The organism is Haemophilus influenzae (genome assembly GCF_900475755.1).
In the GTDB taxonomy this organism is placed as follows: Bacteria; Pseudomonadota; Gammaproteobacteria; order Enterobacterales; family Pasteurellaceae; genus Haemophilus; species Haemophilus influenzae_D.
In genome coordinates, this window is sequence record NZ_LS483411.1 from 1,786,555 (window position 1) to 1,834,484 (window position 47,930).

At 36.1% G+C, this 47,930-nt stretch carries 41 protein-coding genes, 1 pseudogene and 1 riboswitch (1 of these 43 running past the window's edge); of the genes and pseudogenes, 17 read left to right on the forward strand and 25 right to left on the reverse strand.

What is annotated here, in order from left to right; translation table 11 throughout:
• Together DQN24_RS08745 and DQN24_RS08750 are read right to left on the reverse strand one after the other, a co-directional pair.
• On the reverse strand, nt 1-1,167 hold the 5' end (the start) of the coding sequence (locus DQN24_RS08745) for a bifunctional glycosyltransferase/CDP-glycerol:glycerophosphate glycerophosphotransferase (RefSeq protein ID WP_111695724.1). It extends 1,497 nt beyond the left edge of the window; only the first 1,167 of its 2,664 coding nucleotides appear in the window; it begins with the start codon at nt 1,165-1,167; the stop codon falls past the left edge of the window.
• 8 nt (nt 1,168-1,175) lie between these two features.
• Nucleotides 1,176-2,270, reverse strand: a complete 1,095-nt coding sequence (locus DQN24_RS08750) for a Stealth CR1 domain-containing protein (RefSeq protein WP_021034849.1) — start codon at nt 2,268-2,270, stop codon at nt 1,176-1,178.
• Between the two features lie 361 nt (nt 2,271-2,631).
• Between DQN24_RS08750 and bexD the strand changes: the two genes are divergently transcribed.
• From bexD to sodC, 5 genes are all read left to right on the forward strand, one after another.
• A complete protein-coding gene (gene bexD, locus DQN24_RS08755; RefSeq protein WP_021034848.1) occupies nt 2,632-3,816 on the forward strand; it encodes a capsule polysaccharide exporter BexD in 1,185 nt (394 codons plus the stop codon).
• A 14-nt stretch (nt 3,817-3,830) separates the two neighbouring features.
• Nucleotides 3,831-4,964 (forward strand): capsule polysaccharide exporter BexC, encoded by a 1,134-nt coding sequence (gene bexC, locus DQN24_RS08760; RefSeq protein ID WP_021034847.1) that lies wholly within the window; start codon nt 3,831-3,833, stop codon nt 4,962-4,964.
• On the forward strand, nt 4,964-5,761 hold the full coding sequence (gene bexB / locus DQN24_RS08765) for a capsule polysaccharide exporter permease BexB (protein WP_021034846.1): 798 nt from the start codon (nt 4,964-4,966) through the stop codon (nt 5,759-5,761). The genes bexC and bexB overlap by 1 nt, the downstream gene beginning before the upstream one ends.
• The gene (bexA, locus tag DQN24_RS08770; RefSeq protein WP_021034845.1) at nt 5,758-6,411 is read left to right on the forward strand and encodes a capsule polysaccharide exporter ATP-binding protein BexA; all 654 of its coding nucleotides are present in this window, start codon (nt 5,758-5,760) and stop codon (nt 6,409-6,411) included. The genes bexB and bexA overlap by 4 nt, the downstream gene beginning before the upstream one ends.
• Nucleotides 6,412-6,577: 166 nt before the next feature.
• A complete protein-coding gene (sodC, locus tag DQN24_RS08775) occupies nt 6,578-7,108 on the forward strand; it encodes a superoxide dismutase family protein (protein WP_111695725.1) in 531 nt (176 codons plus the stop codon).
• 89 nt (nt 7,109-7,197) lie between these two features.
• Here the strand turns inward: sodC and DQN24_RS08780 are convergent, their stop codons facing one another.
• From DQN24_RS08780 to DQN24_RS08790, 3 genes are read right to left on the reverse strand one after another with little or no spacing between them, the layout of a single operon-like run.
• Nucleotides 7,198-7,476 (reverse strand): heavy-metal-associated domain-containing protein, encoded by a 279-nt coding sequence (locus DQN24_RS08780; RefSeq protein WP_021034843.1) that lies wholly within the window; start codon nt 7,474-7,476, stop codon nt 7,198-7,200.
• Nucleotides 7,477-7,484: 8 nt separating this feature from the next.
• Nucleotides 7,485-7,847 carry a mercuric transporter MerT family protein gene (locus tag DQN24_RS08785; protein ID WP_005656013.1) on the reverse strand — a complete coding sequence of 121 codons (363 nt, stop codon included), beginning with the start codon at nt 7,845-7,847 and terminating at the stop codon, nt 7,485-7,487.
• A complete protein-coding gene (locus DQN24_RS08790; protein WP_014550950.1) occupies nt 7,822-8,931 on the reverse strand; it encodes a transglutaminase-like domain-containing protein in 1,110 nt (369 codons plus the stop codon). The genes DQN24_RS08785 and DQN24_RS08790 overlap by 26 nt, the downstream gene beginning before the upstream one ends.
• 253 nt (nt 8,932-9,184) lie before the next feature.
• Here DQN24_RS08790 and DQN24_RS08795 point away from each other — a divergent pair, with 253 nt between their 5' ends.
• The 8 genes and pseudogenes from DQN24_RS08795 (at nt 9,185) to DQN24_RS08835 (ending at nt 18,333) form a co-directional block, all read left to right on the forward strand.
• Entirely contained in the window at nt 9,185-11,605 is a 2,421-nt protein-coding gene (locus DQN24_RS08795) for a DMSO/selenate family reductase complex A subunit (RefSeq protein WP_111695726.1), read from the forward strand.
• Nucleotides 11,606-11,612: 7 nt separating this feature from the next.
• A complete protein-coding gene (locus tag DQN24_RS08800; protein ID WP_227894344.1) occupies nt 11,613-12,233 on the forward strand; it encodes a DMSO/selenate family reductase complex B subunit in 621 nt (206 codons plus the stop codon).
• 1 nt (nt 12,234) lies between these two features.
• Nucleotides 12,235-13,074, forward strand: coding sequence for a dimethyl sulfoxide reductase anchor subunit family protein (locus DQN24_RS08805; RefSeq protein ID WP_005669794.1), 840 nt, complete (start codon nt 12,235-12,237; stop codon nt 13,072-13,074).
• Nucleotides 13,075-13,185: 111 nt separating this feature from the next.
• A complete protein-coding gene (dmsD, locus tag DQN24_RS08810) occupies nt 13,186-13,797 on the forward strand; it encodes a Tat proofreading chaperone DmsD (protein WP_005669792.1) in 612 nt (203 codons plus the stop codon).
• Nucleotides 13,797-14,297 carry a ferredoxin-type protein NapF gene (gene napF, locus DQN24_RS08815; RefSeq protein WP_005669790.1) on the forward strand — a complete coding sequence of 167 codons (501 nt, stop codon included), beginning with the start codon at nt 13,797-13,799 and terminating at the stop codon, nt 14,295-14,297. Before dmsD ends, napF begins: the two co-directional genes overlap by 1 nt.
• Nucleotides 14,298-14,532: 235 nt before the next feature.
• Nucleotides 14,533-16,270: pseudogene (locus DQN24_RS08825) on the forward strand (vitamin B12 dependent-methionine synthase activation domain-containing protein); the annotation flags it as partial.
• A 342-nt stretch (nt 16,271-16,612) separates the two neighbouring features.
• Nucleotides 16,613-17,437 carry a retron St85 family effector protein gene (locus DQN24_RS08830; protein ID WP_111695728.1) on the forward strand — a complete coding sequence of 275 codons (825 nt, stop codon included), beginning with the start codon at nt 16,613-16,615 and terminating at the stop codon, nt 17,435-17,437.
• Nucleotides 17,431-18,333 carry a retron St85 family RNA-directed DNA polymerase gene (locus tag DQN24_RS08835; protein ID WP_021034835.1) on the forward strand — a complete coding sequence of 301 codons (903 nt, stop codon included), beginning with the start codon at nt 17,431-17,433 and terminating at the stop codon, nt 18,331-18,333. Before DQN24_RS08830 ends, DQN24_RS08835 begins: the two co-directional genes overlap by 7 nt.
• Before the next feature lie 342 nt (nt 18,334-18,675).
• Here the strand turns inward: DQN24_RS08835 and DQN24_RS08840 are convergent, their stop codons facing one another.
• Nucleotides 18,676-19,878, reverse strand: coding sequence for an ATP-binding protein (locus DQN24_RS08840; protein WP_020910139.1), 1,203 nt, complete (start codon nt 19,876-19,878; stop codon nt 18,676-18,678).
• Nucleotides 19,879-20,303: 425 nt separating this feature from the next.
• On the opposite strand from DQN24_RS08840, the gene DQN24_RS08845 reads away from it, so the two are divergent.
• Nucleotides 20,304-21,140 carry a class II glutamine amidotransferase gene (locus DQN24_RS08845; RefSeq protein ID WP_005647819.1) on the forward strand — a complete coding sequence of 279 codons (837 nt, stop codon included), beginning with the start codon at nt 20,304-20,306 and terminating at the stop codon, nt 21,138-21,140.
• A 180-nt stretch (nt 21,141-21,320) separates the two neighbouring features.
• On the opposite strand, the gene DQN24_RS08850 is transcribed toward DQN24_RS08845, so the two are convergent.
• From DQN24_RS08850 to serB, 4 genes are all read right to left on the reverse strand, one after another.
• Nucleotides 21,321-21,866, reverse strand: a complete 546-nt coding sequence (locus tag DQN24_RS08850) for a YggT family protein (protein ID WP_005665949.1) — start codon at nt 21,864-21,866, stop codon at nt 21,321-21,323.
• Nucleotides 21,866-22,813, reverse strand: coding sequence for a magnesium/cobalt transporter CorA (gene corA / locus DQN24_RS08855; protein ID WP_021034831.1), 948 nt, complete (start codon nt 22,811-22,813; stop codon nt 21,866-21,868). The genes DQN24_RS08850 and corA overlap by 1 nt, the downstream gene beginning before the upstream one ends.
• Nucleotides 22,814-23,108: 295 nt before the next feature.
• On the reverse strand, nt 23,109-23,600 hold the full coding sequence (locus DQN24_RS08860) for a YajQ family cyclic di-GMP-binding protein (protein WP_005651674.1): 492 nt from the start codon (nt 23,598-23,600) through the stop codon (nt 23,109-23,111).
• 17 nt (nt 23,601-23,617) lie between these two features.
• A complete protein-coding gene (gene serB, locus DQN24_RS08865; RefSeq protein ID WP_111695729.1) occupies nt 23,618-24,562 on the reverse strand; it encodes a phosphoserine phosphatase in 945 nt (314 codons plus the stop codon).
• A gap of 381 nt (nt 24,563-24,943) precedes the next feature.
• Here serB and tkt point away from each other — a divergent pair, with 381 nt between their 5' ends.
• On the forward strand, nt 24,944-26,941 hold the full coding sequence (gene tkt, locus DQN24_RS08875) for a transketolase (protein WP_111695730.1): 1,998 nt from the start codon (nt 24,944-24,946) through the stop codon (nt 26,939-26,941).
• Between the two features lie 123 nt (nt 26,942-27,064).
• Here the strand turns inward: tkt and bioB are convergent, their stop codons facing one another.
• The 15 genes from bioB to DQN24_RS08950 form a co-directional block, all read right to left on the reverse strand.
• Nucleotides 27,065-28,066, reverse strand: a complete 1,002-nt coding sequence (gene bioB / locus DQN24_RS08880; protein WP_014550962.1) for a biotin synthase BioB — start codon at nt 28,064-28,066, stop codon at nt 27,065-27,067.
• Between the two features lie 112 nt (nt 28,067-28,178).
• Nucleotides 28,179-28,826, reverse strand: a complete 648-nt coding sequence (thiQ, locus tag DQN24_RS08885; protein ID WP_021034827.1) for a thiamine ABC transporter ATP-binding protein — start codon at nt 28,824-28,826, stop codon at nt 28,179-28,181.
• On the reverse strand, nt 28,810-30,426 hold the full coding sequence (gene thiP / locus DQN24_RS08890; RefSeq protein WP_021034826.1) for a thiamine/thiamine pyrophosphate ABC transporter permease: 1,617 nt from the start codon (nt 30,424-30,426) through the stop codon (nt 28,810-28,812). The genes thiQ and thiP overlap by 17 nt, the downstream gene beginning before the upstream one ends.
• Nucleotides 30,427-30,430: 4 nt before the next feature.
• Nucleotides 30,431-31,429: a thiamine ABC transporter substrate binding subunit gene (thiB, locus tag DQN24_RS08895; RefSeq protein ID WP_111695731.1), complete on the reverse strand. Its 999-nt coding sequence runs from the start codon at nt 31,427-31,429 to the stop codon at nt 30,431-30,433.
• Nucleotides 31,430-31,481: 52 nt separating this feature from the next.
• Nucleotides 31,482-31,569: riboswitch (TPP riboswitch) on the reverse strand.
• A gap of 106 nt (nt 31,570-31,675) precedes the next feature.
• Nucleotides 31,676-32,023, reverse strand: coding sequence for a helix-hairpin-helix domain-containing protein (locus tag DQN24_RS08900; RefSeq protein ID WP_021034824.1), 348 nt, complete (start codon nt 32,021-32,023; stop codon nt 31,676-31,678).
• Between the two features lie 167 nt (nt 32,024-32,190).
• The gene (ispH, locus tag DQN24_RS08905; protein ID WP_021034822.1) at nt 32,191-33,135 is read right to left on the reverse strand and encodes a 4-hydroxy-3-methylbut-2-enyl diphosphate reductase; all 945 of its coding nucleotides are present in this window, start codon (nt 33,133-33,135) and stop codon (nt 32,191-32,193) included.
• On the reverse strand, nt 33,132-33,647 hold the full coding sequence (gene lspA / locus DQN24_RS08910) for a signal peptidase II (protein ID WP_021034821.1): 516 nt from the start codon (nt 33,645-33,647) through the stop codon (nt 33,132-33,134). Before lspA ends, ispH begins: the two co-directional genes overlap by 4 nt.
• A gap of 69 nt (nt 33,648-33,716) precedes the next feature.
• On the reverse strand, nt 33,717-35,276 hold the full coding sequence (locus DQN24_RS08915) for a phosphoethanolamine transferase (RefSeq protein WP_021034820.1): 1,560 nt from the start codon (nt 35,274-35,276) through the stop codon (nt 33,717-33,719).
• An 87-nt stretch (nt 35,277-35,363) separates the two neighbouring features.
• The gene (locus DQN24_RS08920) at nt 35,364-37,232 is read right to left on the reverse strand and encodes a SurA N-terminal domain-containing protein (protein ID WP_021034817.1); all 1,869 of its coding nucleotides are present in this window, start codon (nt 37,230-37,232) and stop codon (nt 35,364-35,366) included.
• 188 nt (nt 37,233-37,420) lie between these two features.
• The gene (gene mnmE, locus DQN24_RS08925) at nt 37,421-38,779 is read right to left on the reverse strand and encodes a tRNA uridine-5-carboxymethylaminomethyl(34) synthesis GTPase MnmE (protein ID WP_111695732.1); all 1,359 of its coding nucleotides are present in this window, start codon (nt 38,777-38,779) and stop codon (nt 37,421-37,423) included.
• Nucleotides 38,780-39,032: 253 nt separating this feature from the next.
• Nucleotides 39,033-40,658 (reverse strand): membrane protein insertase YidC, encoded by a 1,626-nt coding sequence (gene yidC, locus DQN24_RS08930; RefSeq protein WP_111695733.1) that lies wholly within the window; start codon nt 40,656-40,658, stop codon nt 39,033-39,035.
• Nucleotides 40,658-40,918 (reverse strand): membrane protein insertion efficiency factor YidD, encoded by a 261-nt coding sequence (gene yidD, locus DQN24_RS08935; RefSeq protein ID WP_005647910.1) that lies wholly within the window; start codon nt 40,916-40,918, stop codon nt 40,658-40,660. Before yidD ends, yidC begins: the two co-directional genes overlap by 1 nt.
• Nucleotides 40,882-41,241, reverse strand: coding sequence for a ribonuclease P protein component (gene rnpA / locus DQN24_RS08940; RefSeq protein ID WP_041175288.1), 360 nt, complete (start codon nt 41,239-41,241; stop codon nt 40,882-40,884). The genes yidD and rnpA overlap by 37 nt, the downstream gene beginning before the upstream one ends.
• Nucleotides 41,242-41,253: 12 nt before the next feature.
• On the reverse strand, nt 41,254-41,388 hold the full coding sequence (gene rpmH / locus DQN24_RS08945) for a 50S ribosomal protein L34 (RefSeq protein WP_005539760.1): 135 nt from the start codon (nt 41,386-41,388) through the stop codon (nt 41,254-41,256).
• Nucleotides 41,389-41,572: 184 nt separating this feature from the next.
• Nucleotides 41,573-43,018 carry a surface lipoprotein assembly modifier gene (locus DQN24_RS08950; protein WP_021034813.1) on the reverse strand — a complete coding sequence of 482 codons (1,446 nt, stop codon included), beginning with the start codon at nt 43,016-43,018 and terminating at the stop codon, nt 41,573-41,575.
• Between the two features lie 98 nt (nt 43,019-43,116).
• Between DQN24_RS08950 and DQN24_RS08955 the strand changes: the two genes are divergently transcribed.
• Nucleotides 43,117-44,976: a transferrin-binding protein-like solute binding protein gene (locus DQN24_RS08955; protein WP_021034812.1), complete on the forward strand. Its 1,860-nt coding sequence runs from the start codon at nt 43,117-43,119 to the stop codon at nt 44,974-44,976.
• Between the two features lie 12 nt (nt 44,977-44,988).
• A complete protein-coding gene (locus DQN24_RS08960) occupies nt 44,989-47,727 on the forward strand; it encodes a lactoferrin/transferrin family TonB-dependent receptor (protein ID WP_021034811.1) in 2,739 nt (912 codons plus the stop codon).
• Nucleotides 47,728-47,930 lie beyond the last annotated feature (203 nt).

Below are 47,930 nucleotides of genomic sequence, written 5' to 3' on the forward strand. Positions count from 1 at the left end.
TTTAATTGGTTTTATAATATTTTTACCTTTGTCCATTATAACAATGCTAAGATCTTCGATGTTAAAATTATTAAATAATGTTTCAATTATAAGAACATTTTTTTCAATACTAATATTTTTTATATCCAATGGTAAATCATTGCATTTAAATATTTTACAATCATCTATGTTAATATAAGCATCTTCATCTATTGTTAGATTCTTTCTATATATTTCTGAAATAAAGTCAATTTTTTGTTCTTGTGTTTCTAAATACTTTGTTTTATGTAAAATAAAATCTTTAGGAATTAGAGACATAAAATCTCTATATCTATTAATTATATGATTATAATCATTCTTATTCTGGAATATTTCAGGTTTTATATTTTTTATTCTTGATCTAAGCTGGTAAGCTATTAGTTCATAGAATAAAACTTGATCTTTTGCATTAACATTTTCTAATATTTGGATTGGGGTAATAAAAGCTTGTGGTTTTACTCTACTTAGGTCTACTTGTGATCCTCCTTCTTGTCTTCTTCTATAGTTGTATTGAACGCCATTTTCGCACACATAGCCAAATTTATTAATATTACTGTAGATATTAAAATTAAATAGGGTGTCTTCTTCTCCAAATAATGAGGTATCAAATTTATTTTTCTTAATATTATCTCTTGGATAGAATGAACTTGCAGATGAAAGTATAAAGTTATGTTGTTCTTTATCTAAATCAATAATTCTGTTTTTATTTCCAAGTAATCTATATTTAGGATGTAATCCAGAAGCAGCCTCAAAAAATACTAAAGGTATTGATATATGAGCTAAATTTTGAGAAGAATTTTGTGTAAAAAATTTATTTACTTCATAAAGTACAGATGGAGATAATGTATCATCAGGATCAAAGAAATTAATGTATTTCCCTTCTGCAAGGGTTAATCCTTTATTTCTTGTTCCAGATAATCCTAGGTTCTTCTCATTCTTGTAATATAAAATATTATTAGGATATTTTTTTCTAAATTTTAGACATATTTCTTCACTGTTATCAGGGCTACAATCATTAACTAAAATTAATTGAACATTTTCTTCAAAATTAATTTTCTTTTGATTTATTATACTTAATATTGCTTCTTCTAACCATTGGTCAACATTATAAATTGGCATGATTATACTGAATATGAAATTGGTTTTCATGTATCCTCCTAAAAATATAGATTTATGAAAGTGTTAAAATTTTTATGATAAAAATGGTTATTAGAACTAGAAGTATCATTAATACAAAAAGAATGTGGTCTATTTCCATTCTCTTTTTTTTGTAATAACTTTTTATACTGTGCCTTAGCATTTGCGGAGCGAATATTAAAGTAATAGCAAATTTCAGGCGTAAGAACACTTTTCCCTTCTAAATACATGGCATAAGGTACAAAAAAAGTAGCGAGATTAAGATCGTTTTTACCCCTAAATCTATTTGATAAAAAACTTTCAATCTCTTCTTTAAACACACTCCATATTTTTTCAAAAACACTTTTCTTGAGTGGAATATAGGAGTGAATTAGTGGTGTTTGTATGTTTAATTCTTGTCCATACATTTTTCGTAATAAGCGTCTTGAATTCATTGAAGCGAGTAATGTAGGCGTAGTTGTACCTTTTGCATACATTTTATCTAAGTTTTTAATGGATAGGAAAATAGAGGCTAGCCCATTAGGTTTAAAAAAATGGCTTTTTTGTAAAGGTTTAGCTACAAATACATCATCATTAAAATAAATAAAATGTTCACTTAGGTTTGGAATTTTATGTAGATTAGCCTCAATAACATGTGAATTAAACGTAGGAAGATAATCGTGATCAATGATCTCACGATGATCCACAATTTTAATTTGGGAATCTTCATTATTAAGCCAATGTGGTATTTGATTATCCGTTACGATAAAAATGTACCGTACCCAAGGTAAGAATTTTTGTACACTTTTGACAGAGTAAAATAGCTCGTTATGTTCTTCAAATCTGACATTATCTTTCGCATAGAATGCATAGTTGTTTGCTAGTTTCGAATAGTGCTGTTTCTTTTCCTGCCATTTTTCATCTTTATCATTAACCCATGTGAAAACGACATCAATAGGTATTGGTGTATTCATTAGCGAGCTTTCTAGTTTTTCCAGATTTTCTTGATGAGAGAGAACAGCTCGTTCATCTAATTCTTTAATTCCTTGTTCATTATTTATAATAGGGTATTTATTATTCAATGCGTCACGAAAAAATATGTGTGGCTTCGTAACAAATTTTTTTAGTTTTTTCATATTAATATAACCTTACTAATTATATTTAGCATATAAGCGCTAATATATATTTTAGAATCATTATTAGCTTTTCTTGCTGTTTGTATAGCGGCTAGTTCAACTGGTGATTTTAGCCTATTTAGTATGAATTGTCAATTATCAAAAAAGTAAATGAATGTAATTTTAAATTATTATGAGATTTATAAAAATATAAACAATACATAAATCGTATTAATATTAAAGAGGGGATAAAAATTTTGATTCCTGATTGAATAAATGCTATACTCTGCAGGATTATTTTCACGCATATGAGCGAAAATGATTTATGCAATATTTTGCAAGTCTTGACGTTTTTATTCCTAATCATGAGATGAGATATTCAATGAAAAATTATCCACTAAAAGCGGTCAGCTTTGCATTGATGTTTGGACTTTCCGCTTGTTCTTCGTTACCAACTTCAGGACCAAGTCATTCAGCGGTATTAGATATAAACCAAGGAGCTGATGCATCTGAGTTAGCAGCAAAAGTTAATGTAGTTGAGTTAAATGAATTACTCGTGCAACAAATGTACATGGCACAACAAAGTCAACGCTTTTCAGGGTTTGCAGATGTGTCTGGCAGCAGCGGTTATGCTGGTGCTGTAAATGTGGGTGATGTATTAGAGATCTCCATTTGGGAAGCCCCTCCAGCAGTGTTATTTGGTACAACATTTAGTAGTGAAGGACAGGGCAGTGGCCATGTTACACAATTACCTTCACAAATCGTAAATAAAAATGGTACGGTAACCGTGCCATTTGTTGGAAATATCAGTGTCGCAGGTAAGACACCAGAGGTTATTCAAGCTCAAATTGTGGCAAGCCTTAGACGTAAAGCAAATCAACCACAGGCAGTAGTTAAAATTGCTAACAATAATTCATCAGATGTGATTGTTATTCGTCAAGGTAGTACTGTGCGTATGCCATTAACTGCAAATGATGAACGTGTTTTAGATGCAGTGGCTGCTGTAGGTGGATCAACAGAAAATATTGAAGATGTGACTGTTCAGCTTACGCGAGGAAATCAAGTGAAAACATTGGCATTTGAAACCTTAATTGCCGATCCTAAGCAAAATATTGTATTACGTGCAGGCGATGTGGTTTCACTTTTAAATACGCCATATAAATTTACAGGGCTAGGCGCTGTAGGTAATAACCAACAGTTACGTTTTTCTAGCAGTGGTATTACGCTTGCTGAAGCGATTGGTAAAATGGGCGGTTTGATTGACACGCGTTCTGACCCACGAGGTGTCTTTGTATTCCGTTATATGCCGTTTGCACAATTAGACTCTAAAGCACAGCAAGAATGGGCGGCTAAGGGGTATGGTAATGGCATGGAAGTGCCAACCGTATACCGTGCGAATTTATTACAACCGGAAACCATGTTTTTATTACAACGCTTCCCTATCCAAGATAAAGATATTGTATATGTGTCGAATGCACCGCTTTCAGAATTCCAAAAATTCTTGAGAATGATTTTCTCGATTACCTCGCCGGTAACGAGTACGACCAATACGATCAGAAGTTATTAATTTAAGGGGATAATATGACAACCGAAAACCCAGTGGCACCGAAGAAAAAGAAGAAATCACTTTGGAATAAAATGAATTCGCTTTTTGGATTAACTGTATTGATTCCAACTGCTTTTTCTGCAGTATATTTTGGTCTATTAGCATCTGATATCTATGTTTCAGAATCTAGTTTTGTAGTACGTTCTCCTCGCAGTCAGTCTTCTTTAAGCGGAGTTGGTGCATTATTGCAAAGTACGGGTTTTTCTCGTTCACAGGATGATACTTACTCTGTGCAAGAGTATATGCGTTCACGTACAGCACTATCAGCATTAGAGCAAAGTTTGCCTCTTCGCACTTTTTATTCTGAAAAAGGCGATTTATTAAGCCGCTTTAATGGGTTTGGTTTGAATGATACACAAGAGGCATTCTATCGTTATTTTAAAGAACGTTTGAGTGTTGATGTGGATTCTATTTCTGGCATTGCAACATTGCGAGTGCATGCTTTTGATGCTGAAGAAGGTTATCAAATCAATGAGCGCTTATTGAAAGAAGGTGAATCATTAATCAATAGATTAAATGAGCGTGCAAGAAAAGATACGATTGAATTTGCTGAGCAGGCCGTAAAAGATGCAGAGAAAAATGTGAATGAAAGTGCACAAGCATTGAGTCAATATCGTATTAAAAATAAAATTTTTGATTTACCGGCTCAATCTGGCGTGCAAATTTCATTAATTTCAACGTTGAAAAGTGAATTAATCCGAGTTGAAACTCAATTAGCACAATTAATTTCAATCACGCCAGATAACCCACAAGTACCCGCATTGCAAATGCGCCAGAAAAGTTTGAAAAGAGAAATTGATGAACAAACACGTCAATTATCAGGTAATGGAAATTCAGCTGCAACACAAACTGCAGATTATCAACGTTTAGTCTTAGACAATGAGCTTGCTCAACAACAATTGACCGCAGCAATGACATCTTTACAAAACACTCGCGGAGAAGCCGATCGCCAACAACTTTATTTAGAAATAATTAGTCAACCAAGTAAACCTGACTGGGCATTAGAGCCAAGTCGTATTTATAATATCATTGCGACCTTTATTGTCGGTTTAATGTTATATGGTGTATTGAGTTTACTTATCGCAAGCATAAGAGAGCATAAAAACTAATGCAATATGGTGATCAAACAACGTTTAAACAATCATTAGCGATTCAAGGGAGGGTGATTAACGCATTACTTATGCGTGAAATAGTCTCTCGTTATGGGCGTAAAAATATTGGCTTTCTATGGCTGTTTGTTGAGCCTTTACTCATGACTTTTTTTATTGTGATGATGTGGAAATTTATTCGTGCTGATAAATTTTCAACTTTAAATATGATTGCTTTTGTCATGACGGGCTATCCTATGGCGATGATGTGGCGCAATGCTTCGAATCGTGCAATTGGATCAATTTCAGCAAATCTTAGCTTACTTTATCATCGAAATGTTCGTGTGTTAGATACTATTTTTACACGAGTTTTACTGGAGGTGGCGGGGGCTTCTATTGCTCAAATTCTTTTTATGGTAATCCTGGTGATGATCGGTTGGATTGATGCGCCACAAGATGTGTTTTATATGCTTATTGCATGGTTTCTCATGGCTATGTTTGCTTTTAGCTTAGGCCTAATTATTTGTGCTATCGCTCAGCAATTTGAGGTTTTTGGTAAAATTTGGGGGACCTTAAGTTTCGTATTGTTACCTATTTCAGGAGCATTTTTCTTTGTACATAATCTTCCATCACAGGCTCAATCTATTGCACTTTGGCTTCCAATGATTCATGGTACGGAAATGTTTCGTCATGGTTACTTTGGGGATACGGTAGTCACTTATGAGAGCATCGGATTTTTAGTCGTAAGTGATTTGGCTTTATTGCTAATTGGCTTAGTGATGGTTAAAAATTTCAGTAAAGGGATTGAGGCGCAATGATTCGTATGAATAAAGTGTGTAAAAAGTATCACACTAATAGTGGTTGGAAAACGGTACTAAAAGATATCAATTTTGAGTTAAAAAAAGGTGAGAAAATTGGGATCCTAGGACGAAATGGAGCAGGCAAATCAACACTTATTCGGTTGATCAGTGGAGTAGAACCCCCAACAAGCGGCACTATTGATCGTTCAATGAGTATTTCTTGGCCATTAGCTTTTAGTGGTGCATTTCAGGGAAGCTTAACCGGGATGGATAACCTGCGTTTTATCTGCCGTTTATATGATGTTGATCCTGAATATGTGACTCGTTTTACAAAAGAATTTTCTGAATTAGGTGATTATCTTTATGAACCAGTGAAGAAATACTCTTCAGGGATGAAAGCTCGGCTTGCATTCGCTCTTTCTCTTTCTGTTGAATTTGATTGTTATTTGATCGATGAAGTAATAGCGGTGGGAGATTCTCGGTTTGCAGAGAAATGCAAATATGAATTATTTGAAAAGCGTAAAGATCGTTCCATTATTTTGGTTTCACATAGTCCAAGTGCAATGAAATCTTATTGTGATAAAGCTGTGGTGTTGGAAAATGGTATGATGCACCATTTTGAAGATATGGACAAAGCGTATCAATATTATGATCAAACTCAAAAATAATTAATAAGTAATGTCTTAATTTAAAATTGATAGAAAGCTAAAATTGGTTTAATTGTTAAGTCTTTAATATAAAGATAATTTTTTATTGATATTTAGGTAGAATCAATTTGAGTCTTTCTAAAGTAAAGAAGCTTATGATGAAAATGAAACTCTCGTAGCATTAGCAATCAGCGGAATTTGTGCTGCTGGCGTGGAAAATGCGCATGACCATATGGCAAAACCAGCACATCCTTCCATCGAAGTAAAAGTACAACAATCAGATCCTGCAAATGGTAACAAAGATGTAGGGACTGTAACCATTACTGAATCAAATTATGGTTTAGTGTTTACACCAAATCTACAAGGTTTAGCTGAAGGTTTACATGGTTTCCATATTTATGAAAACCCAAGCTGTGAACCAAAAGAAAAAGACGGTAAATTAATAGCAGGTTTAGCGGCTGGCGGTCACTGGGATTCTAAAGGTGCAAAACAACATGGTTACCCATGGCAAGATGATGCTCACTTAGGTGACTTACCGGCTTTAACAGTATTACATGATGGTACAGCAACTAACCCTGTTTTAGCTCCACGTCTTAAAAAATTAGATGAAGTTCGTGGTCACTCTATTATGATTCACGCAGGTGGCGATAACCACTCAGATCATCCTGCTCCACTTGGCGGTGGCGGCCCACGTATGGCATGTGGCATGATTAAATAAGTCGATTCTTAAAGATAAAAAGTGAGGTCAATTTCTAAAGAGTTTTAAAACCTCTCAAAAATCGACCGCACTTTTATTTTTTTATCACTTTATTTAATCACTTCCGTTGTATATTCCAATTTGTGAATGGCATTAATCAATTGCTCATCAGCCACTTTGGGGTCTTCTACAACAGTAACGGTTCTATCTTTAATGGAGGCTTTAGTGGAAATCACGCCATCAATATTGCGTAACTCTTTATTCACTAAATAAGCACAAAGCTGGCAGTTCATTTCATTCACTTTTAGCACAATTTGTTTGGTTTCATTCGCATGAGCGAAAGAAATTGCAAACAGCGAAAGCAAAAGTGCGGTACATAATTTCTTCATTTTTATTCCTAATTAGCTAATTCTAAAATCCAAGGTAAAATTGTTGGATAGGTTAAGAAAAAAATCATCACGATAAATACAATCCAATATAAAACGATAAGTTTTTTACGGGAAATATATTTGCTACAAATGATTTTTTTGGAAAACATCAACAGCCAAAATCCATAGGCAAAGGCACATAATGAAATGATAAGCATAGGAATACGCAAATAATCATATTCGCCTAAGCCAATCAACCAAGTGGACGACACACCAAATACTAAATAAATTAATGGTGCGATGCAGCACAAGGTTGATGCCACCGCAGCACTTAGTGCGGCGGCTATGGCAACCCAAAAGGATTTATTAGAGTTTTTTAGATACGTAGTCATATTTAAATTCTTTTGGGTCAAAGGAATTTAACGGATCGCCACCTACTTCTGCATATGGATAGCCGAAGTTATTGATTGGAGCCAGTTCTGGTTGTGGATATAAATCGAAGTCACGGGCATGATTAAATCCCACCCAGTTTGCTTCCCAGTTACCAAACAAATATTTTGCTACGGCTTGTGTATCTTTATCTTCAACAGATTTTTTCTCTGCTAAACGCATTTTGGCAACGTCTGCGGAATCAACTGGTACCCATCCAAATCCTGCAAGGTAGAATTCAGCGCGGCAGTGCTGACCGCCACTTACGTTTGCGATGCCTTGTTCATTTGCACTACCGAAGGCACCTTTTGAATATTTGCCCATTTTCTCTGCCGTACCTAAGCGAATACCAAAAATTTCACGAGCAGGGATGCCTGCAGCACGAGCAAGTGCCACAAATACAGAGTTAATATCGGTACATTTACCTTTTAACACGCCAGTGGTAAGAATTTTTTCTACATCGCCGTCACCACAACCTAATACAGAATTATCACGTTCCATATTTTTTACGATCCAGTGGTGAATAAGTTCTGCTTTCTTCAATGGATTAGTTTCTTTACCTAGGATTTTGTCAGCAAATTCTTTCACAATGCCATCAGTTTTAATATGTGGAGTAGCTTTTAAGTATTCTTGTACATCCACGGAATACTGAATATCTTTTGGCGGAGTATAATTCTCTAAAGCACCTTTCACCATCGGTTCACGGTCTTTTGTTTCAATGACCATCGTGACTTTTAAATCACGTTTTTGTGCATCTTTATCCCAAGTGGCAAATAAGGTTTTCGCTCCGTATTTATTGTTTTCTGTTACATAGGCATTCATGTAATTACCTTCAAAGTGAATCGATTTCACTTGTTGGTATTCCCCATTAAATGGTAATGGAACCCATAAATTGGTTTGTCCTTGCGAGCCTTTTGGCACAACTAAATCATAGGTTTGCGTGAATTCGTAAAGATGGGCGTCTGTATTGTAGTTTGGAATATTAGTGTTTGCATGAGCTAACGAGCCACATGCAGAAAGCACCGCAACTGCGATAAGTTTCTTCATGAAGAGATCCTCTAGTTAATAATAGTTAAACTTAACATATTAGATAAACTAATACGCCACTATGCTAACGGGTTTTTAAATCCATAGTCAATTTGTTATTCCAAAATTTATTAAAACATCAATCTACTAAAATACCCTATAAATAATATACCTATTAATGATTAATTGATTTGGCTCAAGTAAAACTTCTATACAAAGATTATAATTAACTCGTTTTAGTTATTTTTCAATCTGACTGTGGGGGAACGATATAATGAGTAACTTTAATCAAATAAGTCGCCGAGATTTTGTCAAGGCGTCATCTGCGGGAGCTGCACTGGCAGTTTCAAATCTTACTTTACCTTTCAATGTAATGGCTAAAGAGACACAACGCCTCAATGAAAATAATCAAGAACGTATTGTTTGGAGTGCTTGTACAGTAAACTGTGGTAGCCGTTGTCCATTACGAATGCACGTAAAAGATAACCGAATCACTTATGTGGAAACCGATAATACGGGGACAGAAACATATAATCTTGATCATCAGGTTCGCGCTTGTCTACGTGGACGTTCTATGCGTCGTCGAGTATATAACCCAGACCGTTTAAAATATCCAATGAAACGTATAGGTAAACGCGGAGAAGGCAAATTCAAACGAATCAGTTGGGATGAGGCTTTAACTGAAATTGCAGACGCATTGAAACGCAATATCAAAAAATATGGCAATGAATCAATTTATTTAAACTATGGTACGGGAACACTCGGTGGCACAATGGCTAAATCTTGGCCACCTGCATCCACTATGATCGCTCGTTTTATGAATTGTATTGGTGGATATTTAAACCATTATGGTGATTACAGCACTGCACAAATTGCTGTCGGTTTAGATTATACCTATGGTGGTGGTTGGGCATTGGGAAATGGAATGGCTGACATTGAAAACACCAAATTAATAGTGTTATTCGGTAATAATCCTGCAGAAACTCGTATGAGTGGAGGTGGTTTAACTTATTGTATTGAACAAGCCAAAGCTCGTTCCAATGCCAAAATGATTATTATCGATCCTCGTTATAATGATACTGGTGCAGGGCGTGAAGATGAGTGGATCCCAATTCGTCCAGGCACTGATGCAGCCCTCGTTTCTGCCCTTGCCTATGTAATGATTCAAGAAAATCTCGTGGATCAACCTTTCTTAGATAAATATTGTGTTGGTTATGATGAAAAAACATTACCTGCGGATGCCCCTAAAAATGGTCATTATAAAGCCTATATTTTAGGTTATGGTAATGATGGTATCGCTAAAACCCCAGAATGGGCGGCTAAAATCACGGGTATTCCGGCGGAGAGAATTATTAAACTCGCACGTGAAATTGGTAGTACAAAACCTGCCTTTATTTCCCAAGGTTGGGGGCCTCAACGTCGTAGTAATGGAGAATTAATCTCTCGTGCCATTGCGATGTTACCAATCTTAACAGGTAATGTTGGAATTCACGGTGGTAACACTGGTGCACGTGAAAGTGCGTATAGCATTCCATTTGTGCGGATGCCAACGCTAAAAAATCCTGTGAAAGCAAGCATTCCAATGTTTTTATGGACGGATGCAATTATTCGAGGCACAGAAATGACCGCACTTACAGATGGTATTCGCGGTGTTGATAAATTATCGTCCCCAATTAAAGTAATTTGGAATTACGCAAGTAACTGTTTGATTAATCAACACGCACAAATCAATCGTACTCACGATATTTTACAAGATGATACGCAATGTGAAATGATCATTACTATTGATAATCATATGACATCTACTGCCAAATACAGTGATATTTTATTACCAGATTGTACAACTTCAGAACAAATGGATTTCGCTTTAGATGCCTTTGTATCCAATATGGCATATGTCATTTTTGCAGATCAAGTGATCAAACCATCTTTTGAATGTAGACCTATTTACGATATGTTGAGTGATTTAGCTGAGAAAATGGGCGTAAAGGAAAAATTTACTGAAGGACGAACACAAGAAGAGTGGTTACGCCATATTTATGAGCAATCTCGAGAAAAATTACCTGAATTACCTACTTTTGAAGAATTTAGACAACAAGGTATTTTTAAAAAAGTTGATCCTAATGGCTTTAAAGTTGCATACAAAGATTTCCGTGATAATCCAGAAGCCCATCCACTTCAAACGCCATCTGGCAAAATTGAAATTTATTCTTCTCGTCTAGCTGAAATAGCAAAAACTTGGAAATTAGCAGAAGATGACGTAATTCATCCCTTACCTATTCACACCCAAAGTTTTGAGCATTACGGTGATCCATTAATGGAAAAATATCCGTTACAACTAAGTGGTTTTCACTATAAAGCGAGAACCCATTCAACTTATGGCAATGTGGATGTATTAAAAGCAGCTAATCCACAAGAAGTTTGGATGAATCCTATTGATGCAGAACCTCGTAATATTAAAAATGGCGATATGATTCGTATCTTTAATGATCGAGGCGAAGTACGTATTAATGTAAAAATTACACCCCGTATTATTCCGGGGGTTGTGGCATTAAGCGAGGGGGCTTGGTATGCACCAGATAAAGATCGTATCGATCATTCAGGTTGCATTAATGTACTTACGACACAACGCCCATCACCGCTTGCGAAAGGTAATCCGCAACATTCTAATTTAGTTCAAGTGGAACGTTTGTAGGGGGATAATTATGGAACAATATGGTTTTTATTTTGATTCTGAACGTTGCACAGGATGTAAAACTTGTGAATTAGCCTGTAAGGATTACAAAGATCTTGGCACAGAAGTCAATTTTCGTCGTATTTATGAATATACAGGTGGTCAGTGGAATCAACAAGCAGATGGATGCTGGCATCAAAATATATTTGCTTATTATATGTCTATTTCTTGTAATCATTGTGCAGATCCTGCTTGTACAAAAGTTTGCCCAACTGGTGCAATGCACAAAAATGCAGATGGTTTCGTGATCGTCAATGAAGAAATTTGTATCGGTTGTCGTTATTGTCATATGGCGTGTCCTTATGATGCACCGCAATATGATGCACAAAAAGGTCATATGACAAAATGTGATGGATGTTATTCTCGCGTAAAATCAGGTCAAAAACCGATTTGTGTTGATGCCTGCCCACTACGTGCATTGGATTTCGCTCCTATTGATGAACTTCGAGCAAAATACGGCACTCAAGCCTCCATCGCACCACTACCACCGGCTGATATCACTCAACCAAATTTAGTGGTAAAACCCAATAAACACGCTCGTTTAAGTAGCGATACAAGTGGGTTCTTAGGAAACCCAAGAGAGGTGTAAGATGAATACAGGATTATATGAACTGCCACTAGTATTTTTTACAGTTTTGGCACAAAGTGCGGTCGGTGCTTGGCTTGTTTTCACATTTGTACTATTAAATGAGAAAAATACAAAAAGTCGCACTTATATTCATAAAGTAATGTTTGTGATTTTGGCTTTGCTAGGTATTGGATTTATTGCTTCCATTATGCATCTTGGCTTACCTATACGTGCATTTAATTCACTTAATAGAGTCGGCTCATCAATGATGAGTAATGAAATTGCCACTGGTGCAATATTTTTCGCATTAGCAGGTTTCTACTGGCTGATTGCAATTTTAGGTAAAATGCCAGCTTCACTTGGAAATGTATGGCGAATTGTGACCGCCCTTATCGGCATACTATTTATGTATGTAATGAATCAGGTTTACCATATTACAAGCATACCAACTTGGAATAATGCATTAACCTCTTGGTCATTCTATCTTACCGTTGTATTAGGTGGATTAACATTGAGCTATGCGTTATTAATCCCTAATAAACAACGTGAATATCAGCTTCAGCGTCTGCCAAGTTTATTTGCCATTGGAGTATTATTGGTCGCAATAGTCGCCATATATCAAGGCTTCAATTTACACAATATTCACAGTGCTATTCAAAATGCCGCTGACCTCGTACCAAATTATGCCATAATGACCGTAACTCGCTTATGTTTACTTTCCATTGTAGCTTTCCTCTTATTCCGAGTGAAAAACATAGGACTATTAGGTATTTCCGTTCTATTAACGTTAGTAGCTGAAGGCATCGGTCGCGTATTATTTTATGGATTACATATGACTTACGGTATGGCGATTGGTGGTTAAATTATGTTGAGGCGTATAGCATACGCCTCAATTTTTAGAAACGTTAATTAGTAATATTTAACCAACCCTCATATCCCCATTCACTAATGACAAATTGTTTTCGGAGATACTATGCAAAATACTCTTCAACAAATTTCTATTTATGGGCGTTTACTCGGTGCAGTATTTTACTATGAGCCTAATGATGCACGACTTACTGATATTTTGACATTCTTTCGCCAACCAAATTGGATGCAGGAATGGGAAATTTCATTTGATGTAAAAACACATAAAAAAATCACCGCACTTATTGAAAAAGGGCTGCAACAAAATATCACTGAACAATATCAGTATTTATTTATTGGTCCAAATGAATTACCTACGCCACCTTGGGGATCCGTATATCTTGATCCTGAATGTGTTATTTTTGGTAATTCTCTCTTAGCATTACGCGATTTCTTACAACAACATCAAATCGCATTTCAAACACAACAAGATGAACCAGAAGATCATATTGGCTTAATGCTAATGCTTGCTGCATATTTAGCAGAAAATCGACCGCACTTATTAATCGAATTTCTACGTGAACACTTCTTAACTTGGGCGTATCATTTCCTTGAACAACTAAGCAAAATAGAAAATTCTGATTTTTATCAAGCTCTTGCATTACTTACCCTAAAAACTTTACAACAATGGCAAGTAGATTTACATATTAATATACCGACAGTAAGATTTTATCGATAATGAAAAACGAAGCCTATTATCAGGCTTATTTAAGCCACCATCACATTTCTCGTAGAGGACTATTGCGTCATGTATTTCCAGCTACAAAATCAACAATGGAAAAAACGCAATCTCGTCCTCCCTTTTCAGCACGAGAAGATTTATTTTCCGCCGTCTGCAATGGTTGTGGGGAATGCGCTTCAGCTTGCCCTAATGGTTTAATTCAACTAAAACAGCAACAAGCCACCCTTGAAATTGACTACGCACCTTGTGATTTGTGTGGTAAATGCGCAGAAGTTTGTCCGACAAATGCACTACATCCTAATTTTCCAGCGGATACATTACTTCGTCCACAATTTTCCTCAGCCTGTTTAATCCTACAAAATCAAACCTGTCCAGACTGCCAAACCGCTTGCCCACAACAAGCAATCTCCAGCACTTTAGAGATTGATAATGAACGTTGCAATGGATGCGGAGAATGTAAAATTACCTGTTTTGTCGCAGCCATTACACTTAAATAAAAAACCTTAATTTTCCACCGCACTTTCCTTCTAACATTTGACACCCCTAGCCCTTACACCTATTATTCCGTAGTTATTTATTTAAGATTTACGGAACAAAATAATTATGGTGAATAAAACCGCTCAACTTAAACAAGCTCTAGAAAATCGCATTCTCATTTTAGACGGTGCGATGGGGACGATGATCCAAAAATATAAACTGACCTAAGCCGATTTTAGAGGCGAGAAGTTTAAGAAAAGTGCGGTCGATTCTGTCGCAGAATGGTGCACTTGGCCAGTGGGAGAACTTTTAAAACACGCCCTTGTGAAAGGGATTACCACTTGCCAAACATTACCAAGCCCACTAGATGTGATTGAAGGCCCGTTGATGGCTGGCATGGACGTAGTCGGCGATTTATTCGGCGATGGTAAAATGTTCCTGCCGCAAGTGGTAAAATCGGCGCGCGTGATGAAACAATCTGTGGCGTATTTAGAGCCATTTATCAACGCCACCAAACAAAAAGGTTCCAGCAACGGTAAAGTGGTGATTGCAACCGTAAAAGGCGACGTGCTCGATATCGGTAAAAACATCGTAAGCGTGGTAATGCAATGTAATAACTTTGAAGTGATTGACTTGGGCGTCATGGTGCCGGCGGACAAAATCATTCAAACTGCTATTGATGAAAAAGCGGATATCATCGCATTAAGTGGCTTGATTACCCCCTTCTTTAGATGAGATGGAATACTTCTTAGGCGAGATGACCCGTTTAGGCTTGAAGCTGCCTGTGATGATTGGCGGTGCTATCACCTCTAAAGAACATACGGCAATTAAACTTTATCCAAAATATAAAGAACACGGCGTATTTTATACCTCAAATGCCTCCCGTGCGGTAACGGTGTGTGCGACATTGATGAACCCAGAAAGCCGTGCGGCATTATGGGAACAATTTAAAAAGGATTACGAGAAAATCCAACAATCTTTTGCAAATAGTAAACCGCTACGTGAACAGCTTAGCATTGAAGAAGCACGTGCAAATCTCTTTGATGGCTTTAGTGGTGAATGGGCAGATTACGTGCCACCAACGCCAAAACAAACGGGCATTGTGGAATTTAAAAACGTACCAATTGCCGAGTTGCGCAAATTTATCGACTGGTCGCCATTCTTCCGTATTTGGGGCTTGATGGGCGGCTATCCGGATGCCTTTGATTATCCTGAAGGTGGCGAAGAAGCACGCAAAGTGTGGAACGATGCACAAGTGGTTTTAGATGAATTAGAACAAAACCACAAACTCAACCCAAGCGGCATTTTAGGCATTTTCCCTGCGGAACGCGTGGGCGATGATATGGTGCTATTCTCTGATGAAGAACGCACACAAACCATTGGCACCGCTTACGGCTTACGCCAACAAACGGAACGTGGCAAAAACAGCAAAAGCCCATTTAACTTCTGCTTAAGTGATTTCATTGCTGATCGTGAAAGCGGCAAAAAAGACTGGTTCGGCATGTTTACTGTTTGCGCTGGTATTGAAGAAATGGCGTTAGTGGAAGGCTATAAAGCGGCAGGCGATGACTACAACGCTATCTTGCTACAAGCCGTAGGCGATCGCCTCGCTGAAGCCATGGCAGAATACCTGCACTTTGAGCTTCGCACCCGCATTTGGGGCTACACGCAAGAAGAATTTGACAACCAAGGGTTAATTAATGAAAATTATGTTGGCATCCGACCTGCACCGGGTTATCCAAGCTGGCCGGAACACACGGAAAAAGCCCTGATTTGGGATTTATTAGAAGTCGAACAATGCATCGGCATGAAACTCACCGAAAGCTACGCCATGTGGTCGGCAGCTTCCGTCTGCGGTTGGTACTTCACCCACCCTGCAAGTAACTATTTCACCTTAGGTTGCATTGATGAAGACCAAGCTCAAGATTATGCCAAACGTAAAGGTTGGGATGAGAGAGAGATGATGAAATGGTTGGGTGTGGCGATGAAGTAAATAAAGCTTTTCTCATACTATCTTTAGAATTATAATGACTAAGCTAATTACGCGTTTTGGTAGAAAATTCTATCTATTGTCGGGCGAATCGCCAGACTGAATATTAATTGTTTCCAATTGTGGCGAGATAAAGGAAAAATTTCCGCCCGCCTCGCTACACGGAAATTTTTCCTTTATCTCGCTCATTTAGGTAGTTAGTGCAATAAAATGCAAAATCTTAAAAAATATTTTTTTGAGTTAATTGATCCTAATAAAACCCAGATAAAATACAAATTACCTTTTATCTGGGTTTTTGGTTCTGGAGCTGAATCCATAAAAAGAATAGAGTAAATCAAAGATCCATTGAGCCCTACTCATGAAAATTTTCGCCCTTATAATGAAATCACTTCATTTCGAGCAGGTTTTATACAATGGAGTAAGACTATTAGTCATGATATCGTTGATAATCTAACTGTTCCTGAATCCTATCCGCAATGGTTAAATTTTAATAAATACTCAAATTTAGTTGATTTTGAACTGGACATTGCTTCTATATCCCAAGGTGTAATAATCTTTTCTGAAAGTATTGGTGCCCATACAGAAATTGGAATGTTTTCTAATATTACAGAGTTACATAAAAATATATTAATCATAGCTCCTGAAAAATATATCAAGGATGATAATTCTAGTTTTTTTAATTATGGAGCCATAAGGAAAATTAGAGAAAATGAATTATCTGAAGAACTAACAAATATCTGGAGTTTAGAAGATGAATTTATTCATTCATACACTCCTGAACAACTAAATAGATTATTTAAAGAAATCTCAGATCATTTTCTGAATATAATCACTGATGCTGGCAATCCAAATACTAAACTTAATTGTAATAACAGACATCATAGAATTCTACTACTTTTAGATCTTATTGATTTATTCCCATCTAAAACAAAATCCTTCTACATAGATATTATCGAGGGATTTGGAATTAGTTTAAATACCAAAGAAATAACAAATATAATCACAATATTAGATTTACTGGAATTGATATCAATTAAAAACTCTGGAAATAATAAACTTTATAGTATAGCTATAAAAGACTATGTTAGTTGTATTAATTATCAGGCAAACAAACCAAAAAGGTTTGAAAGATCATCATTCAAAATAGAAATTAGTGGAAAAAAATGTTAATTAATGATTTAAAAGAAAAATTCTCATTGAATGAGAAAGAAATTTTAAGTTTTATAAACTCTTCACCTAGTCGTTATAAATCATATAATATAAAAAAGCGTCATGGTGGGACTAGAGAAATAGCAGAACCTACCAGAAGCCTAAAAATATTACAATCCTGGGCTCTAAACAAATACTTATCTAAATATAAAATTCATCCATCAGCAATAGCTTATGTTAAAAATAAAAATATAAAAGATTTTGTCTTACCACATTCAAATAACAAATATTTATTAAAAATAGATTTCAAAAATTTTTTTAACTCTATTAAGGGTATTGATTTTTTACATTTTCTAGAAGATAAAAAAAGTGATTTATCAAATGAAGAAAGACATTTATTAACAAATATATTTTTTTGCAAAAATAAAACCTCTGAGAGCAAAGAACTTTATCTATCAATTGGTGCACCATCATCTCCCTTTATATCGAATATTATTATGATTGACTTTGATGATCAAATCTCTCAACTTTGTGCAAATATAGGCGTTACCTATACAAGATATGCTGATGATCTCGCTTTCTCCACAAACAATCCAAACATCCTTGATGAATTGCTAGAAGAAATAGAAATAATCTGCAAAAATTTAAATTACCCAAAAAAATTAGAAATAAATTCTGAAAAAACAGTTTTCACATCACGTAAACACAATAGAACATTAACCGGATTAGTAATTTCTAATGATGGAAAAATAAGCATTGGAAGAGAGAAAAAGAGAAAATTAAGAGTTATTGCTCATAAAGCAAGTTTAAGATTGTTAGATCAGGAAAGTTTAGATAAATTTAAAGGTACTTTAGCTTTTTTATTAAGCATTGACCCTGATTTCTCGAACTATTTAAAACAAAAAGCTAATATTTAATTCTCTTCCACCCTCCCTATGATGGCGCAAGCGTCCTCGCTTGTGCCTCTCATCTAAAAGTGCGGTCAGAAAATCCAACGGATTTTGAATATTAGATCTGCCAACGGTTATGAATAAAATTTGCTATGTTTTTATTAAATAGCACCAGCGAGGACGCTGGCGCTATCTTTCTTTATCAGATCATCTCGGTTGTGCACGCTTCCCAGCGTGTACCCTATTTCACTAAAAACACCTGAAAAACTGACCGCACTTTATTTACTTTTAGGACACGCATTAGAAAATGCATGCCTCCACAAACATTAATCACAACAAGTGCGGTGAAAATTTTCAACGTTTTTGGATTTATTGCAACAACCAATCCACCACATAAATCACTTCAATCCCATCAATCTCTGTTTGTTCGTAATATTTTCCCGTAATTAAGATCTTTTTATAGTTATCTTTAATATGCAAAAGATTATCTGTTTCGTGGGTATTTTCAGGGATTTCAAAGGCGACTTGCACATATAGAATTTCATCGGCTTTTCGGGCGATAAAATCAATTTCTTTGCTGTCGAGTTTGCCCACATCTACGCTATAACCTCGTCTTAGCAATTCAATAAAAACGATATTTTCTAAACGATTAGCATAATTTGCACCTTTTTTGCCGATAGCGTGTCGTCTTAACCCGTTATCCACAATAAAATATTTGGCATTGGTTTTTAAATAACCTTTTCCGCGAATATCATATTGTTTTGCTTTATAAAAAAGAAAGGCATTTTCTAACAAATCAAGATATTTGCTTATGGTGTGATTTGAAGTGGGAACACGTTCGGACTTGAGCGTGTTGCTAATTTTGCTTGGATTCACCAACTGCCCTACGTTATCCGCTAAAAAGAGAATTACACTTTTAAGAATATGCGTGTCTTTCACTCCAGCTCGGTGGGCAATATCATTTAGCACGATGGAATCAAAAATACCCGATAAAATCGTTTCTTTTAAAGGCTCATCAGCCATCACAACACTGGGGAAACCGCCATATTTTTCATATTCCGAATAGAGTTTATCGACCAATCTTGATTGGCTATCCACATTTTTGGCGTGCAAAAATTCTTTGAAAGAAAGCGGGTAAATTTTGATTTCTACATACCGACCGCTTAACAGAGTCGCAAGCTCGCCAGAAAGCAAGTTGGCATTGGAACCTGTAATCACTATATCGGTGTTAAAACTTACGCGAAGCGCATTGACGATTTTTTGCCAACCTTCCACAAACTGAATTTCATCAATCAGAAAATAGATTTTCTCTTGAGAAGACGGCATTTTTTCTTGAATAAGCTGTTGGAAGTCTTGAGCGTCTTTCACCCATTGATATTCAAAAGACTCAAAATTGAGGTAAAGAATATTTTCAGGAGAAATTCCTTGTTGTTGAAGGTAATCACGGTATTGCATGAGTAGCACTGATTTACCAGAACGACGAACACCAGAGATGACTTTGATAAAATCAGTATCTTTAAATTGAATCAGTTGCTGTAAATAATTTTCACGAGAGATCATAGTTTTACTCATTGGAAGTTAATTTCATATTTGTAAAAAGTGTACAAAAATTGGAAGTTAATTTCCATATTTTATTTTTTTGTGTGTGTTTGGAATTACATTTCCAGTTTTTATTGCATTTTTTAGTCTCATTCCAATCCCTTGCACAGCCCCCAATTTTCTCTATTATACGCACTTCTTATTTCTCGGAATTTTGTATTTATGAATAAATTAAAGATGGCATTGCTTGTTGTTGTCCTTGTGAGTTTATTTGCTTGTACCACAATACATCAGCCGAAAGAGACTGTTAAATCTCGATTTTTAAAGAATAATAGATTAAATAAGATTTCTATCATTAATATCTATACAACATAAAAATTCATTAAATCTCTCTTGATATTCTCCCTATAATGGTGTTAAATCGCTCACATATTGTGAGGTTATATCTAATTAAAGTTATGTGTCAATTACTCGGAATGAATTGTAATACGCCAACGGATATTGTTTTTTCTTTTGAAGGTTTCCGTCGTCGTGCAGGTTTAACAGATTGCCATTCAGATGGCTTTGGAATCGCGTTTTTTGAAGGACGTGGTGTACGTATTTTTCGTGATAATCAAGCAGCCAGTCTTTCCCCCATCGCAGATTGTATAAAACAATATAATATTAAATCTCTTAATGTTATTGCGCATATTCGTAAAGCAACACAAGGCGAAGTCAATATTGAAAACACCCATCCGTTCATTCGTGAAATTTGGGGACAAAACTGGGTTTTTGCACATAATGGTAATTTAAAAAACTTACCAGATATGACAGATCATTTTTTACAGCCAATAGGTTCTACAGATTCTGAAGCTGCTTTCTGTTATATGGCTGAATATCTTAAAAATACTTTCCGCAAAAAACCAAGTGAAATGGAAATTTTTGAAGCAATTCAAAAAGTAACAAAAGAACTTGCTCAACACGGTACGTTTAATTTCATTCTTTCTAATGGCGAGTGGATGATTGCACATTGCTCAACAAACTTACATTATGTTATGCGAAAAGCACCTTTTGGCAAAGCTCACCGTATTGATGATGATGGAGTAATTGATTTTAGCTATTATGCAAAAGCAGGAGATAAGGTCAATATCATCACAACATTTCCTTTAACCAAAAATGAATCTTGGACAAAAATGGAAAATGGTGGATTTGTGTTTTTTAAAAATGGAGAGAAAATCGCCGAAGTTATTGGGACGCCAAAAGAAGCGATTGATGATGGTACTTTAGGTAATAGGACAATAAATTCTGCTATTTAAATGTCAATGTAAATAAACTTCCCCTTATTTTTATAAAAGAATTTTATATCTTTTATAAGAATTATAAAAATCAAAAACCTCTAAAAACGAAATAAAAAGGTAAGAATAGAAAATACTATTCTTACCAACTAAATCTTCAATATTTTTATAAAGCCATATTCAAATAAGGAATATGAATATCTAACCAGCGATAATCCAAAGCCCACCTAGAAGATCAAGCATAAAATTGTTTAAAAACAATAAGATAAACACAACGACCATCGGAGAAAAATCAATCATTCCTAATGTAGGTAATAATCGACGGATTGGTTTTAAAAGTGGTTCGGAGAGTTGATAAAAGGCATAACTTATAGAATTATTACCTCGATTAAACCAACTTAAAACAGCCCCAATAAAAAGCACATAGAAAATAGCTAAACCAATGCTTTTCAATACAGTTAATACGCCCAATACTAAGAGTACATTTACTGATAAGCCAAAATAAATAATACCTTTTAACATACCAATAATAAATACAAGCAGTAATGCGGAAGTATCAATATTTTTTACCGTTGGCATAACTTTACGCAGAGGTTTTAATACTGGATCAGTCATTTTGACTGCAAATGTTGAAACAGGACTGTAATAATCCACACGAGCAAACTGCAACCAAGCTCGTAAGATTAATACAAGTGCGTAAAGATTAATAATTGATCCGATAAATAATGCGGTTTGGGATAATTCCATCATAACCATCCTTTTCTTCTAAAATAAATATATGGTGTCAGTGCGGCTGCGATCATTAATCCAATTGCCATTGGATAGCCATATTTAAAATGTAACTCAGGCATAAAATCAAAGTTCATACCATAAGTAGACGCGACTAATGTTGCAGGAAGGAACATCACAGAAACAACCGAGAAGAATTTCATAATTTTGTTCTGTTCAATATTGATGTAACCCATTGCAGCTTGCATTAAAAAGTTTACTTTTTGGAACAAGGATTCATTATGCGGTTGCAAAGATTCAATATCTCGTAAGATTTCTCGTGCTTGTTCTAACTGATTAGTTGGTAAGCGAGTTTTGCGAACCAAGAAACCTAATGCACGTTGGGTATCCATCAAGCACAAACGAACTTTTGAACTCGTATCTTCTTGTTCTGTGAGTGTATTTAATGCTTCATCAAAGGCTTCATCTTGTTTTCCGTTTAAAATAACACGACTCAACTCTTCCAAATCTGCATAAACATTTTCAATCACGTCCGCTAATTGCTCAATTTTCGTTTCAAATAAATCCAGCAAAACTTCATAAGAATTACATTCTAATAAACGCTGGCTACGTGAACGCATACGATATAAACGGAATGCCGGTAGCTCGCGATCACGCAACGTAAATAAACGACCATCACGAATAGTAAAAGCGACGCTCGCTAAATCAGCATAATTGTCTTCATCTTCGCAATAAAAAAATGAGTGCAGGTGTAAACCATCTTCATCTTCAAAGAAACGGGCGGAAGCTTCAATATCTTCCAATTCAAGAAAAGAGGCTAGGCTCTGACCTAAACCTTCTTGTAGTATTTCACGTTCTTCGCCTGTTGGCTCAAGTAAATCAAGCCAAATGGCAGTATTGAGATCAGTTTGGTCTTCGTCAATGCGAACCAAGCGGGAATCATTGATAGCAAACGCGTTGATCATTTCATACTCCTTGTGGGATTATGAACAGCTAACAGTGAACAAATTAAAGAGGAAACGAAAGTGCGGTTAAAAATCGCAAAGTTTTCGTTAAGAGACGCCGAAATAGCGGTAAATTTACCGGCGAACGCACGCCGATAATAAAAAGGCGGGCGTCTAGAGCGATATTCGGTATCGACTATGACTGTCCAAAGTGTGTGTCCTTCTCGTTAAAAAATCGGGCGAATGTTACGCTTGAAAGTGGTGTTCGTCAAGTTTTATCAAAAAACTATGACAACATTTCGCCCTTATTTGAAAACTAATCTCTAAAATTATTAAATTGGAATGGTTGGCCTAATTCAGCACTTTTTACAAGTTGAATGACAGCCTGTAAATCATCACGTGACTTACCTGTCACACGCACTTGTTCGCCCTGAATTTGAGTTTGAACTTTGATTTTAGAATCTTTTACTAATTTAGTAATTTTCTTCGCCATCTCTGTTTCAATACCCTGCTTAAGTTTGATTTCTTTACTATAAAGTTTACCGTGGTGTTCGCTTTCTGCAGGAATATCTAAAGAACTATGCTCAATACCACGTTTAATGCAAGAACCAATTAAAATCTCAATTAATTGCTCAAGTTGGAAATCAGATTCTGTGGTAATTTTAATCGTTTCATTTTTTTCATTTAATTCAATTACCGCTTCGACACCACGAAAATCATAACGCGTGCTAAGCACACGGTTGGCATTTTCCACTGCATTACGAACTTCGTGTAAAGTAATTTCAGAAACAATATCAAAAGATGGCATGGTCTTCTCCCGTTTTATTAAATTCGATCATTGGCACTTAAAAGGCATAAAAGTGCGGTTAAGTCGGCGAAGTTTACCACAATTTGCGCTTGTTGTTGTACTTTAGGTTTAGCATGGAACGCAACACCTAGCCCTGCCACATTCATCATTGCCAAGTCATTTGCACCATCGCCAATAGCAATAGAATATTGTGAATCAATACGGTATTCCTCTAACAAATGTTGCAATGTTTTAGCTTTATATTGGGCATCAACCACATCGCCTTTAACTAAGCCAGTGAGTTTTCCATCTTCAATATCAAATTGATTTGATGCAGCAAAATCAAGCTGTAATAACGCTTTCAAATAATCCGCAAAATAAGTAAATCCGCCTGAAGCAATTGCGGTTTTCCAGCCATATTTTTGTAAGGTTTGGATAGTTTCGATTAGTCCAGACATTAGCGGTAAATTCTCTCTAACTTGCTGCAAAATGCTTTCTGGCGCACCTTTTAATGTACCAACTCGACGACGCAAACTTTGCTCGAAATCTAATTCACCTCTCATTGCGCTTTCCGTAATCGCAGAAACAAGTTCGCCAACACCCACTAGTTTCGCAATTTCATCAATACACTCAATTTGAATAGCGGTAGAATCCATATCCATCACCAATAATCCTGCTTGAGACAATTTAGGGCTGAAATCTAATTTAGCAATATCTACTTCAACACCATTCGCAAATTTAACGAAGTCAGCAACCCATTGCCCTTTCAACAAAACCACAATATTTTGTGCTACCATCCAAACATCAAAAATCTGAAAATTTTGACCGCACTTTTGTTGAAATTTTTCTAGCGTGCTTATGTCCAATTTTGTACCGTATAAAACAAAAAAGTCCCTCCCCTGTGTTAGTGCTTCATTGGCTAAAAGTGCGGTAGGAAATTGTGGGTATTTTTGTGTAATACTTTCGAAACGTTGAATTTGCATAAAAATCCTGTAAGTTGTAGCGACTAAAAAGATTTTAACCGATGTGAATTGAAAAGAGTGAAAATAATTAAAGAAAAACTACTCAATGATACTTGCAATAATTATTTCGCTAAGCCTAACGACATTTGGCGTCATCTTATTTAGTGTAAAACAATTATTTTTTAAGTCATTATCGCAGTGCTTATCATAAACTCAAAGAGAAAAAAGTGCGGTAAATTTGACAATGAAATCTAGTAGTATGCGTTTTCATCAATGTCGTCGTAGAATTTGATTATTATCACAAACTATTAAATTGAATGTGGATTTTTGCTAAATTTCCTTTAGAAATAAGGTAGAATGCACAAGATTATTTTTCAAAACGAATTATCACAGGAGAACAAAATGGCAACTCGTAAACAATTAGCCAATGCAATTCGTGTCTTAGCAATGGATTCTGTACAAAAAGCGAAATCAGGTCACCCTGGAGCCCCAATGGGGATGGCGGATATTGCTGAAGTATTATGGCGCGACTTTTTAAAACATAATCCAACCAATCCTAAATGGGCTGATCGAGATCGTTTTGTACTTTCAAATGGGCACGGTTCTATGTTGATTTATAGTCTTTTACATTTAACTGGCTATGATCTTTCTATCGAAGATTTAAAACAATTCCGTCAATTACATTCTAAAACCCCAGGTCACCCAGAATATGGTTATGCCCCTGGTGTTGAAACCACGACTGGCCCGTTAGGTCAAGGTATCACTAATGCGGTGGGTATGGCAATTGCAGAAAAAACACTTGCAGGTCAATTTAACCGTGAAGGCCATGAAATTGTCGATCACCATACTTATGTGTTCTTAGGCGATGGTTGTTTAATGGAAGGGATTTCTCACGAGGCTTGCTCTTTAGCAGGAACATTAGGTCTTGGCAAATTAATCGCATTCTACGATGACAATAATATTTCCATTGATGGTCATGTTGATGGTTGGTTCAGCGATGATACTGCAGCACGTTTTGAAGCTTATGGCTGGCAAGTAATTCGTAATGTAGATGGTCACGATGCAGAGCAAATTCGTGCTGCTACCATTCTTGCTCAAGCAGAAAAAGAAAAACCAACGTTAATTATTTGTAAAACCATCATTGGTTTTGGTTCTCCAAATAAATCAGGCTCTCACGATAGCCACGGTGCGCCATTAGGCGATGAAGAAATCGCTTTAACTCGCAAAGCACTTGGTTGGGAATATGCGCCATTTGAAATTCCAGCTGAATACTATGCTGAATGGTCTGCAAAAGAGAAAGGCTCAGCAGCAGAAAAATCTTGGGAAGAAAAATTTGCCGCCTATGCAAAAGCCTATCCTGAATTAGCAGCAGAATTTAAACGTCGTGTTTCTGGCGAATTACCAACAAACTGGGCGGCAGAATCTAAAACGTTCATCGAAAAATTACAAGCGAACCCAGCGAGCATCGCAAGCCGTAAAGCATCACAAAATGCAATCGAGGCGTACGCTCACGTATTACCTGAATTTTTAGGTGGTTCTGCAGACTTAGCAAGCTCTAACTTAACCTTATGGAGTGGTTCTAAACCGATTCGTGTGCATGAAAACGTAGGTGGTAACTACATCAACTACGGTGTGCGTGAATTTGGTATGTCTGCCATTATGAACGGGATTGCTTTACACGGAGGTTTCATTCCTTATGGTGCAACTTTCTTAATGTTCTACGAATATGCACACAATGCGGTACGTATGGCGGCATTAATGAAACAACGCGCTTTATTCGTTTACACTCACGATTCTATCGGTTTAGGCGAAGATGGCCCGACACACCAACCTGTAGAACAAACGGCTTCACTACGCTTAATTCCAAATCTTGAAACATGGCGTCCATGTGACCAAGTGGAATCAGCTATCGCATGGCAACAAGCGGTTGAACGTCAAGATGGCCCAAGTGCGTTGATCTTTACCCGTCAAAATCTTGCTCAAATGAACCGCACTTCTGCACAATTAGATGCAGTTAAACTTGGTGCTTATGTGTTAAAAGATTGTGATGGCACACCTGAGTTAATCTTCATTGCGACAGGTTCTGAAGTGGAATTAGCAGTAAAAGCTGCAGATGTATTGAGTGCTGAAGGTAAAAAAGTGCGTGTTGTTTCTATGCCAAGCACTAATCGTTTTGATAAACAAGATGCAGCATACCGTGAAAGCGTATTGCCTGCAGCTGTAACAAAACGTGTTGCAATTGAAGCGGGTATTGCTGACTTCTGGTATAAATACGTTGGATTCAACGGTCGTGTTGTCGGTATGAATAGCTTCGGCGAATCCGCACCAGCAGATCAATTATTTAAACTCTTTGGTTTCACTGTTGAAAACGTGGTAGCGAAAGCAAAAGAAATTCTTTAAGATTCATATAATTAGCTCCTTGATATTCAAGGAGCTATTTTATTGGCTATTAAAAATTATTGTGAGATATGAAATAAAGAAAGGAATAGATGTATACTTAATTTCTCAGCTATCTAACGAAAACTACAACTTTTTATTTTCTGCAGTTTCTGGCTCTAAATCTAATTTTGCCATTAATAACTGATCGCCATCTTCTTCTGGATTATCTGTAACAAGTAATTTATCGCCATAGAAAATCGAATTTGCCCCCGCCATAAAACACATCGCTTGCATTTCTTCAGTCATACCACTGCGACCTGCAGAAAGACGAACATAACTTTTTGGCATGGTAATACGTGCAACAGCAATCGTTCGCACAAACTCCGTCCAATCTAATTCTTCCGCATCGGCTAAGGGTGTACCTTCAACCTTAACGAGTTGATTAATCGGCACTGACTCAGGTTGCGGATCAAGATTTGCAAGGCTCGCGATTAATCCTGCTCGTTCTTTACGAGTTTCATTCATCCCCACAATGCCGCCACAACACACTTTTAACCCAGCTTTGCGTACTTTTCCTAAAGTGCTAAGACGATCATCAAAACGGCGTGTACCAATCACTTCCGCATAATGTTCTGGCGCGGTATCAAGATTATGATTGTAATAATCTAATCCAGCTTCTTTTAAATCTTCTGCCATACCGTCTTGCAATAAACCAAAGGTACCGCAAGTTTCTAAACCAAGCGATTTCACTGCTTTAATAATTTCTGTGACTTTCTCAATATCTTTTGGCTTAGGGCCTCGCCAAGCTGCGCCCATACAAAAACGCCCTGCACCACGCGCTTTCGCAATTTTTGCTTTCGCAATAATTTCATTAACATCTAATAACTGTTGATTTTGTACGCCAGTATGATAACGGGCTGATTGAGGGCAATAACCACAGTCTTCTGGGCATCCACCCGTTTTGATAGACATTAACGTGGATAACTGAATCGTGCGAGGATTAAAATGCTTACGATGAATTTGCGCTGCTCGGTAAACTAATTCCAAAAATGGCGTTTCAAATAACGCCTCAACTTTGCAAACAGACCAATATTCTACACTTGGATGAGGTGTAATAGAGTTAATTTGTAATTTTTCCGCTAACATATTTTTCCTTTGAAAGTGCGGTTAAAAACACCACGCTTTTTATACTTTCTTAATTGATGAACTAGTGTATATGGTAGAAACAATCAATTCAACGTTATGAATAAAACTAATTTTACACCCCTTTTTGTAATTGACTTATCTGACCATTTTCCACCACTAACACCTGATCTATCGAGCCGATTAATTCCGATGGTTGGTGGGTAACAAGTAGCAATGTTAAATCTTTCTCGTCACAAAGTTTAGCGATTAAAGCAAGCATTTCTACCCGAAGTTTCTGATCTAACGCCGAAAACGGTTCATCTAATAACAAAATTGGCTTATCTCTCAATAAACAACGCGCCAATGCCACTCGTTGTTTTTGCCCCCCCGAAAGAGAATTCGGTAAACGTTGTAAATAATCGCCCAATCCTACAGAACAAGCGACCTGTTCAATTTTTTCCTGCTCAAGTGCAGTTAATTTTAAAGAGGGTTTTATTCCTAAGGCAAGATTTTGTTGTATAGTCAAATGGGGAAATAAGTTATTTTCTTGAAATAGCATCGAAACAGGACGCTCGTAAGGCGCACTACGCGTATGATTTTTATCGTTTAACCAAATTTCTCCTTGAGCAGGAAATTCAAACCCAGCAATTAAATTCAATAAGGTACTTTTCCCTGCGCCACTTTCGCCAATAATTGCGACACGTTCGCCAGCCTTAACGTTCAAATTAAAGCACATCGGTAAGGTTTTATCATTCAAAATCACATTATTTAGATAAATCATCAGCATCCCTATATGTGTGAATAAAGGCAAACAATATGCCACAAAGCAATAATAAAATCCCTGCGGTTACAGCTGCATCTTGATTACGATAATTCCCTAGCTGCTGATATAACAAATGCGGTAGAGAAGTAAACTCTTGATTGCCAAATAACGCAATCGCCGTAAAATCGCCGAGAGATAACGCTAAACCTAAAGCAAAAGCATAACGCAGCGGTGCGCGCAAGGTTTTCCACTCAATCAGATAAAAACGTTGCCAACCTACAATTCCCAAACTGTTACACAGATTTTCGTAATAACGCATATTGTTATGAAAAGGTGCGCTTAAAATACGTAAAACAAAAGGCATTGCACTTAAGGCATTACAAAATACAACGATGATAAACAAATCAATATTGGAAAAATCACGCTCTTGTAATAATAAAAATAACCCCATCGCAAGCACTAAAATCGGGATTGCCAAAATTACCATTCCTGTATTAATAATAAATTGAGCGATTTTCTGATAATGTAACCATTCTAAACGGCGTGATAAAAGCAATAAGGCAATCGCCATCGTTAATGCAAGTAATGCGGACAAGGGTGCGATAGAAAGTGAATAACCTAACGCATGCCAAAGTTGAGAATTATGCCAAACCTTGAGTAAACTTGATGAACTCAATGCGCTAATAAGAATATTCAAAACTGGCGAAAAAAGGAAAAAGACAAAAACAATTAAAACAAAAACATGGAAAATTTTGACCGCACTTTTAGGTTTCACAAACCAAATATTACTATTGCTCAAACCATTTTGATTAGAAGGCGAAAAACGAGATGTTAAACTAAATAAAAGCAAGCAAAATACAAATTGCAACATAGCAAAGAGTGCCGCTTTCGGCAGATCAAATTCAAATAAAATCGCTTGGTAGATTGCTGTTTCTAATGTTGTATATTGAGGCCCACCACCTAGCGTAAGAACAACGGTAAAACTGGTAAAACACAGCATAAAAATCAAGCTAAATGTGGGCAAACATTGCTGACGAAAAACAGGCCACTCCACCAATTTAACGAATTGCCAACCTTGTAAATTAAGCTGGGCTGCAAGCTGACGTTGCTGATAAGGGATACTTTGCAAACTTTGTAAGAAAAGTTGCGCTGCCAGTGGGATATTGAAAAAAAGGTGCGCAATTAAAATTCCCGAAAGTCCGTAAATATGCCCCTGCCACGACATTCCAAAAAGATTAGCAAACCAAGCTAACCAACCGCTTGAACCATAAATACCGATCAAACCAAAAATTGCCACTAAAGCAGGTAAGACAAAAGTTAGCGACATTAATTTTAACAACCACTTTTTTCCAAAAAATGGCTTATAAAATAATGCCCGAGCGAGAAGTAAACCAAAGAAAATAGATAAAACGGTAGAAAGTAAAGCTTGCCCAAAACTGAAAAGAATCAGATGCTGTAGATAATCATCAGTAAACCAAGCTCGCCATTGTAATTCATCGCCCAATGTAAAGATTGAACTTAACGCACTTCCATAAAAAAGCGTAATCACGCCGATGACAACAACGCCGCCCACATAATGACGCAGGCGGAATTGTGGATGATGAAATAACGACAGCATCAAATTATTTTGTTAATGTAATTTGCCAAGTGCTGATCCAATTTTTTAACTGCTCAGGATTCACTGTTGGATTAATTGGTGTTTGCATTTTTTGTTGAACTTTAAGCGCATCAAAGTGCGGTTCAATTTCGCCTTGAATAACTGGCAACATAATATTGGCTGTCACAATATGTTTTTGTGCTGTAGGCGAAATTAAAAATGCCATAAAATCATCCGCACATTGATTTGGATGGTTGGCAACTCTTGCCGCTAATTCTACTTGAGTAATATGCCCTTCCGCAAAATCTGTCGCCGCATAATTATCTTTTTTCTCAAAAAGTTGATGATAAAGTGGCGATGTGCTGTAACTTAATACTAAATCCGCTTCGCCTTTTAAGAATGCACCGTAAGTATCTGACCAGCCTTTACCCACTGTTACCGTATGCTTATCTAAATTTTTCCAAGCAGATTGAATTTTATCTTCAGGATAAATTACATTCATCCAAACCAATAAACCACGTCCCACACTGCTGGTGCGAGGATCTTGATAAATCACACGAAGATCTTGACGTTCAACTAATTCTTTCAAACTTTTCGGTGGGTTTTGTAATTTGGTTTTATCATACACAAAAGCATAGTTACCGAAGTCGAAAGGCAAGAAGGTCTTATTTGTCCATTTTGTTGGTAAATCAAGCTGAGTTAAATCCACGTTATTTGGCGCAAAAATACCTGTTTTTTCAGCTTGTTCCAAAAAAAAGTTATCTAAACCTAGCACAATATCCGCTTTTGTTTTCTTTCCTTCCAAACGAACACGGTTGAGCAACACTCCAACGCTTTCAAAAGGCGTAAAATTAATAGTGCATTGTGGGTGTGCTTTTTCAAAATCTTGTTTTACTTTTGGCCCCGCACCCCATTCAGAAGTGAAAGAATCGTAGCTATATACGTTCACACTTTGCTGTGATTGTGCTAATGCTGCAGTGGAAAAAAGTGCGGTAGAAATTAAGGTTAATTTAAGAAGGTTCATTATTACATCCTTATTTATGATTAAAAGGCAGCAATAATGACGAAAAGGAGATAAGGCTATATTCCTAGTTTCCTACGTCAGTATTAACTGTTTCAGGTTCACGGGTATGATCTCAGCGTATTGCACCCCGACTAGGCTTGCTAGTGTATTAAAATTTACTCAAGTTGCCAACGGCTTTTTAATGTATTCTGTGTGTAAAGAATAAAAAAGCCCTGTAAAACAGGGCATTCATTGGAGGTTAGAAAATTAAAAGATTATACGATCACGATTTTTCTCTAGTGTTGCTTTGCCAATTCCTTGTACTTCTAAAAGCTGTTCTACATTAGTAAAATTACCGTGTTTTTCACGATATTGCACAATAGCTTCCGCTTTTTTCGCACCAATGCCAGTTAGGGATTTTTGAATTTCACTGGCAGTTGCTATGTTAATATTCAATTTATCTCCCATCATAGCTGCTGCTACTTGTGAATCCGTTTGAGTGGTCACAACAGCTTGAGTTGTTTGCTCAACCACCTTGTCTTCAGCAAAAGTGGAACCAGCTGCAAGTGCCCCACACAATACAAACGAAGTGAATAATGTTTTCATTAATTTCATAGAGGTTTCCTTATAATATGAACCGTTGATCAACAATCAACACACCTATTTTTTCCTGCCTTGCAAAAAACCTCAAGAAACTGACCGCACTTTTGCGATCTCGATCGCAAAAATTCTTAATTTGAATGAAAAAACAAGGACTTATCATTGACGATAAGCCCTTAGTATTAATTAACTTCTTTTATTCTCAACTCTTTTGGCACTTCAAAGAACATATTTTCTTCTAAACCTTGCAGCTCTTCTATAGTATCCGCACCAAACTCTTTTAAGCGGGAAATAATCGATTGAACTAATTCTTCGGGTGCAGACGCGCCAGCTGTAATCCCTATGGTTTTTACATCATTAAACCAATCATCTTGAATATCGGAAGGATCATCAAGAAGCTGTGATTTAATCCCCATTCGAGACGCCAATTCAGCTAAACGATTTGAATTTGATGAGTTTTTAGACCCCACAACCAACACTAAATCTGATAATTTAGCCAATTCTCGCACCGCTTCTTGACGATTGGTTGTCGCATAACAAATATCGTTTTTATGTGGTCCTTGAATAGCGGGATATTTTTCCTTTAATGCAGCAATAGTTTCTGCTGTATCATCTAGCGATAAAGTGGTTTGCGTCATAAAGGTTAAATCATCATTGTCTTGCATTGGCAAACGTGCAATATCTTCTACTTTTTCAATCAAGAAAATTCCGCCATCTTCATTACTATACTGCCCCATTGTGCCTTCAACTTCAGGGTGTCCTTTATGTCCAATCAAAATCGCTTTTGTTCCCTTTCGACTTGCACGAGCAACTTGCATATGCACTTTGGTCACCAAAGGACAGGTTGCATCAAATACTTTGAGATTGCGGTCTTTCGCTTCTTGTCGAACGGCTTGAGATACGCCGTGCGCAGAAAAAATCACGATCGCACCATCAGGTACCGCGCTTAATTCTTCCACGAAGATCGCACCACGATCACGCAATCCGTTCACAACAAATCGGTTATGCACCACTTCATGACGAACATAAATCGGTGCGCCATGAATTTCTAAGGCGAGTTCAACAATACTAATAGCACGGTCTACACCGGCACAGAATCCTCGTGGATTGGCTAAAATTATCTTCATTTCTGACCGCACTTTTCTACTTGTTTATCTTGTACTTTTTTCTTTTCGCTCTTAAACGCATCCAATGCTAACAACCCTGTGCCAATACAAATGGCAATATCAGCGATATTAAACACTGGATAATGATAAATATCCCAATAGAAATCAAAGAAATCCACGACGAAACCATTGTAAGCTCGATCTACCATATTCGCTAATGCACCACCAATAATCAGTGCATAAGCAGAATTTTGGATTTTTTGTTCGGCATTATTTTTTGCTAAAAAATAAACCAACATGCCTGAAATAGCCAATGCCAACGAAATAAAGAAATATTGTTGCCAGCCACTATGATCTGCCAAGAAACTAAATGCTGCGCCATAATTGCGAACATAAGTCAGGTTAAAAACAGGCAGCACATTAACACTTTCATACAAATCAAATTTTTGTACCACAATGTATTTTGTAAACAAATCCACCACGAAAGCGACCGCACTTAACCATAAAAACGAAAGCCCTGATTTTTTGGACATACTATTTCCCTTTTAAAAAAATTCCGCTCATTCTAGCACAAGCCGATAAATGATAAAGCACGATCTCATTTACTGAACGGCTTCTGGTAATTTTGCTGGATCATCAGCCAACTCTTTAACATTTACAACGTTATTCCAATCAAATACCTTAATTTCCTGTTTTTCAGGATGGAAGAAATCCACGCCTTGTAAATGTTTTTCCTTAATTCCCATCCAATCAGCAAAACCATAAACAAAATTAAATGCCGATTGTGGCGTTTTTATTTTTTCTAGCTTTTTACTATCACTCGAAAACATAACGAAAGGAATTTCATAATTTTGTTTATAAAGATTATTTGGATGCAATGATAAACCTTCAGAATCCTCATAATGAGCAAGCCCATGATCAGAAAAGTAAATCACCGAATAGGGTTCATTTTGCGATACTAACTGCGAATTTAATTTTTCTAAAAACTGATCCGTATATTTAATCGATTCTAAATAACAAGACATAGATTGATTAATAAAATAATTTTTAACCTCGTACGGAAGACGCTCACAAAAGGCTGGATGTGAGCCCATTAAATGAATCACAATTAATTTTGGATTCGTAATATTTTCTTTTAAGGCTTTATCTAATACAGGCAACATTTCATCGTCATAAACTTTTTTAGAATTGTAACCTAACGGCTTCATAAAAACCGTTTCATCCGCACTTTGACCAATACGAGAGGCCATCGTATCAAATTCCCCAATTTTGCCTTGATTAGAAATCCAATAAGTTTTTACGCCCGCTTTTTTGGCTAAAGAAATAATATTATCCGTATAAACCGTTTCCCCTTTTTCTGCTCGATATAGGGTGTGTTGTAAAGACGGTTGCGTATTCGGTGCTGCAGAATAATAATTTTCAAAAACTGTGCCTTTCACACGCTCTAAAAATGGCGTGGTTTTCAGTGGAAAGCCATATAACGACATATAATCTTTTCGCATACTTTCACCAATAATTAAAATATAATTTTTATATTTTGGCGTAAAAGATTGAATATCCCATTGAGACGGCGCATTAACGGATTGATTTAGAAAATCTCGTTGTTCTAAATACAGATCATTCATTCGATCAAATTCAGAATAAAAAAGAACTGGATAAAAACGGAATTTATAGGCGTAGTTCCAATTAGAAAATTGATTGTAAGAAAACACTAATAATAGACTGATAACAGCAATATTTAGCCATTTAAATGCTTGTTGTTTAACATAAAAACTTAATTTCATTAAAGCAACAAATAAAATGATATAACTAACTTGAAATAAAAATATCCAAAAAGGAATGGTCGTGTAATATTCCAAGGTTTCATTAATATTCGTTTCATAAACAGAAGCGATAATCCCCAAAGATGGAATTCCATAGAAAAAACCAGCAGAGCAATAAAATAGCGCACTGAGGAATAATACAGTAATTAATATTCGCCCAAGCCAAGGGGTAAAATAAAAAGAAATCGCCGTGATAACAAATAAAATTGCGTAATCTGAAACGGGAATATTCTCACTTAATACATTGCCTAATCCCATATTGGTAAATATGGAAAAGAGAAACAATAAAAAATAAAACCATATTGTTTTAGAATGAATTATTTCTTTCCCAAACATCATTAACTTCCTTTTGCACAAAAGTAAAAAAGTGCGGTGAAATTTACCGCACTTTTGAGCAAAATTTATCTCAAATTATCATTTAACCTGTTATTGTTGCACTTCATCATCTTGATTGATGAAAGAGTCATTTACCTCAATTTTTGCTCTCTCACGTAATCCTTGTATTAACTGAAGTTGTAATTCAGATTGATGACTACGCAATAATTGCATACCAAATTGCGACAATTCTTTTTCACTTAAACTGCCTTGTTCAACCTTATTCAAGGCAACAACAACCACATCGCCATTTGAATTATGCACCACTTGATAAAGAGCTTTACTTGATTCAGGTTTAGCAATTGAAAATATACCATTTGTTAAAATAGGATCTTTATTTTCACTTAACGTAAAAGTCTGCTCACTTGAGAAATTAATGCCATCTATTTTTGATTCAGGGTTTTCACTTAATTTTTTCACTGCTTGTTGTGCTTTTTCATTAAGTACATTCTCAGCTTTCTGACGTTTTAAGAAAGTTTCAATATCTATTTTAGCCTCTTCTAAACTTTTTACGCCCTCTGCTTTGCGATCCAACACACGTACAATAATTGTGTGATAATCGCCTACATTAATTGGTTCAGAATTCATACCAACATTCGTAGTATCTGATTCAAATATTGTGTAAATAACATTAGGGAAATTTAATCCAGCAGGCACATTTTGACGAGAAAAATAATCGCTCTCTTGAACCTTAACACCTGCTGCTTGTGCTGCAGTATTAAGAGACTTACTGTCTTCAAAAGCCTTATCACTCGCTTGTTTTTCTAAAGAAAAATAACGACTCTCCATCAAAGATTTACGAACTAAATCTGCAATTTGAGCTTTCACATTCTCCAAACTTTGCGCTTTACGTTCTTGCACTAACACAATATGGTAATTGCCGTCCACATTGATTGGTTGGCTATATTGCCCTACCTGCAATGCAGCTGCGGCATCTTCAAAGGCTTTTGGTAATTCATTCGCATTTACCCAGCCTAAATCCCCGCCATTCTCGCCAGAAATTTTATCCAAAGATTTCGTTTTAGCGACATCAGCGAAATTTGCCCCTTTCTGTAATTCCTCATAAGCCACTTTCGCATCTTGTTCATTTGCAAATTGAATATGTGCTAAACGCTGAGTCATAAATTGTGCTTTATTATCTTGATAATATTGTGCAATTTCTATATCTGTAACTTGAAGATTTTTACTTATGTTATCTGCAGAAAGATCAATATACTGAACTTTAACCTGCTCTGGCTGAACAAAAGATTTTTGATTAGCTTCATAATAAGTTTTGATTTCATCATCAGATACTGATTGTTTTGCCATTTCATCTGCAAGAGATAAAGTTGCTAAACGAGCTAAACGCTTTTGAAAGAAAATTTCTGCACTATTTTTTACTTGAGCAGGAACAATAAATTCACTGTTAGCAACGCCATTTTGTATTTGTTCAAGAGGTAACGAAGCACGTAAAATTGAAGCGTAACCATCTGACGTTAAATGATTTTGTTGTAATATTCGTTGATAAACAGAATTATCAAATTTACCCTTTACTTGAAAATTAGGATCAGTCACGATTGCACGTTTAATCATTTCATCACTCACGCCTAATTTTAATTCTTTAACATATTGGCGAAGTAATTCTTGATCAATCATTAGATTAACGATGTTTTGACGAAGTGCGGTAACAAATTCAGGAGAATCTGACTGACCCATAAACGCCTCTCCCTCACGTTGTGCGCGTATTTCAAATTCTTGATTATAGCGATTTAAAAAATCTTGTTGAGAAATCACTTCGCCGTTCACTTTTGCCGCATAAGTATCATTTGAGCTAAAAAGATAGCCAGACATTCCACCAACTAAAAACGATACAGTAATCAAACCTAAGATAAATTTAGAAATCTTTGAGTTTGTTAAATTGTGCATTTTTTCAATTAACATTCTATAACCCTTGTTATAAATATAAAATTTTCCCGATTATAATCTAAACGTAAAAAATTAGCATCTTAAAAAGTGAAAACACCTAGTTCATAAAGCAAGCTAATAGCAATTCCTATCAACAAAACACCACCAAATATTGCCGCTTTTGATTTAAATTTTTGCCAAAAAATGACCGCACTTTACGCTTCCTATTTTCCAATGCAGAAAGAACTAAAAATATTACCAAGTAAATCATCAGATGTGAATTGACCCGTAATTTCACTTAAATAGCTTTGAACTAAGCGTAATTCTTCCGCTAAAAGTTCTCCCGCGTGAAATTCAGTAAGTTGAACCAAACCGATTTGTAAATGCTCTGCGGCTTTCTCAAGTGCATCTAAATGACGACGACGAGCTAAAAATCCCCCTTCGATACCTGTTTGAAAGCCCATTGCTTGTTTCAAATGCTCACGTAAAAGTTTTACACCATCATGCGTTTGAGCAGAAAGACTAATAATTTGATAACCGCCCTGTTCGCTTTCACTTGCTTGTTCGCCATTTAAATCAATTTTGTTTCTAACAATAGTAACTGGCAAGGTTGAGGGTAATTTTGCTAAAAATTCTGACCGCACTTTGCTTAAATCTACACTTTCAGGATCGCTACTATCTAACATCAAAATAATTCGATCGGCTTGCTCAATCTCTGTCCAAGCACGAGAAATGCCAATACGCTCCACTTCATCGGTTGCATCTCGAAGACCTGCGGTATCAATAATATGCAATGGCATACCGTCAATATGAATATGCTCACGCAATACATCACGGGTTGTACCTGCAATATCCGTGACGATAGCTGCTTCTCGACCAGCAAGTGCATTAAGCAAACTCGATTTGCCTGCATTCGGGCGACCAGCAATCACGACTTTCATCCCCTCACGTAAAATAGAACCTTGTTTAGCTTCAGAACGAACATTTTCTAGCTGATTAATAATACCACGTAAGTTTGCTTCAATTTTTCCATCCGCCAAGAAATCTATTTCTTCATCAGGAAAATCAATGCTTGCTTCTACATAAGTACGTAAATAAATCACAGAATCAACCAATTCATTTACTTTTTTAGAAAACTCGCCTTGTAAGGATTTCAATGCTGAGCGTGCCGCTTGTTCTGATGTTGCATCAATTAAATCTGCAATGGCCTCTGCTTGAGCAAGATCCAATTTATCATTCAAAAAAGCTTGTTCAGAAAACTCGCCTGGTCTCGCCAAACGGATTCCGTCAATTTGTAAAATACGTTTGAGTAATAAATCTAATACAACCTGCCCACCGTGACCTTGCAATTCCAACACATCTTCACCAGTAAATGAATTTGGCGATTTGAAATAAAGCGCAATCCCTTGATCTAAAATAGTGCCATCAGCATCTTTAAAAGGAAGATAATCTGCCATTCTTGGCTTAGGGCATTTACCTAATATAGCTTGAGCAACTTCTGTTGCTAAAGGTCCAGAGACTCTTAAAATCCCAATACCACCACGACCTGGCGCAGTAGCTTGAGCAACGATTGTTTCTTTCATATAAAACCTATTATTGTCTGGGGAAATATGATATTACCTAGGGTAGGTATACCCTAGGTTCATTCTAATGCTACCCCTTTGGGGTAGAGCTTGACGTTCCCCAAAGGGGAACTATTATTACTATAATTAACCGTGGGTATACTTACCCACGGTTGATTGCTTAGGGTAGGTACACACTACCTAGGGTAGGTATACCCACGGCAGCAAAATAAAGAAAGGCACGGAATGTGCCTTTCTTTTTGCCTGTTCGTGACTATTTTTTACGAGAATGCAACCCTTTTTTCTCTAAACCACGATAAATTAATTGCTGTTGAGCGATAGTGATCAAGTTAGATACTAACCAGTATAATACCAAGCCTGATGGGAACCACAAGAAAAAGAACATAAAAACTAATGGCATAAAATTCATTACTTTTTGTTGTGTTGGGTCAGTTACTGGTGTTGGAGACATTTTTTGCAACAAGAACATTGAGATACCCATTAAAATAGGGAGAATGTAATAAGGATCTTGTGCTGATAAGTCTTGGATCCAACCAAAGAATGGTGCATGACGTAATTCAACGGCTTCTAAGAACGTCCAGTATAATGCGATGAAAATTGGCATTTGAAGAAGAATTGGCAAACAACCACCAAGTGGATTTACTTTTTCTTCCTTATAAAGTTTCATCATTTCTTGGCTCATACGTTGGCGATCATCTCCAAAACGTTCACGCATTTCTTGCATTTTCGGTTGCAAAATACGCATTTTAGCCATTGAAGTATATTGTGCTTTTGTAAGAGGATACAAAATTGCTTTCACTACAATTGTTACACAGATAATCGCTAAACCCCAGTTAGATACAATCCCTTGAATAAAGGTTAATAACCAGAATAACGGTTTAGCAATAAACCAAGCCCAGCCATAATCAACGGTTAAATCTAAATTATTTGCGACAGTTGCCATTTGATTTTGAAGTTTAGGGCCAGTCCACAATGAACTTGTAATCGTCTCTTGGCTACCAGCAGGAATAGTGACAACAGGACCACGATAACCAATTGATGCAACATTATTTTTACTATCTGTAATTGTATAAAGTTGATTATTTACATCTTGATTTGGGATCCATGCAGAAACGAAATAATGTTGTAACACCGCAACCCAACCAGCTTTAGTATCAATAGAAAGATTATTATCTTGCATATCAGCAAAACTATATTTTTTATAGTTAGTGTCTGAAGAAGAATATGCACCGCCAGTATAAGTAGGCATTGCAACATTACCAGAGCTTTCAACAATAGAATGCTTCAATTGACCATAAGGCTCAACTTCAATGGCTTGACCACTTTGGTTATCAATCTTGTAATCTACGCCTAAATCGTAGCTACCACGTTTTAACACAAAGATTTTTTGATAAGTTACGCCATCTTTTTCAAAAAGAAGCGGTACAGAAAGAGATTCTTGACCCTCTGCTAATTTAAAATTATCGCCTTCAATTTGATATTGCGCACGACCAGAACGAGTATCAATACCGTTTTTACCAATTAAACCACTTTGCGCAATATAAATATGCTCTTTAGTATCTTTTAATAATTCAAACGGTGTTTTTGAATCCAATTCTGCATCATATTTTAATAATTCAGAGCTAATTACATCGCCACCCAATGTATCAATTTTCAAACGGAACACATCGTTTTCAAGAGTAATAATACGACCACGCATTTGAGAATCTGCTATGGCTTGTGAATTAGAAGGGGAACTTGCCGGAACGTCAGAAGTGGCAGTCATTGAAGTTGTTTGTTCAGTTTGCACAGGTGGATTTTTATCCAACTGCCATTGCTGATAAACAAGGAAAGAAATAAAAATCAGTGCAAGCACTAATAGGCTACGTCTTGAGTCCATTATTTTTTCTCATCATTATTATTGGTTTTTGGTGGAACAGGATCGAATCCACCTGCGTTTAAAGGATGGCATTTTAATACACGTTTCAGCGTAAGCCAACCACCTTTTAATAATCCGTGTGTTTTTAATGCTTCAATACCATAGCAAGAACAAGTAGGTACAAACCGACAACGAGCCCCAATAAACGGACTAATCATAATTTGATAAAGACGGATAATCTTAATTAAGATTTTTGTGCCAAGCGAATGTGTCTCTGCCATAATTTTTCGAGTATTTGTGCAAATGTGCTATTGTCGAGTTTTCCAATACCATTTTTAGCTACAAAAACAAAATCATAAGCAGGCAAGCGATGCTGTGATAAACGAAAACTTTCTCGTACTAAGCGTTTAATTCGATTACGCTCGTGGGCGCGTTTTAAATGTTTTTTAGCAACGGTCAAACCTAAACGCGGATGTTCAAGATTATTTTTTCTAGCAAGGATTGTAATTTCGGGAGTACTAGCTCTGAATGGCTGTTCGAAAACATTTTTGAATTGAATGGGAGTTAATAAACGTAACTCCCTTGAAAAGTTCAGCTTAATCACTAAGAATTGTGATTATGCAGATAAACTTTTACGACCTTTAGCACGGCGACGCGCTAAAACTTGACGGCCATTTTTAGTTGCCATACGAGCACGGAAACCGTGAGTACGACTACGTTTTAATACAGAAGGTTGAAATGTACGTTTCATTTTAATTTACCTAAATACAATTAAGAGTGAATAAAACAGGACGCAATTCTAGTCATAAAATGCGCGTTCGTCAAATAAGAAACGGAAATTTTTTAAAAAATTTCAAACTAATATTAAAAATATAGTGTATGCACATTTGACAATGTTAGAGATAACTCAACAGTTAGTTTACAACTTTTCAGCCTTAAAATGTTTTTCCAATTTCGAGATAAATTCTATTTTTATCATAACGATAAAAAGCATGATTACTAGTGGATTTTTGATAATCCCACGATAATTTGGGTGTTAGCCCCATAAAATGTATATTTCGATGCCATAAAGTAATTGTGGTTGTGTATTCGCGATTTTTTTGCTGTATACCAATAAAATCTTTCTCTTTGTACACTCGATTAGCATAACTAAAAGTAAAACGTGATGAAATACCATAAGGCCAATCCTGCCCCCAACCAAGTCTCAATGTCTTTTGTTGATAAGCATTATCTAATGCTTGTGTATTTTCTCTATGAAAATCCATGCCAACAAACCAAAATTGGGTGCTTTTAGGTAAATAAAATAATGTTGATGAAACGAAATAATAATTACCATCTAAATGTTTTCGGATTTTATAACGAGATTCTCCATACTCAAGTGCGGTAGAAATTTGCCAAGTTTTACTTAGCCAATCTATCATTTCTAAACGAATACCTAGTTTATCCGCATATTGCTTCATTGTATTCGTTCCAGAGCTACCGCCTGCATACCAGCGTTTTTCTTTAAAAGGAATCAACGAGACTTCAACTGAGGCAGTTTGATAGCCTAAACCACCACCTATACGCAAAGTAGCCTCATTGTATTTTTTATTATCCCAATAATATTTTCCATTCCCATTAAACATAGTTTTACTAAAAAAATGATCTGCCCACGGCCATTTTTTTTCTACTGATAAAGAATACCCTACCCCCTTCCCACTTTCTTTTTCCCAAGCGGTCCAATTACCAATTTTTGTGCCACTTTTTGGAGCGTTATTCAAATTATCATCATTTAAAAAATTTAATCCTACTTGCCATATCCATTGATTCCGCTGATTTAGTGTTAAAAGATACTGATCAATAACACCTAAAAATTTTTCATCATCTACCTCTGTACGTAATTTTTCAAATTGAATTTTGGCAGCTTCATTTTCATAGTTAAAAAATAGAGCTTGAGCTAATTGATAACGTAAAGGTAGTAAAGATGCGTCTCGAGCGAATAATTCACGATAATAAGCAATAGATTGAGTTAAATCACCTTGTTCACGAGCTTCAATAGCCTTTGCCCAAGTTAGTAAGAAATTATCTTGTTGAGGAAATTGTTTATATAGTGGTAATAACAGTTGAACTGCCTGAGTGTTATTTTGATATAAAGCAAGAATTAACCCACGCAAAACAAGTCTTGGATGGTGCGCTAATTGGCTTTTGGAAAGAGAAATAATATGCCTATTTGGTATTTCTTTCTTAGTCATAGAGGAAAAAGAGGAGGTTTTTAATTCCGCACTTTGAATTGTATTTGTCAATATATCATTTTTAGGACGTGCAACTTCTGCCCAAGCTACATTCGTTAATGATAAGCCTATTAATGATAAGAGAGAAAGTTGTTTTACGCCATTTTTCATATTTTATCCATTGAACTTAAAAAATTCTAAGTTGACATTATTACAAAAAAAAAATGATAATGCGAATGGTTATTAATTTTGTATAAGGATATAATTCTATGAAATCTGTACCTCTTATCTCTGGTGGACTTTCCCTTTTATTAAGTGCTTGTAGCGGGGGAGGTGGCTCTTTTGATGTAGATAACGTCTCTAGCCATTCCTCTTCTAGCAGATCGCGCTATCAAGATAATACTTCAAATTCAAGAACAAAATCGAATTTAGACAAGCTATCTATTCCCTCTTTAGGAGGGGGAATGAAGTTAGTTGCGCAAAATATACATCCTAACGCAAGCGGAGAACCAAGCTTATTGAATGATTATGTTGTTTTAACAGAGCTTTCCTCAATAAGAAAGGATATTGAAAGCAACAATAAAAACGGGGATACCCCAATTGGCTCAATTGAGGAACCTAATGCAGCATTACAAGGTTCCAATTCACAAAAATATGTTTATTCTGGGTTGTATTATATCGATAGTTGGCGTGATTTTTCGAAAAGCGGAGAGAAAAAAGCTTATGCTGGCTATTATGGTTATGCATTTTATTATGGTAATAAGACTGCAACAGACTTGCCAGTAAGCGGTGTAGCAAAGTACGAAGGGACTTGGAGCTTTATCACAGCAACTGAAAAGGGCAAAAGTTATTCTTTGTTAAGTAATAATAACCGACAAGCTTATTCCAGACGTAGTGCAATTCCAGCAGACATTGATTTAGAAAACGGTGACACGGGATTAACTAGTGAATTTACTGTGAATTTTGGTACGAAAAAGCTCACTGGAAAACTTTATTATAATTTACGTCAAACAAATCTTAATAAATCACAAGATACAAAACATAAACTCTATGATATTAATGCCGATATTTATAGTAATAGATTCAGAGGTAAAGTAAATCCTGCTCAAAAAAATTCTCAAGAACATCCCTTTACCAGCGAAGGAGTCTTAGAAGGTGGTTTTTACGGGCCTAAAGGTGAAGAATTAGGAGGAAAGTTTTTAGCTGACAATAAACGAGTTTTTGGGGTATTTAGTGCCAAAGAAACTCCACAAACCCCAGAAAACAAAGAGTTATCCAGAGAAACCTTAATTGATGGCAAACTAACCACCTTTTCTACTAAAACAACCAATGCAACAGACTTTACAACCCAAGATATATCAAGTTTTGGTGAGGCAGATTATCTTTTAATTGATAATCATCCCATTCCTCTTTTACCTGAAAATAGTGGTGATTTTATTAGTAGTAAGCACCATAATGTGGGAAATAAAACCTATAAAGTAGAAGCATGTTGCAATAATCTAAGCTATGTAAAATTTGGTATGTATTATGAGAATAAGCCTATTACAGAAGAAGAAAAAGACAAAGAAAAACAAACGGTGGCAACGACCAACACTTATTATCAATTCTTATTAGGTCACCGTACTGTCAGCTCAGAAATCCCTAAAATGGGAAGTGCAAAATATCATGGTAGTTGGTTTGGTTATATTAGTGATGGTAAGACATCTTACTCAACTACTGGAGATAAACAGCGAGATAAAAGTGGTGTTTCTGATTTTGATGTTAATTTTGACAATAAAACATTAAAAGGGGAGTTAAAACGTGCAGACACGCAAAATACCGTATTTAGTATTGAGGCAACCTTCAACGGTGGCAATTCCTTTAAAGGTACAGCAACTGCAAAAGATTTAGTAATAGATGGTAAAAACAGTCAAACTCAAAATGCCAAAATTAATATTACAACTGACGTAAACGGGGCATTTTATGGACCTCATGCTTCTGAATTAGGAGGATACTTCACCTATAACGGAAAAAACACCGCAACTACAAATGCTGGAAATTCACCAACAGCCGCCTCATCGCCTAATTCAGAAAATGCTCGTGCGGCCGTTGTGTTTGGAGCTAAACAACAAGTAGAAACAACCAAATAATGGAATACTGAAATGACTAAACAATCCTATTTTCGCCTAAGTATTATTTCTTGTCTTTTAATTTCATGCTATGTAAAAGCAGAAACTCAAAGTATAAAAGATACAAAAGAAGCTATATCATTTGAAGTGGGCACTCAAAGTACAGAAGATTCAGAATTAGAAACTATCTCAGTCACTGCAGAAAAAATAAGAGATCGTAAAGATAATGAAGTAACTGGACTTGGCAAAATTATAAAAACTAGTGAAAGTATCAGCCGAGAACAGGTATTAAATATTCGTGATCTAACACGCTATGATCCAGGTATTTCAGTTGTAGAACAAGGTCGCGGTGCAAGTTCTGGATATTCTATTCGTGGTATGGACAGAAATAGAGTTGCTTTATTAGTAGATGGTTTGCCTCAAACGCAATCTTATGTAGTTCAAAGCCCTTTAGTTGCTCGTTCAGGATATTCTGGCACTGGTGCAATTAATGAAATTGAATATGAAAATGTAAAAGCAGTCGAAATAAGCAAAGGGGGCAGTTCTTCTGAGTATGGTAATGGGGCACTAGCTGGTTCTGTAACATTTCAAAGCAAATCAGCAGCCGATATCTTAGAGGGAGACAAATCATGGGGAATTCAAACTAAAAATGCTTATTCAAGCAAAAATAAAGGCTTTACCCATTCTTTAGCTGTAGCTGGAAAACAAGGGGGATTTGAAGGGGTCGCCATTTACACTCAACGAAATTCGGAGGAAACCCAAATCCATCCAGACGCATTAAAAGGCGTACAAAGTTATGATCGATTAATCGCCAAAACAGATAAATCCTCAGCATACTTTGTGATGCAAAATGAGTGTCTAAATGGTGATTATGACAAGTGTAAAACCTCACCCAAACCACCCGCAACTTTATCCTCCCAAAGAGAAACTGTAAGTGTTTCAGATTATACAGGGGCTAACCGTATCAAACCTAATCCAATGAAATATGAAAGCCAGTCTTGGTTTTTAAGAGGAGGTTATCATTTTTCTGAACAACACTATATCGGTGGTATTTTTGAATTAACACAACAAAAATTTGATATCCGTGATATGACATTTCCCGCTTATTTAAGCCCAACAGAAAGGCGTGATTTAAGCACTCCTTCTTTTTATCCCATGCAAGATTATGGTGCATACCAACGTATTGAAGATGGCCGAGGCGTTAAATATGCAAGTGGGCTTTATTTTGATGAACACCATAGAAAACAGCGTATAGGTATTGAATATATTTACGAAAATAAGAACAAAGTGGGAATCATTGACAAAGCAGTGTTAAGTGCTAATCAACAAAACATTATACTTGACAGTTATATGCAACATACACATTGCAGTCTTTATCCTAATCCAAGTAAAAATTGTCGCCCAACACTTGATAAACCTTATTCATACTATCATTCTGATAGAAATGTTTATAAAGAAAAACATAACATGCTGCAATTAGATTTAGAGAAAAAGATTAAACTGGATTGGTTTACTCAACAAATTGCTTTCAATCTTGGTTTTGATGACTTCACTTCAATGCTTCAGCACAAAGATTATTTAACTCGACGTGTTATCGCTACGGCAAGTAGTATTTCAGAGAAAGGTAAAATAAGAAATGGTTTCTCCTCAACCCCTTACTTATACCCGAAACCAAATCCATCTTTTGTAGGACAAGATTTTTGTAATTATCAAGGTAATTCCTCTAATTACAGAGACTGTAAAGTGCGGTTAATTAAAGGGAAAAATTATTATTTCGCAGCACGCAATAATATGGCATTAGGGAAATACGTTGATTTAGGAGTAGGTATTCGGTATGACGTATCTCGTACAAAAGCTAATGAATCAACTATTAGTGTTGGTAAATTTAAAAATTTCTCTTGGAATACTGGTATTGTCATAAAACCAACGGAATGGCTTGATCTTTCTTATCGCCTTTCTACTGGGTTTAGAAATCCTAGTTTTGCTGAAATGTATGGATGGCGGTATGGCGGCAATAATGCTGATGTTTATGTAGGTAAATTTAAGCCTGAAACATCTCGTAACCAAGAGTTTGGTCTCGCTCTAAAAGGGGATTTTGGTAATATTGAGATCAGTCATTTTAGTAATGCTTATCGAAATCTTATCGCCTTTGCTGAAGAACTTAGTAAAAATGGAACTACTGGAAAGGGCAATTATGGATATCATAATGCACAAAATGCAAAATTAGTTGGTATAAATATAACTGCGCAATTAGATTTTAATGGTTTATGGAAACGTATTCCCTACGGTTGGTATGCAACATTTGCTTATAACCGAGTAAAAGTTAAAGATCAAAAAATCAATGCTGGTTTAGCCTCCGTAAGCAGTTATTTATTTGATGCCATTCAGCCCAACCGCTATATCATTGGTTTAGGCTATGATCACCCAAGTAATATTTGGGGAATCAATACAATGTTTACTCAATCAAAAGCTAAATCACAAAATGAGTTAGTAGGACGACGGGCATTAGGTAGCAGTTCAAGGGATGTAAAATCAACAAAAAAACTTACTCGAGCATGGCATATTTTGGATATATCAGGTTATTACATGGTGAATAAAAGTATTTTGTTCCGATTAGGAGTATATAATTTATTAAACTATCGCTATGTCACTTGGGAAGCGGTGCGTCAAACAGCACAAGGTGCGGTCAATCAACATCAAAATGTTGGTAATTATACTCGCTATGCTGCCCCTGGGCGAAATTACACTTTAACATTAGAAATGAAATTCTAAATTAAAATGCGCTAGATGGACTAAATATGCTATATTTATACCCAAGCTGGCGCATTTCTTTTCTTTTCTTTTCTGTTCTATAATATAGTTAAATGAAAATCTAAACCTAGATTTTTTAGAAGATCTTTTCACGCATTTATTGTAAAATCTCCGACAATTTTTACCGCACTTTTCTCTATTACAAAAATAACAAGGATCCTTTT

Excerpts from the sequence above, each read along its gene's own strand:
- DQN24_RS08850 (WP_005665949.1), bottom strand. The coding sequence starts at position 21,866 with ATGGAATTATCCCAAACCGCATTATTTATCGGATCAATTATTAATCTT.
- thiB (WP_111695731.1), bottom strand. The coding sequence starts at position 31,429 with ATGAACCTTCTTAAATTAACCTTAATTTCTACCGCACTTTTTTCCACT.
- serB (WP_111695729.1), bottom strand. The coding sequence starts at position 24,562 with ATGCAAATTCAACGTTTCGAAAGTATTACACAAAAATACCCACAATTT.
- DQN24_RS08915 (WP_021034820.1), bottom strand. The coding sequence starts at position 35,276 with ATGATGTTTGGGAAAGAAATAATTCATTCTAAAACAATATGGTTTTAT.
- corA (WP_021034831.1), bottom strand. The coding sequence starts at position 22,813 with ATGATCAACGCGTTTGCTATCAATGATTCCCGCTTGGTTCGCATTGAC.
- yidD (WP_005647910.1), bottom strand. The coding sequence starts at position 40,918 with ATGGCAGAGACACATTCGCTTGGCACAAAAATCTTAATTAAGATTATC.
- rpmH (WP_005539760.1), bottom strand. The coding sequence starts at position 41,388 with ATGAAACGTACATTTCAACCTTCTGTATTAAAACGTAGTCGTACTCAC.
- DQN24_RS08900 (WP_021034824.1), bottom strand. The coding sequence starts at position 32,023 with ATGAAATTAATGAAAACATTATTCACTTCGTTTGTATTGTGTGGGGCA.
- DQN24_RS08955 (WP_021034812.1), top strand. The coding sequence starts at position 43,117 with ATGAAATCTGTACCTCTTATCTCTGGTGGACTTTCCCTTTTATTAAGT.
- ispH (WP_021034822.1), bottom strand. The coding sequence starts at position 33,135 with ATGAAGATAATTTTAGCCAATCCACGAGGATTCTGTGCCGGTGTAGAC.
- DQN24_RS08805 (WP_005669794.1), top strand. The coding sequence starts at position 12,235 with ATGAATACAGGATTATATGAACTGCCACTAGTATTTTTTACAGTTTTG.
- bexC (WP_021034847.1), top strand. The coding sequence starts at position 3,831 with ATGACAACCGAAAACCCAGTGGCACCGAAGAAAAAGAAGAAATCACTT.
- thiQ (WP_021034827.1), bottom strand. The coding sequence starts at position 28,826 with ATGATTTATCTAAATAATGTGATTTTGAATGATAAAACCTTACCGATG.
- DQN24_RS08960 (WP_021034811.1), top strand. The coding sequence starts at position 44,989 with ATGACTAAACAATCCTATTTTCGCCTAAGTATTATTTCTTGTCTTTTA.
- bexD (WP_021034848.1), top strand. The coding sequence starts at position 2,632 with ATGAAAAATTATCCACTAAAAGCGGTCAGCTTTGCATTGATGTTTGGA.
- thiP (WP_021034826.1), bottom strand. The coding sequence starts at position 30,426 with ATGCTGTCGTTATTTCATCATCCACAATTCCGCCTGCGTCATTATGTG.
- DQN24_RS08790 (WP_014550950.1), bottom strand. The coding sequence starts at position 8,931 with ATGAAGAAACTTATCGCAGTTGCGGTGCTTTCTGCATGTGGCTCGTTA.
- dmsD (WP_005669792.1), top strand. The coding sequence starts at position 13,186 with ATGCAAAATACTCTTCAACAAATTTCTATTTATGGGCGTTTACTCGGT.
- mnmE (WP_111695732.1), bottom strand. The coding sequence starts at position 38,779 with ATGAAAGAAACAATCGTTGCTCAAGCTACTGCGCCAGGTCGTGGTGGT.
- lspA (WP_021034821.1), bottom strand. The coding sequence starts at position 33,647 with ATGTCCAAAAAATCAGGGCTTTCGTTTTTATGGTTAAGTGCGGTCGCT.
- yidC (WP_111695733.1), bottom strand. The coding sequence starts at position 40,658 with ATGGACTCAAGACGTAGCCTATTAGTGCTTGCACTGATTTTTATTTCT.
- DQN24_RS08795 (WP_111695726.1), top strand. The coding sequence starts at position 9,185 with ATGAGTAACTTTAATCAAATAAGTCGCCGAGATTTTGTCAAGGCGTCA.
- DQN24_RS08785 (WP_005656013.1), bottom strand. The coding sequence starts at position 7,847 with ATGACTACGTATCTAAAAAACTCTAATAAATCCTTTTGGGTTGCCATA.
- DQN24_RS08840 (WP_020910139.1), bottom strand. The coding sequence starts at position 19,878 with ATGAGTAAAACTATGATCTCTCGTGAAAATTATTTACAGCAACTGATT.
- DQN24_RS08780 (WP_021034843.1), bottom strand. The coding sequence starts at position 7,476 with ATGAAGAAATTATGTACCGCACTTTTGCTTTCGCTGTTTGCAATTTCT.
- tkt (WP_111695730.1), top strand. The coding sequence starts at position 24,944 with ATGGCAACTCGTAAACAATTAGCCAATGCAATTCGTGTCTTAGCAATG.
- DQN24_RS08860 (WP_005651674.1), bottom strand. The coding sequence starts at position 23,600 with ATGCCATCTTTTGATATTGTTTCTGAAATTACTTTACACGAAGTTCGT.
- bioB (WP_014550962.1), bottom strand. The coding sequence starts at position 28,066 with ATGTTAGCGGAAAAATTACAAATTAACTCTATTACACCTCATCCAAGT.
- napF (WP_005669790.1), top strand. The coding sequence starts at position 13,797 with ATGAAAAACGAAGCCTATTATCAGGCTTATTTAAGCCACCATCACATT.
- bexA (WP_021034845.1), top strand. The coding sequence starts at position 5,758 with ATGATTCGTATGAATAAAGTGTGTAAAAAGTATCACACTAATAGTGGT.
- bexB (WP_021034846.1), top strand. The coding sequence starts at position 4,964 with ATGCAATATGGTGATCAAACAACGTTTAAACAATCATTAGCGATTCAA.
- DQN24_RS08835 (WP_021034835.1), top strand. The coding sequence starts at position 17,431 with ATGTTAATTAATGATTTAAAAGAAAAATTCTCATTGAATGAGAAAGAA.
- DQN24_RS08845 (WP_005647819.1), top strand. The coding sequence starts at position 20,304 with ATGTGTCAATTACTCGGAATGAATTGTAATACGCCAACGGATATTGTT.
- DQN24_RS08950 (WP_021034813.1), bottom strand. The coding sequence starts at position 43,018 with ATGAAAAATGGCGTAAAACAACTTTCTCTCTTATCATTAATAGGCTTA.
- DQN24_RS08920 (WP_021034817.1), bottom strand. The coding sequence starts at position 37,232 with ATGTTAATTGAAAAAATGCACAATTTAACAAACTCAAAGATTTCTAAA.
- DQN24_RS08750 (WP_021034849.1), bottom strand. The coding sequence starts at position 2,270 with ATGAAAAAACTAAAAAAATTTGTTACGAAGCCACACATATTTTTTCGT.